Source organism: Gynurincola endophyticus (assembly GCF_003991195.1).
Lineage (GTDB): Bacteria > Bacteroidota > Bacteroidia > Chitinophagales > Chitinophagaceae > Gynurincola > Gynurincola endophyticus.
Genome location: NZ_RCWL01000011.1, coordinates 1 through 57,671 on the forward strand (window position 1 = coordinate 1; position 57,671 = coordinate 57,671).

General features: G+C 36.9%; 37 protein-coding genes and 1 other RNA gene (1 of these 38 running past the window's edge). 22 read left to right on the plus strand and 16 right to left on the minus strand.

Going from position 1 to position 57,671, the window contains the following annotated elements:
* Positions 1–110: 110 nt before the first annotated feature.
* A complete protein-coding gene (locus tag D9O48_RS17065; RefSeq protein WP_126974208.1) occupies positions 111–461 on the minus strand; it encodes a hypothetical protein in 351 nt (116 codons plus the stop codon).
* A 10-nt stretch (positions 462–471) separates the two neighbouring features.
* The gene (locus D9O48_RS17070; protein ID WP_126974209.1) at positions 472–4,482 is read right to left on the minus strand and encodes a DUF5977 domain-containing protein; all 4,011 of its coding nucleotides are present in this window, start codon (positions 4,480–4,482) and stop codon (positions 472–474) included.
* 824 nt (positions 4,483–5,306) lie between these two features.
* Between D9O48_RS17070 and D9O48_RS17075 the strand changes: the two genes are divergently transcribed.
* From D9O48_RS17075 to D9O48_RS17120, 10 genes are all read left to right on the plus strand, one after another.
* Positions 5,307–5,837 (plus strand): RNA polymerase sigma factor, encoded by a 531-nt coding sequence (locus D9O48_RS17075; protein ID WP_126974210.1) that lies wholly within the window; start codon positions 5,307–5,309, stop codon positions 5,835–5,837.
* A gap of 51 nt (positions 5,838–5,888) precedes the next feature.
* Positions 5,889–6,848, plus strand: coding sequence for a FecR family protein (locus D9O48_RS17080; RefSeq protein WP_126974211.1), 960 nt, complete (start codon positions 5,889–5,891; stop codon positions 6,846–6,848).
* 20 nt (positions 6,849–6,868) lie between these two features.
* Positions 6,869–9,595 (plus strand): TonB-dependent receptor, encoded by a 2,727-nt coding sequence (locus D9O48_RS17085; protein WP_126974212.1) that lies wholly within the window; start codon positions 6,869–6,871, stop codon positions 9,593–9,595.
* Positions 9,596–9,637: 42 nt separating this feature from the next.
* Complete coding sequence (locus D9O48_RS17090; RefSeq protein WP_126974213.1) at positions 9,638–11,143, plus strand: hypothetical protein; 1,506 nt, start codon at positions 9,638–9,640, stop codon at positions 11,141–11,143.
* 538 nt (positions 11,144–11,681) lie between these two features.
* Positions 11,682–12,851, plus strand: coding sequence for a Pycsar system effector family protein (locus D9O48_RS17095; RefSeq protein WP_126974214.1), 1,170 nt, complete (start codon positions 11,682–11,684; stop codon positions 12,849–12,851).
* A gap of 3 nt (positions 12,852–12,854) precedes the next feature.
* Positions 12,855–14,873, plus strand: a complete 2,019-nt coding sequence (gene ppk1, locus D9O48_RS17100) for a polyphosphate kinase 1 (protein WP_126974215.1) — start codon at positions 12,855–12,857, stop codon at positions 14,871–14,873.
* A complete protein-coding gene (locus D9O48_RS17105) occupies positions 14,866–15,729 on the plus strand; it encodes an SdiA-regulated domain-containing protein (RefSeq protein WP_158624929.1) in 864 nt (287 codons plus the stop codon). The genes ppk1 and D9O48_RS17105 overlap by 8 nt, the downstream gene beginning before the upstream one ends.
* A gap of 8 nt (positions 15,730–15,737) precedes the next feature.
* Positions 15,738–19,355, plus strand: coding sequence for a metallophosphoesterase (locus tag D9O48_RS17110; RefSeq protein ID WP_126974217.1), 3,618 nt, complete (start codon positions 15,738–15,740; stop codon positions 19,353–19,355).
* A gap of 12 nt (positions 19,356–19,367) precedes the next feature.
* Entirely contained in the window at positions 19,368–21,716 is a 2,349-nt protein-coding gene (locus D9O48_RS17115; protein WP_126974218.1) for a hypothetical protein, read from the plus strand.
* Between the two features lie 47 nt (positions 21,717–21,763).
* Positions 21,764–22,573: a phosphatase PAP2 family protein gene (locus tag D9O48_RS17120; protein WP_126974219.1), complete on the plus strand. Its 810-nt coding sequence runs from the start codon at positions 21,764–21,766 to the stop codon at positions 22,571–22,573.
* Here D9O48_RS17120 and D9O48_RS17125 read toward each other — a convergent pair.
* Positions 22,562–24,043 (minus strand): serine hydrolase domain-containing protein, encoded by a 1,482-nt coding sequence (locus D9O48_RS17125; RefSeq protein ID WP_126974220.1) that lies wholly within the window; start codon positions 24,041–24,043, stop codon positions 22,562–22,564. The two genes, D9O48_RS17120 and D9O48_RS17125, sit on opposite strands and share 12 nt — an antisense overlap.
* A gap of 238 nt (positions 24,044–24,281) precedes the next feature.
* Here D9O48_RS17125 and D9O48_RS17130 point away from each other — a divergent pair, with 238 nt between their 5' ends.
* Entirely contained in the window at positions 24,282–24,551 is a 270-nt protein-coding gene (locus D9O48_RS17130; RefSeq protein ID WP_126974221.1) for a CBU_0592 family membrane protein, read from the plus strand.
* Here D9O48_RS17130 and D9O48_RS17135 read toward each other — a convergent pair.
* Positions 24,538–25,134, minus strand: coding sequence for a TetR/AcrR family transcriptional regulator (locus tag D9O48_RS17135; RefSeq protein WP_126974222.1), 597 nt, complete (start codon positions 25,132–25,134; stop codon positions 24,538–24,540). The genes D9O48_RS17130 and D9O48_RS17135 overlap by 14 nt on opposite strands.
* 297 nt (positions 25,135–25,431) lie before the next feature.
* On the opposite strand from D9O48_RS17135, the gene D9O48_RS17140 reads away from it, so the two are divergent.
* From D9O48_RS17140 to D9O48_RS17150, 3 genes are read left to right on the plus strand one after another with little or no spacing between them, the layout of a single operon-like run.
* Entirely contained in the window at positions 25,432–28,536 is a 3,105-nt protein-coding gene (locus D9O48_RS17140) for a SusC/RagA family TonB-linked outer membrane protein (RefSeq protein ID WP_126974223.1), read from the plus strand.
* Positions 28,537–28,568: 32 nt separating this feature from the next.
* Positions 28,569–30,053, plus strand: a complete 1,485-nt coding sequence (locus D9O48_RS17145; RefSeq protein WP_126974224.1) for a SusD/RagB family nutrient-binding outer membrane lipoprotein — start codon at positions 28,569–28,571, stop codon at positions 30,051–30,053.
* Positions 30,054–30,082: 29 nt separating this feature from the next.
* Positions 30,083–31,312: an alkaline phosphatase family protein gene (locus tag D9O48_RS17150; protein ID WP_126974225.1), complete on the plus strand. Its 1,230-nt coding sequence runs from the start codon at positions 30,083–30,085 to the stop codon at positions 31,310–31,312.
* Positions 31,313–31,974: 662 nt separating this feature from the next.
* Here the strand turns inward: D9O48_RS17150 and D9O48_RS17155 are convergent.
* The 5 genes from D9O48_RS17155 to D9O48_RS17175 form a co-directional block, all read right to left on the minus strand.
* Positions 31,975–32,481 (minus strand): sigma-70 RNA polymerase sigma factor region 4 domain-containing protein, encoded by a 507-nt coding sequence (locus D9O48_RS17155; RefSeq protein ID WP_126974226.1) that lies wholly within the window; start codon positions 32,479–32,481, stop codon positions 31,975–31,977.
* 225 nt (positions 32,482–32,706) lie between these two features.
* Complete coding sequence (locus tag D9O48_RS17160) at positions 32,707–33,777, minus strand: 3-oxoacyl-ACP synthase III family protein (protein ID WP_126974227.1); 1,071 nt, start codon at positions 33,775–33,777, stop codon at positions 32,707–32,709.
* Between the two features lie 112 nt (positions 33,778–33,889).
* Positions 33,890–37,684: an AsmA family protein gene (locus D9O48_RS17165; protein WP_126974228.1), complete on the minus strand. Its 3,795-nt coding sequence runs from the start codon at positions 37,682–37,684 to the stop codon at positions 33,890–33,892.
* Between the two features lie 11 nt (positions 37,685–37,695).
* On the minus strand, positions 37,696–38,208 hold the full coding sequence (locus tag D9O48_RS17170; protein ID WP_126974229.1) for a hypothetical protein: 513 nt from the start codon (positions 38,206–38,208) through the stop codon (positions 37,696–37,698).
* Between the two features lie 38 nt (positions 38,209–38,246).
* Complete coding sequence (locus D9O48_RS17175) at positions 38,247–40,361, minus strand: endonuclease MutS2 (protein ID WP_126974230.1); 2,115 nt, start codon at positions 40,359–40,361, stop codon at positions 38,247–38,249.
* Between the two features lie 239 nt (positions 40,362–40,600).
* Here D9O48_RS17175 and msrA point away from each other — a divergent pair, with 239 nt between their 5' ends.
* From msrA to D9O48_RS17190, 3 genes are read left to right on the plus strand one after another with little or no spacing between them, the layout of a single operon-like run.
* Positions 40,601–41,143, plus strand: coding sequence for a peptide-methionine (S)-S-oxide reductase MsrA (msrA, locus tag D9O48_RS17180; protein WP_126974231.1), 543 nt, complete (start codon positions 40,601–40,603; stop codon positions 41,141–41,143).
* A gap of 13 nt (positions 41,144–41,156) precedes the next feature.
* On the plus strand, positions 41,157–42,806 hold the full coding sequence (locus D9O48_RS17185) for a M1 family metallopeptidase (RefSeq protein ID WP_126974232.1): 1,650 nt from the start codon (positions 41,157–41,159) through the stop codon (positions 42,804–42,806).
* A gap of 10 nt (positions 42,807–42,816) precedes the next feature.
* Entirely contained in the window at positions 42,817–44,325 is a 1,509-nt protein-coding gene (locus tag D9O48_RS17190; RefSeq protein WP_126974233.1) for an MATE family efflux transporter, read from the plus strand.
* On the opposite strand, the gene D9O48_RS17195 is transcribed toward D9O48_RS17190, so the two are convergent.
* Entirely contained in the window at positions 44,308–45,684 is a 1,377-nt protein-coding gene (locus D9O48_RS17195; RefSeq protein WP_126974234.1) for an HAD-IB family phosphatase, read from the minus strand. The genes D9O48_RS17190 and D9O48_RS17195 overlap by 18 nt on opposite strands.
* Before the next feature lie 159 nt (positions 45,685–45,843).
* Here D9O48_RS17195 and D9O48_RS17200 point away from each other — a divergent pair, with 159 nt between their 5' ends.
* On the plus strand, positions 45,844–46,740 hold the full coding sequence (locus D9O48_RS17200; protein ID WP_126974235.1) for a serine hydrolase: 897 nt from the start codon (positions 45,844–45,846) through the stop codon (positions 46,738–46,740).
* Between the two features lie 91 nt (positions 46,741–46,831).
* On the opposite strand, the gene D9O48_RS17205 is transcribed toward D9O48_RS17200, so the two are convergent.
* The 5 genes from D9O48_RS17205 to D9O48_RS17225 all read right to left on the minus strand — a co-directional run bounded on the left by D9O48_RS17205 (position 46,832) and on the right by D9O48_RS17225 (position 54,425).
* Positions 46,832–47,971, minus strand: a complete 1,140-nt coding sequence (locus D9O48_RS17205) for a cytochrome-c peroxidase (RefSeq protein WP_199750610.1) — start codon at positions 47,969–47,971, stop codon at positions 46,832–46,834.
* Positions 47,972–47,975: 4 nt separating this feature from the next.
* Positions 47,976–49,502 carry a DUF6850 family outer membrane beta-barrel protein gene (locus D9O48_RS17210; protein ID WP_126974236.1) on the minus strand — a complete coding sequence of 509 codons (1,527 nt, stop codon included), beginning with the start codon at positions 49,500–49,502 and terminating at the stop codon, positions 47,976–47,978.
* A 101-nt stretch (positions 49,503–49,603) separates the two neighbouring features.
* Positions 49,604–50,965 carry a DUF4876 domain-containing protein gene (locus tag D9O48_RS17215; protein ID WP_126974237.1) on the minus strand — a complete coding sequence of 454 codons (1,362 nt, stop codon included), beginning with the start codon at positions 50,963–50,965 and terminating at the stop codon, positions 49,604–49,606.
* A gap of 2 nt (positions 50,966–50,967) precedes the next feature.
* A complete protein-coding gene (locus tag D9O48_RS17220; RefSeq protein ID WP_126974238.1) occupies positions 50,968–53,760 on the minus strand; it encodes a TonB-dependent receptor plug domain-containing protein in 2,793 nt (930 codons plus the stop codon).
* A 179-nt stretch (positions 53,761–53,939) separates the two neighbouring features.
* A complete protein-coding gene (locus D9O48_RS17225) occupies positions 53,940–54,425 on the minus strand; it encodes a DUF4920 domain-containing protein (RefSeq protein WP_126974239.1) in 486 nt (161 codons plus the stop codon).
* A gap of 221 nt (positions 54,426–54,646) precedes the next feature.
* Between D9O48_RS17225 and D9O48_RS17230 the strand changes: the two genes are divergently transcribed.
* The 4 genes from D9O48_RS17230 to D9O48_RS17245 all read left to right on the plus strand — a co-directional run bounded on the left by D9O48_RS17230 (position 54,647) and on the right by D9O48_RS17245 (position 57,330).
* A complete protein-coding gene (locus tag D9O48_RS17230; protein WP_126974240.1) occupies positions 54,647–55,192 on the plus strand; it encodes a YceD family protein in 546 nt (181 codons plus the stop codon).
* A gap of 40 nt (positions 55,193–55,232) precedes the next feature.
* Complete coding sequence (rpmF, locus tag D9O48_RS17235) at positions 55,233–55,424, plus strand: 50S ribosomal protein L32 (RefSeq protein WP_126974241.1); 192 nt, start codon at positions 55,233–55,235, stop codon at positions 55,422–55,424.
* Positions 55,425–55,454: 30 nt separating this feature from the next.
* Positions 55,455–56,408, plus strand: a complete 954-nt coding sequence (gene plsX / locus D9O48_RS17240; protein ID WP_126974242.1) for a phosphate acyltransferase PlsX — start codon at positions 55,455–55,457, stop codon at positions 56,406–56,408.
* Between the two features lie 67 nt (positions 56,409–56,475).
* Positions 56,476–57,330 (plus strand): CPBP family intramembrane glutamic endopeptidase, encoded by an 855-nt coding sequence (locus D9O48_RS17245; RefSeq protein ID WP_126974243.1) that lies wholly within the window; start codon positions 56,476–56,478, stop codon positions 57,328–57,330.
* Here D9O48_RS17245 and rnpB read toward each other — a convergent pair.
* Positions 57,331–57,671: RNase P RNA component class A (gene rnpB / locus D9O48_RS17250), an RNA gene on the minus strand (it continues 45 nt past the right edge of the window).

Here is a 57,671-nt window from a genome sequence, read left to right on the forward strand (position 1 = left end):
TGAATAGGAATAAAGAAGATAATAAACTTTTCTTCGATAACATTATAAGAAGTTAAGTAGTTTAGGGAGCGTATTCATATATAGGAATACGGATAGTATATGGTACTGAATTATTGTTCTTTGCGGGCACTGTTCTTTAACCGATTGAGATTCTTCTCTAAATAAAGATTGTATAATTCATTACCTAAAACTCTGGAATAACCGGACAATCTTTTTTGTTCAACACCTCTGATCAACACCCGTAAACTATCACGGTTAGCAGTATTTTTCATGAGTTGCTCTAACTCCAGTTCAATATCCAGGTTCACCTTAAACAATTTCTTTTTCATCGTTTCATTTAAACCCAAAGAATCAACGATCCATTGAGTCTGGTGATGCGCATTGTTTTGGCTGTTCACATTTTGCCCAATTAAATATTGGCCTACGGTCAATAAAAAAAATAATAAAATATAATTACGCATAAATTAGTTTTTAGTTATCCCAAATACATTCTTCTACTACTCTGTAATAGGTTGGAGAAACGGAATTATCTGAGAAACGATAGTAGTAATACTCTACCCATTGTCTTGTTGCCGGATTATAAGCACATTGATCCAGAATGAAATAACCATATTCACAGACATTATTAACACACTTTCTGTCTTCACCAACACAATTCGATGAATTACATTGTACAGTACAGGTACCTATATTATTAGCGTGTGCTTGTCCTAACGCAACAATATTACTTTGTGCAATACTATTCGCGTCGGATTTACTTATAGTAGATGAATAGGTGCCTGCTGCTATTGTGTAGCTATGCGTTGACCCTACAAACCCTGTAGAACAGATCTTAGTGAAAGATTGCGTTATCGCATCATTGTAAAAAGTACATACTGCATTATTATTGGCATAAACCTGTCCTACCGAATCAATATAGCTTATAGCTTTTGCATCTGCATCAGCCTGACTGATGGATGAGTAAAGGATACCTGCCGGTAATGAGTAACTCACGGTTGAAGATACAGCTCCAGCAGGACAATTATTTTTCTGATAATTTTTAGTAATCGCTGTGTTATAATAATAACCAACATTGGTACAGTTCTCCTGCTGACCATTCAGCAGATAACAATATTTTTGTATAACATTGCCGTCTTTATCCTTAACAACAGACAATCGGTTAAACTCATCATATTCATACTGATTGTGCAGATTATTATAGGTGTAATGATCTTTAATACCTTTGAACCTGTCGTACAAATAGATATCCATAAAAGCAGTTGTGGTTGCAATTAAACTGCTCTTTACAGATAATAAATGATTATAAATAGCATAGGAATCATTTGACGTCAATATACTGTAATTCAATAAAGGGTTCACTTCCGATGGCAATACATTCATAATACGGGCTACGGGATACATATTATGGTATCCCCAAATGAGCGTTTCTTTATATCCGGCTGAAGTTTCAACCCCAACCAGCTTATTACCCTGAAGTGCTGAATAATAATAAGACTCATCAAGAGTAAAACTGCTATCAAATTTTAACTCGCTGCCTTGAACAGATATACTTTCTAAGGAATCAATAGGTATAGGTTTATCCAGCTTTAAAGAATATCTTTTAGACACATTCCATGGCAATACAGCATCATATTCAAAGAGCTGTCCGCCTGTTACATATTCAACATTACCAATTTTCTTAATACTTAAAGTCTGTATAGGCAACTGGCTATAATTATTCGTTTTGTGTGCCAGCAGCCAGGCAGGAATGCCTGATAATGAAAACAAATCTTCAGAAACAGTATTTTTCGTACCAACTATTTCATTACCTAAATCATTGTAAGAAATATCCGGAGAAATATTATACAGATTTGTATGAATTAGTGTGTCTTTTCTCTCTGAATAGTCTACACCGTTTCGATCAAAATCTTTTGTCACCATCGCATAAAGGCGATACCATTTTTTATATGTTTTGTAAATTTCTGCTCCAAAATGGTAATAATTGTTTCCCGCCAGATCGCCCATTTGCAAAATCGACGTATAAGGGAGGCCTAAATCCAAAGGATGATAATTAACCCTAGAAACTGCATTATTAAATACTTCATAATATCTGTTGTCAAAATCATACTCGTATTGGGTTGATTTTACAATCTTCGCAGTATCACTAGCCCATTCAAAAATATCTTCCTGATACAAAACAGCTTGTTGCTCAGGCAGGGCAGTCAGTCTGTTCGATATTCTTTCATTACCAAAAACAACAGTAGGAAACTCATCTGCAAGGTTTAAATACAATTGTCTGTTAAAACCATTTCTTTTTAAACTATCATCTGAGGTAATTACCGAGCTATATAAAGAATAACGGCCGGTGTAGAAATTAATAGGGCCGACAGGAGAAGATGAAAAAGTCACAAAACCTTTCATCAGATCAACCGTATAATCTCCGATACCATGATACGTTGCAACCGGGTCACATTTGATAAGGTCGCCGGTTCTGCTTTTATTATTTAAATCAGGTAAATTATACTGAGCAGAAGAAGAAAGATTATTTCCTAAAAAAGTATAAGAAAAATACTTTGAAGCAGATATTTTTTTTGTAAGATTATCGTAAGTATGTACCGACTTTACTCTTACGCCAGGGGCCAACTGATTTTCAGCAACATTTACCTCTTCATATAATTCATACGTACAGCTTAAGTTAGCGATTAAGTTATCACCTCTTACCTGTATTTCAAGACGAATATCCCCTTCCAGGTCAACCATAAAATCATCTCCTACTACACCGGTTTCATTAAGTGTAAAATCCATATTACCCACGTACATATTATTACGGTAGATCACTACATTAAAGGCATAAGGCAAACCGGGTACATAATTCAGGTATTGCAAAAACCCTGCAAGTCTTACATATTTGGCCTGTGGCGGAATTGTAAATGTCTGGGAAGTGAAAGTAACAAAATGTGTAGATGACAACAAACTATCTTCAGCCATAATTATAATAGTAGTATCCCGTTTATTTTTTTTAGTCCATCCGGTATAAGCAAAATCATTTGATTCATAAACCAGGCTATCCGAGCCTCCTGTCGGATAAGTTATTTTATTTAACAAACTTTTCTTTACGTAATCAGGGTTTATTTCTCTATTTGCAAGGTTTGTTATTAAAGTATTAAAATAAATCAAACTATTATCTTTATAATCTGTAAGATAAATTAAAGATGTGTTTGGTTCACCATTATAAAACCCCCAATAATCGATTGAGTTTGAAAATCTGCTTTCACTATCATAGGATGTATAATCGAATTTATATTTATGTAATACACTGTCAGTAGTATTGGTAAACTCTACCGTAGTTAAATAACTCCTGATGGATAATCTGTTCCCAAAATCATCCAATTCATAATTACCCAATCCGGCGGTGTGGTAACCCAGACGAACTTTACTGATTATCGTATTAGAAAGCGTATCTACAATTGAGATATTATTCAGTAATTTTTCATTCAGTACATCCTGTCTTGCAGTATATCCGAAATTTACGACCAAACCTTCTGATGTACTAATTTTTTTCAATACGAAATCATAAGATACATTGTAATTATAACAAGTACTATGTTCGTCAGTAGGATAAGGAAGCGGGTCTCCGGGGATCATGGGCTGTTTATTAATAAAGCAATCCATATGTGTCATCTTCAGATACTTGGTAATCGTTTCACTTTTCCCTGTAGAATAAGTAGAATAAAGCGGATCGTATTCCAGTTTTATAAAATCACCATTCGGATGAATTACTTTAGTCAGATACCAGGTATGCGGATAGATTCTGTATCTTCCTTTTCCACAGTCTACGCCTCTTGTTGCAGTACCTAAGCTATCATTCAATTTAAAATAATACTTTATGCCCTGCTGGTCAATGAAACCACGCCCCTCCATAGCATCATAAATTACCTTCAAACCGTAATTACCTAAAAAAACCGTATCTCCTTCACTGATAACGAACCGGCCGGAGTGATTCAGGAAACTAAAATTATAAATATCATATTCGGTATCATAACCATCGTAGTATTCTGATTTCTGAGAGTTTCTAAGAGTATAATACATACTCTCGTCATTCACTATTCCGTTAAGAACCGAGGCTGGCGGTTCATCGCGTACATTAGTTACATCAACCGCATCGTTAGTTGTCAGATTAATCACCCCAACACCATTTAAACTCCACGACAAGCCGTAACGGCCACTGGATTCATTAGGCCTGAATCCAGTAGTTGTGTAATTCAAACTAACAGGTAAAGACAAATTAGCAGTTTTCACTGAATAAACCGGTATTGTGATATTGGGGCTACCAGTGGAATGATTGATCGGCACATCGCCATATTGGGTAATTTTGTACGCCTCAGGGTTAGGATGCAAACTCTGTCCTATTTTTTGATTTTCAACCCAAAGTTTAGAAGGTGTTTGTGCATTTGCAGTAAGATTAAATATAAAAGCAAATACAAGCAATTTAAGGTATTTCATATCAGAAATGGGGTATAAAATGAGGTCAACAACTTAAAATATTTAAGAAAGACAAAAATAAACCAAATTATAAAATGCAATTAATCTTAATAAGTATTCTATAAAGAAATAGTAATTTTTGCTGCTTTCCGCCAAGATAATATATTTATATTCATCAATGTAAAAAATAGATGTACTAATTAATATTTTTTTCTTTCCTAAATCTCTTTTTGACAAAAATCAATAACTAAGCTATACGCTTCTATTATATAGAAAATTTTATACATTGTAATGGTACATTTTCATCCTATTTTTGTGTATTGTTAGCACATTGAGATCTACACGCAATTCAATCACTGAATCATTTTAATATTTTGCCAATAATTGACCGCACATATAAAAACAGTATTCCCGCGCTTAACAATGGTAAAGCAAACAATGGCATTCCAAGGAAGCCAGGAATGAGCGGATGAGAAGATAAATTATCGTAGTAAAAAAAAAGCTGAATACCAACAACCGCTAACCAGCAAACCAGCACCTTATCTGAAGCCTGTAAATGTTTTTTCGAACAGATCAGAACAATCAGAAAAACACTCAGAACAACTCCGGCTAAAGTAAATGCATGAAAAAACATAGTAAAATTGGCTGGAAGGTAAAGATAACACCCCCTTCTTATAAGATACTACTTTTTTTTCATATTTCCAAATTTGCATGTACTGTCAGATTCCTGTAAAATCAGGCCATATTTCCCACCCTCTACAAAAAGTTTCCTTTCTCATAAACAGTATAACCTTTTTGCTGAATAGCTTGCACTACTCTTATTATTAGCAAGTATACATTAGATAATGTCATCAACGGGATCAAACACTAATTCTGAAAAAGAAGCCTTCTTTCAGCAGCTCTTCAAAACCTACTGGAAAAAGGTTTATAATCTCTGCTATCTATACACCAGTGATGTGGGTATTTCAAAAGACCTTACACAAAACATCTTTTTGTCATTGTGGGAAAGAAACTTTTTACTGGAAGACCAGGATGCTATTGAAAAATATCTCTCACGTGCCGCAAAATATCAGGTACTGAATCATTTCAGAAAATTCAAAAAAGTAGAGCTTACTGCTGTTTTTACTGACAACAACCTTCCCTCCGGCCACCATCCGGAAGATAACATTCATTACAAAGAGATACTCACCAACATTCAACAAGAAATAGAAGCACTTCATGAGCCTGCCAGAACGATTTTTAAACTAAGCCGTGAAAAAGAAATGAGTTACAAAGAAATAGCACTTCATCTGGGTTTAAGTATCAAAACAGTAGAGTTTCATATTTCCAAAGTACTTAAACGGTTACGGAAACACCTGAATGTCATAGAAAAGTAATTTAAAAAAATCGCACAAGGGTATAAAAAGCTTCAAGGTATATTATAATGTATGAAACATATTTCACCGGAATTATTGCAAAAATATAGTCAGCATTTATGTAATACTGATGAAAAAGCCGTTGTTGAGGAATGGTTGAATGAACAGAATAACATCTTTAAAGATGGATTACTGCAGGCACCTGTAAGAAACGAGGAGCTGGTAAAGAATGATATCTGGAAAGGTATTCAACAAAGAAAAAACAGCAGTTCATCACTCAGGTTTATGTTGTATAAAACATTAGCTGCCGCTTGTATAACAGGTATTATTGGGGTACTATCTTATTATCAGTTCAATAAAACTGATACAAAAACGCAGCTTGCCGCTACAGCAATCAGTTTTACAGCACCGGCAGGAGAACCCAGTACATTGTTTCTTCCTGATAGCAGCAAGGTATACCTGATGAGCGGTTCTACCATCAGTTATTCTACTAATTTTTCCAGTGAAAACAACAGAGTATTACAGCTAGAACAAGGAGAAATATTCCTGGAAGTAACACATAATGAAAAAAAACCTTTTTTGCTGGAGTGCGTATCCGGCACCATTAAAGTACTTGGAACAAAATTCAATGTAAAAAACAACTTTAAAGATTCTTTACTATACGTAACGCTCAATGAAGGTAGTATTCAGTTTGAGGCCGCCGGAACAATACCACAAAAGTTAATTCCCGGTCAACAATTGTTATTCAATAAACAACAAAATAAAACCATAGCACTGCAAGCTACCAATCTGGACATCGCTACCGGATGGATCAATAAACAACTAATATTCAAAGAAGCTCCGGTTCATCAGGTACTGGAAAGAATAGAATCTTATTATGGAATTCGCTTTATCAAAAAATCATCTGCCGATTCAGATAAAACATTGACAGGAACTTTTGACAACATGAATCTCAAAGAAGTACTAACAATGATTCACTTCAGTACCAGCATACAATTTAAAATAGAGCAACATACTATTACCGTTTACTAGCATATTATAAATAAAAAATCATGCGCTCATCTTTAATGCGAATATCCTTAAAAAGGGTAACTGCTACCTTATTGCCTTTACTTTTCAGTATTTATTTACCGGCTCAGAACGGTAAGTTCACAATTACACCCAACAAACTGGATATAAAATCTTTCATATCCCAACTGGAAGAAAAATCTTCTTACAAATTTATCTATAGTGACATAGAAAAAGAACTTTCGAAAACGGTTGTATTCAATCCGGGCACAGCAACCGTCACACAGCTTCTGAACCAGGTACAAAATCAAACCGGGTTACTTTACAATATTTCAGGCAATACCATTGCTTTAAAAGCCGCTCCGGCAAAAGGTTCACTATCCGGATATGTTACCGACAATGAGGGCAGCCGGTTAGAAGGAGCCACTATCACTATTCAAAAAACAACAATTAACATTACCGCCGATCAAAGCGGATATTTTATTGTAAAAGGATTGCAACCCGGTAAATACAACATCAGTATTTCTTATGTAGGACACGAGACCTTCAATAAAAACATCACTATTACTGAAGCGAACGAAACCATACTGAATGCTATGTTGAAATTAAGTAATGAAAATAACCATGTATTGAATCAGGTGGTAGTGACCGGGCAGTACCGGCCTCAGTCGGTCAATAAATCTATTTATCGCGTAGAAGTCATTGACAAAGCACAGATACAAAATATGGCGGTAAGCACTGTTGCTGAATTATTAAAATCTCAATTAAATATTGAAATCGAAAACCAATCAGAAATGGGAAGATCCAAGATCAGGGTACTGGGATTAAATAGTCAGTATATTAAAATTCTGATGGATAATATTCCTGTTGCCGGCGACGAAAATATGGGAAGTGATGTTGATCTCAGTACGATCAGTTTAGACGATGTTGAACGCATTGAAATTGTTAAAGGTGCCATGGGAGTAGAATATGGAGCAAACAGTATCGGTGGAGTTGTAAATATTATTACAAAAAAAACAGCACGCAATAAAACAGATCTGAGCTTTGAAATACAGGAAGAAACGGTTCGCGATGAATACAATGTTCAATATAACAGTACAGCCAGGGGCAGGCATATTCAACGATTTAACTTTAGTCAGCGTATTACTTCGGATATTTCCGCCGGCGTTTCTTTTTCTAGAGACAAGTTTAACGGCTATAGAGGTGAACGTATCGGTGCAGGATTAATACTTGAGCCGATTGACGCATACAGTCCCCCAAAAAGAGGTTTTGAATGGTCTCCAAAAGAATCTTACAACGGTAACTTTTACCTCTCACGCACTGGAAATAACCTGAGCCTTTTTTATAAGTTTAACTACTTCACCTCCGATCTTACGCACTATGGCCGTACGCCCGTACAACATTATCTGACAGACGAACGAATATATATAAATGGAGGAGTGAATAACGATTATCATACAGAAAGATACAATCATCACCTGAACGCCAGAGGAAACTTCTGGAAAAACGCTCACTTTTCGCTGGATGTATCGATGCAAAAAAACGGGCTCGAACATCGCCGGCAGGGAATCAATCTCATGAACAATACGGCACTCGATGCAAAAGACGGCATTCCGGGAAGTGACCGTTTAACTGCTACCGGTTGGGAAAAACACTTTCAATCGAAAGGATTTTATACGAAAGGTTCTGTTATAAAACCGTTGATAGAAAATAAACTTGAATACAATCTCGGATTTGAAATGGACAATACCAGAGGAAATCAGGGATACACTTCCTGGTTCAACGATGTTTCACTCAGTACCCCGATTGAACAGGTTTTATTTACCGGTGCAGCTTATACTTCTGCAGAATGGACCGTTTCAGATAAGATCATGATCCGCCCCGGCTTCAGAGTTAATTTCAGTAACAGACTTAAAATGCGTACCAACGAATCTATAACAACCAGGTATAAGTTAAATAACAATAACGATATCAGATTTATAATAGGAACTTCCACGCGTTTTCCAAATTATGAAGAATTGTATTCATGGTATGTAAACAGTGTGCATGATTATCGTGGAAATCCTGACCTGAAACCTGAATATGGAAAATCGGTAGAAATACAGTGGGCACACCGGAAAGAAATCAATAAAAAACTACAGCTCGAAACGAGTTTAAGCAGTATGTACCAACATCTCACCGACCGCATTGTACCGATCCGGTTCAGAGTAGAAGGCGCAACACAGATAACCGGAAGAAATACTTATACCAATGAACAAAAGTATAACGGCATCATCAACCAGTTAAGAATAAATCTTGTATCCGACAAATTCAGCATTACGACCGCTGCTTCGCTATTGGCATTCCGCGGGCATGATCCGGAATCGATCAGTAACTATACAGATTATCTGACAAACATTCAAGCTAACTTTCAGATGACCTATGTTTTACCCAAAGACATCCGCATCTCTGCATTTTACCGCTATGTAGGAAGGGAGCCGATTTACGAGTTTCAGGAAACCGGTATGGACCGCGATTTTCAGGCAACCGGTTATGTAAAAGTTTTATACAAAACTGATGATTATCATAACCTTGACCTTAACCTGGCCCGTTCATTTTTTAAAAACAAAATTGACTTCAGGATAGGTGTAAGAAACCTGTTTGACGTAACCGATATATTCTATACACCGATCAATCCACCACGCGAGAATATGATTAACACACAACGGGTACTTCGACTGTATTATGGAAGAAGTTATTTCGCGAAAATCACTTTTAATCTTTTCAGGTAAATAATTCAAACAATACTTAAAAAATAAATAAAAAAGGAAATCATGAGAAATGCTAAATTTCTATGGCTGTTATGTTTCGGATTCATTTTTATCTTCTCCTGTAAAAAAGAAGAAGGCGAAAATATTAATTACACGGTATTAACAGAAGAACGTATTCTGGGTGTATCCAAGCAAAGTGCAATTACAGATACCGATATAGAGTCGCTCCAAAGGTTGATTGAAGACAGGGTTACCGATGCGGCGGCACAACAGAAATTCAGAGAAATGTTAAACAGTGTGATACTATTAAAAGACATTCTCCCTCTGATCGAACAACTGAGAATTAATGAGGAAATTAATTTTCTGGAGAAGTATGAGCAGGTTTACCAACTGGTAGAATCTATGACAGACCTCATTCCAAGAAAATCAATATTACTCAAAGAGCTGGAAGATAACAAAAACGGTTACGATAATTCTGAAGTATTATTTTCCACCTCTTTCGCGGAAGGAATGGACTTCTGGCTCAATTATGCCTATGGCATTAAAGCAATTCCCGGAAAAGATTATATAGCCTTTTTAAGATCAGACATTGACAAGGTAGATAGTATTTCCGGTTTTTATATGTCTTACAGCGATTTAAAGAAGTTCACTTCACTGAAAGTCATGAATGCTATCGTTATCGAGGATAATTTAGCTGAAGTCAACCTGAATAAATTCACAGAGCTCCGTTCATTAACCATTGAACTGAAGCAAAACACCCGTCTGATCATCGACAGTTGTGTTAATCTGAAATCTATTAATGTAAGAGGAAAGAATGCGTTCACCAGATTAGACCTGAATGATGTTTTGCCATTGCTGACTTATCTTCGATTAGAAGTAGACAGTCTAAAAGCTGTATTTGCAGAAAACAAGCCAGCACTTGAAGAAGTCAGAATAGGTGAGTCAACAGCAATGATGTTAGATTCTGTGGTAATAGGAGGCAATCATAAAACTCAGGTGATAGTCAATTCTGCCGCACATGAAATGTCTTATTTTAAAGCAGAAAAGATAAAACTCTTAATGCTATCAGGACGTGCTGAAGGAGATCTATATCCGGGTACACCTTACAGACAACAACTGAACACAAAATTAAGAAAAATTGATATCAGCAATAACCCCGAACTGGAGGTGTTAAGCTTAACAACTATTAATTTTTCTAACGCGACAGATATGGCTGGTTTCAAAAAACTATCCGAGCTCAATGTTTCTTTCTGTTCTTTTAATTCTCATGATCCGCAGTACAGAGAGTTCAGCTCAGACCTCCTTCCTAATTTAGAAGAACTAGAAAGCCTGAAATATTGTTACTTAGACGGAATCAGATGGCCGGAAAACCACACTCTGGATCTACGGAAGGCCAAAAACCTGTATTTCGCATGGTTACATGGTGAAGTAGGAGACTGGGAAGGATCTTATACCGGAGGAAAAATTCAGAAGTTAATATTAACCGAAGGAACCCAGAATAATCAGAGCCAATGGGGTGATTCATTCTTCATCTTCCCTGATAATATTCCAATTGAATACGTTAACTAAGTTTAGTTCTCATACCAATCAATGAGCCGCAGTTCTATTACCAGATGTTTCCTGCGGCTGTTATTTTCCCCTGCTTACATTAGTTCCCATACAATATTCCTTTTGAAAATTCCCGAAAGCTGTCATTTTTCAGAATGATGGCTTTTGTTTTTATCCCCCATCTGCTCAAAGGCATATAAATTGCTGAACTTTAACAGATACATCCTAAAAAGGTCTTTTAAACAAAAATAAACCTGACCACCAGGGGTTTCCAATATATATTATTGATAATCAACAATAATATATATTAGTATACGATTATAAGTTATAAATAAAAATGTAATTTGAACATTACTTGGCTTAACTTGGTTAAACAAATTGAAAATGGTAAGTTGAAAATGAAAAATGGGGCGCATTAATAATCATTTCATCCTCACCCCTATTTCACTTTTCATGTTCATTTACTTTATGTTTCAAGCAGGATTTTATAGTAGAAAATATTAACAGCGTAAGTAAAGATTCCGGCTCAGGACTTTATCCGGCATCAAAAAATTCCTTTATGAATTATACCACTATTGAAGCACATATTGAACAATATGTTAGAAACTATATCCAGCAACACACTGATGAAAAGCTTGTTTATCATAACATTTCGCATACGGAAAGAGTGGTAAAAGCCGCTAAAAAAATTGCCGACTATTATAAAATCACCGAAAAAGAAAGGTTTATTGTGATCTCTGCTGCCTGGCTGCATGATATCGGTTATTTCACCGATCCGCGTATGCACGAAAAAGTAGCAGCAGATGAAGCTGAAAAATTGTTGAAGTCACTCAATGTTGATCCGGAAACTATCCAACAGGTACAAGGTTGTATTCTGGCTACCAAAATGCCACAGGCACCAACTAACCTGTTAGAACAGATTGTGTGCGATGCCGATCTTTTTCATCTGGGAACCGATGACTTCTCCGAAACAAACAAACTTATCAGAAAAGAATGTGAACTGATTCTTAATTACAAAATTCCGAAAGAAGACTGGCGCAGAAATGCATTACTGCTTCTCTCCCAGCACAAATATCATACTGACTTTTCAAAAAGTTTGCTTGAAAAAGGAAAACAAAAAAATATTGAAAAGCTGAAACAAAAAGAATACAAGAAAGAAGAAACTCCTGAAAAAGAAGTTCCGGCAAACAAACCTGAAAAACCATCAAAAGGTATAGAAACAATGTTCAGGATCACTTCAAACAATCACCAGCGTTTAAGTGATATGGCCGACAATAAAGCGCATATAATGATTACCACCACTTCGATTATTATATCAGTATTATTAACCGTATTACTAAGAAAACTGGAAGAATACCCACACCTCACAATACCTACTATTGTTCTCTTAACGATTTGTGTAATTACCATGGTATTCTCTATTCTGGCAACGCGTCCATCCATCCCTTCAGGCAATTTTACTGACGAAGATATTCGTCAGCAAAAAACAAATCTGCTGTTCTTTGGTAACTTTTATAATATGCCGTTGATGGACTATAAGAGAGGAATGGAAAACATGATGAATGATGCGGGCTTTTTATATGGCAGTATGATTCAGGACATCCATTCACAAGGTGTTGTACTGGGAAGAAAATATAAACTGCTCAGAATTGCTTACAATGTGTTTATGTTCGGAATTATTGTATCCGTTATTTCGTTTGTGATCGCTTCCTTGTATTTTAAAAGTTAATGTATGTCAAAACGGTTTGTTCAAAGAGATATCAGTTGGTTATACTTCAACGAGCGGGTATTAAAAGAAGCATCCAACCCTCAGCTGCCACTACTGGAGCGATTGAATTTTTTATCGATTTATTCTTCCAACCTGGATGAGTTTTATAAGGTACGTATACCGGCTTTACTCGCGATTGATCAGGTAATTGCTAAAAAAGAAAACAAACCGGATCTGAGTAATGCCTTAGTAGAGATCGAAGCACTGATTCAGCAACAGCAGGAATTATTCGGTAGCACGTTAGCTGTTATTCTACCGGCGTTGGAACAGAAAGGAATCAAATTTCATTATAAAGAAAAAAACATTCCTACAGCAATTATTCCGGAGGCAAAAGCGTTCTTTTATCAGCATCTGCTGGCTTATCTGGTTTGTATTCCTTTAGAAAAAGAAAACAAATCCTTCTTTCCGGTCAACAACCAACTCTACCTCTTACTACAAACCTCTTCGAAAAACGAAACCGCTTATTATATAGTAAACATACCCAGTAATAAATCAGACCGCTTTTTTACCTTCAAATCAGCTAGCGGACATACTCATATACTTTTCATAGATGACCTTATTAAAGAGTTTATTGGCGATTTGTTCAATAACGAAACTATCACATATGCAGGTAGTTTCAAAATCACCAGAAATGCAGACCTTCAATTAGATGACGAGTACGAGGGGGATGTATTAGAAGAAATTGAAAAGCTGTTGCAACACCGCAATTCAGGTTTAGCAACAAGGCTCTTACATGCGCCGGATTTTCCTGCTGAAGCATTGAAGCAGCTGATCAGTTTTCTGCAAATCAAAAATGCCAATATTGTTCAGGGAGGATTTTATCATCACCTGAGTGATTTGAATCAAATAAAAATAAACGATGATACCCTATATTTTCCCAAATGGAAATACACACAGCACTTCAATGAAAAACTATTCGATACTTTATCGAAAAAGGATATTCTGTTAAATACACCTTTTGATTCTTATGATACTGTTCTTCAGTTTTTTAATGAAGCAGCTTTCGATTTTAATGTTAGTGAAATTTATGTAACACTCTACCGCGTTGCCAAAAAATCAGCCATTGTAGAATCACTGATCAGTGCTGCACAAAACGGTAAAAAGGTATATGTACTCATTGAATTGAAAGCCCGGTTTGATGAAGAAAACAATATCAAGTGGGCAAAAAAATTAAAAAACGCAGGTGTTAAAGTAGTTTATACAAAAGCTAATCTTAAAGTGCATGCGAAAACTGCACTCATTAAAAGAAAAGAAAAAAACACGGAAATTTTCTATGGTATTTTTGCTACCGGAAACTTTAACGAAACAACTTCAAAATTTTACACCGATCATATTCTATTCACACAACAAAAAGAATTACTGGAGGAACTGCATTTACTATTCAGATTTCTTGTGCATAAAGACATTACTGCAAAAGATTTAAACTTCAGGAAACTCTTGGTATCACAGTTTCTGTTACAGGAAAAATTCTTCTCCCTGATTCAGCAAGAAATAGAAAATGCACAAAAAGGGCTACCTGCAGAAATATTTATTAAGCTCAATAACCTGGAAGAAAAAAAACTTATAAAAAAATTACAGGAAGCAGCAGAAAAAGGTGTTCGTGTTAAACTAATTGTCAGAAGCATTTGTTGTATTAATGCTGAATTTCATTCAAACATATCTGTTAGAAGAGTGGTTGATCGTTTTTTAGAACATGGAAGGATATTCCTTTTTCATCAAAATGGAAACCCACAAATTTATATCGGTTCCGCTGACTGGATGAATAGAAATATATACAGAAGAATAGAAGTATGTGTGCCGATAAGCGATCCGGAGATAAAAAAGAATATCATCAACCTGATGGATACCTATTGGGCAGATGACATTCAGGGAGTTCAATTAGCAGGTAACGGATCGAATACTTTCAGTTCCTCATTTCATCAAAAAGGATTCAGTGCGCAAATGCGTTTACAATCACTATTAAATGAAAAAAATAATGAATAAATTTTTTACACTTTTTTCTTTTTTCATACAATTATCACTTAGCGGATGTGTAACAGTTCCTGACTATACATCTCCGGAACATTACGATCTGAACAACCCCCAAAAGTCATTCTTCCCCGAATCACTGAATGAAGTATCCGGTATAAGCTTCTACAATTTACAGGCAGACACTATATACGCGATACAAGATGAACTGGGCCGTTTATTTCAACTTCCTACCGGAAGCAAAGAAAACCAACACTATACTTTCGGTAAAACCGGCGACTATGAAGACCTTAGCATTGCCGGTGAAACCGTGTATGTTCTTAAAAGCAACGGTCATATTTATCAGTTTCCTTTTCATCAAAAAAACAATCTTGATATAGATGCGGTACTGATTCACAAGCATCTTGTTGCTAAAGGAGAATATGAATCAATGTTTGCCGATGCCACTAATAAACAGATGATCATTGTAGCCAAAAAACCAAAAGACGACGATCGTGAAGCTACTATAAAAGCTTTTAGAATCAATATGCACCAAAATGATTCACTTTCGCTCGATGAACCTTTTTTTATTGATGTAAGAGAAATTTTAAAAGATGAAACTTACAGCAAAACAAAAGAAAAAAAAATACGACCTTCAGCAGTTTCCCAAAACCCAGTTACCGGCGAATGGTATATGCTGGCATCCATCAATAAACTACTGATCATCTTCGATAATGAGTGGAAGGTTAAAAGCTGGTATCACCTCTCCCCCAAACTCTTTAAACAACCGGAAGGTCTTTGCTTCGACCGGCAAGGTAATATGTATATTTCTAATGAAGGAAATGATATGAACGCCCCCACCCTACTAAAATTTCAGTACGTTTCTAAATAATTATCGGTATGTCAATAAGGAAATCAATATTACTGTTACTGATTCCGGTACTTTGTCATATTACTTTAAATGCGCAGAATAGTATTGCCAAACGTATCATCTTTATCGGTGATGCCGGTGAAATCAATCTTATACAGAAAAACATTATTCAAAAAGCGATTCATGAGTTGATTGCCGGTAAAACACAGGTAGTATATCTGGGTGACAACATTTATTCCGACGGCATGAAACTGCCCGGTGATCCGCAGGAAACACATACACAAAATATTCTTACTGCACAATTCAAACCGTTCAGGGAAAGGCAGGTTCCCGTTTACTTTGTTCCGGGAAACCATGATTGGGATCGTTCCGGGAAAAACGGCCTCGAAAAAATTCAGGCGCAATCCGCTTTTTTGGAGTCTCAGAATGATAGTTTGCTTGCATTGGTACCAGCCAATGGATGTCCTGACCCTGTTGTACAAAAAATAGCTCCCGGCGTTACCATGATCTACCTTGATACCGAATGGTGGTTATTTCCTTATTCAAAAGCCAATGAAAACAACGACTGCGATTGTACAACTCCCGAAGAAGTAAGTCTACGCTTGAAAGACCTGGTATATCAACATAAAAATGATAAAATTATCCTGGCAGGCCACCATCCCTTTGTTTCTTATGGAAACCATGGCGGGCATTTTTACTGGATGGATCACCTCTTTCCGCTCAGAGCCGCTAACAAAAAAATGTATATTCCTCTTCCTGTAGCGGGTAGCCTGTATCCTTTACTAAGAAAAACTATTTCTCATCCGGAAGACATTGCACATCCTCGTTATAAAAACATGATCCGTCAGATTACTACTGCATTTGAAGGCCATAACGACTGGTTATATATTGCAGGACACGAACACGGATTACAATACATCCAACGCGGTAATCTGACGCAACTGGTAAGTGGTGGTGGTTCGAGAATCGACTATGTAAAAAAATCTAAAAAAGCTTTTTATACTTCGCATCATGCCGGTTTTGTTACAATTGATCTTTTAACCGATGGCCAGGCAGTATATACTTTTCATAGTTTAGAAAAAAATACCTGGAAAAAAACAGCTTTCCAACAACCAGCTATAGCAATAAAAAACAGTATAGCCGATTATCAATTCAACCCTGTTAATAGTGATTCGGTACAGATAACACTGCAACCTTCATATGACCAAAAGAGCAATTTCCATCGTTGGTTATTCGGAGAAAATTTCAGAAAAGAATATGCTACACCTGTGCATTTACCGGTATTTAAAATTTCTGCTATAAAAGGCGGATTAACACCTACACAACGTGGCGGAGGAATGCAGTCTGTTTCTTTAAGATTAGTAGACAAAGAAGGAAATGAATATGCGCTCAGAAGTGTTCTGAAAAGAGCGGAAACTGTTTTACCGGAAGGTTTAAGAAACAGTTTTGCAAAAGATTGGGTAGATGATGCCATGAGCGCGCAGCATCCTTATAGTGCTTTGATTGTTCCCCCGCTGGCAAAAGCTATCGGAGTACCACATGCCAATCCCGTAATCGGTTTTGTTTCAGCAGACGCTACCTTAAACCAATATAACTATACTTTTGCAAATACGGTCGCCTTACTGGAAGAAAGAAACCCGCTGGGAAAATCAGACAATACCCTGAAATTTTTAAAAAATATACAAAATGACAATGATAATCGTTTTGATGCAATTACTTTTTTCAAGTCAAGGATACTCGATGTATTAATCGGTGACTGGGATCGTCATGAAGATCAGTGGCGATGGAAAAATTTATCAGCCAAAGGTGAAGATAAATTTTATGTGGATGTGCCCAGAGACAGAGATCAGGTTTTCCATGTTACGGAAGGTTTATTTCCCAATATCATGTCGCGCCCTTATCTGTTACCAACTTTTCAGGGTTGGAGGGGTGATATTCCTTCTATCAGGTATTCACTCTTTAAATCTAATTTTCTGAATGCACACCCTGCTTCGCAGATGAGCTGGAAGCAATGGGAAGCTCTTGTTACAGAAACCATTTATCAACTCAACGATACCGTATTGAATGCTGCTATTTACCAGCTTCCGGCCGCTATTTATAATTTAAGAGGAGCTGATATCACTAAAACGCTACAAAACAGAAGAGATGCCCTATTACCTGCCTTCAAAGAATTTTATCAATTCATTCATAAAAAAGTAGATGTCCGTTTGAGCGACAAACACGAAAAAGTAAACATTACACAAAACGACAACGGCGATATTCATCTGCTGGTACAAAAAATCAATAAAAACGGAAAACTCACCGATACACTGTTAACTCATAACTACGAATCAGCTGTTACAAAAGAACTCAGAATCTATCTGTCAAAAGGCGATGACAGCGTATGGATTAATACACCGGATCCCGGCATGAAAATCAGAATTATCGGCGACAAAGGTAAAAACAATATTTTTGTAAAAGATGCTTCTAAGAAAATTCATTATTATGGCCAGCCAAAGCATACCAACCTTGAAGGTAGCTATCAACACATCTCAAGACATTTAAGAAACAATAAGAGTATTTCTCTTTTTGAACCGGTGAACCTGTACAACTTCTGGGCACCATCTTTTGATATCGGTTTAAATGTTGACGACGGACTTATTTTAGGAACCGGCTTTACCTACACACATAAAAGCGGTTTCAGAAAACTTCCATTTACTTATCAACAAAGCTTAACACTCGCACATTCTTTTTCTACAAATGCTTACCGTATTAAATACAGGGGCGAGTGGACAGAAATATTACACAAAACAAACCTGGTATTACAGGCCAATATCAAAGCGCCGAATAATACAATTAACTTTTACGGGCATGGTAACGAAACTTCATTTCAAAAATTTGAAGGACATAAAAGGTTTTACAGAGCCCGCTATTCTATTTACAATATAGACGCTTTGTTGAAATGGAATTCAGGAAAAGACATTTCTTTTTCAGCAGGCCCTACTGCTCAGTTCTATCATTTTAAAAGCAACGATACTATTGGAAGGTTTATCAGCCATGCACCCATTCTTACATATGATAGCAGTCATATAACCAGCGATAAGGCACATACAGGTTTAAAAGTTCACTTCCTGATTAATAAAAAGAACAGAATGCGTGAACATAGTTGGGGATATGTTGTAGATATACATTATCAATGGTTATGGGGAATCAACAAGTGGTCAGAAAACTACGGCTTATTAGAACCTTCGCTGATGGTTTATAACCGTCTCGATCGCCGTGGTAATATCCGTTTGTATAACCGCATTGGCGGAACTTTAACAATGGGGAAAAATCCTTTTTTCCAATCTGCTTTTCTTGGTGGACACGGTAATCTGCTCGGCTATCGCCAATACAGGTTTGCCGGTAACCACGCCATCTATCATAATATTGAGACTCACTTCAAACTGGCAGAAATCACCAATTATTTACTACCGGGAGAACTGGGAATTATAGCCCTGCATGATATCGGCAGAGTCTGGCAAAAAAACGAAGACTCAAAAAAATTTCACAATAGTTATGGCGGGGGAATTTATTTTTCACCCGGAAATATCGCCACTGTAAATTTCGTAATGGCAGGGTCGAGAGACGGATGGTATCCATATGTAAAAATGGGATTAAGATTTTAAAAAAATACTGCAATGATTAAAGATGTAATGAACCTGGATAATAGTGCGAAAGAAAAATTGCATGAAGAGCTTGACATCAGCTTGTCTATACTGCCATTTATTCATTTTGTAGAAGAAAAAATAAAGAATAAAAACAACGTTATTCATAACTTCTATCTTTCAGTTTTAGAAAAACTGAAACAATATCCCGAATTATGGTATCCGATAACAGTAGAGCGTTTATTAGAACTAAATGAAGTATTGGATATTATATATGCCTGCACATCCAGCTATAATACAGAACAGGAAAATGAAATACTGGCATTTGGAGTACCCTTTAAAACACAGGTATTCTACTATTCTGAGAAATGGAATGAATTGCTCATTGACCCATTATGCAAATCACTCAAAGAAGACATAGAAATATCCTGGTCACCGGATAGCGAAAACAATCTTAAAACATATATCTACAAAATCATTCTGGAAAGATTCTACGGATTAACTAATCTATGGTATGATAAGAGTTTTATTTACAAGGTGAAAGACAAAATAACCGATCTTGAAAAATACTATAAAGCAGAAATAAATATAGACTTTATAGAAATTACTGCTAATGGGGAACTGCCGGAATTAAATCTTGACTTTATTAATGAAGATATTGACAAAACCAATGAGTTTCCATTAATAGAGAAATTTTTACCGCTTAACCGGTTTAAAATATCAGGATTTAATATCATCAAAATTGTAGATGTAACAACAGAAGAGTCGGTTCGTCATATGGAGCAGGATATACTTGAAATCAATCAGAACGAACAACTTCAAACCATTACCAAAGGCATACAAAACCTGATCGGATCAAGAGACATCGGACTGGGATATTTCCCTATTATAAAACTGAATGGAAAAATAGTTTTAGAAAACCTGAATACTGAAAACCAGGTATTATTTCTACAAAACATACTTTCCACTAACCGTACAGAAGAATACTCCACCATATTAGACTGGTTTATAGAAAATCCTAAAACAATATTCTTCAGAAAAATAACAGAAGAAATAGTAACCAGGTATCCTCTGTTATTGTTCCTCACACAAAAAAATATTACCTCTTATGCGATGATCCCGATACTTTTCAACAAAGAAGTAATCGGCATTCTTGAATTACATAGTAAAAAAGCAGGGATACTGGATGAAAACAGATTAGCCCGGATAGAACGCGCGTTACCTACATTATCTTATTTGATGAGAATTCTTGCAGATAACTTTAATATTCATATTACAGATATTATCAGGAATAAATACACCGCTTTACAACCTGTTGTACAGTGGAAATTCAATGAAGTAGCGTTTAAGCAGATGCTTTGGCAGAACACGCATCCTACTCAACCATTTAACGAAAAAATACATTTCCAACAGGTATACCCTATTTATACAGCCATTGATATAAAAGATTCTACCATACAAAGAAATGCCGCATTGCAAAAAGATCTCACGCACCATTTCACCTGTCTGTTAGGCTGTTTACGTCAACTTAAAAACCTTGTACATCTCGATCTTATTGAAAACATTTTGTATCAGGCAGAATTTTTTGAAAATAAAATAGGTTCGGATAATGAATTTAGCAGAATGGCACAAATAACAGAATTTGTAAATAATGATGTTTACAGCTTCTTATCACATCTGCAGAAAAGCTACCCGGAAACAGCACCAATCATCAATCGTTATTTTGAAGCAACACATCCGGAGACCGGCGAAGTGTACGCTAACAGGAGAGACCTCGAACTATCTATTAAAACGATTAATGAACAATTGGAAAAATCAATCGAGATACTCATCAATGATATCAATGATCAGTATCCGTTTTATTTTGAAAAATTCAGAACCGACGGTATTGAATATGATATCTACATCGGACAGTCGCTGGTACCTTCAAAACCTTTTTCTAATCTTTACCTGAAAAATCTCCGGTTATGGCAATTGATTTCCACCACAATTATGGCACGTCAAAGCCATGAAATAATACGCGATATGAATGTGAAATTAGAAACTACCTCATTGATTCTGGTATATGATTCTCCTATTGATATTGTATTCAGAAATGATGAACGAAGATTCGATATAGACGGAGTATTCAACCTCCGTTACCAGATGATCAAGAAAAGAATTGACAAAGCCATTATCAAAGAAACAAATGAAAGATTAACACAACCGGGAAAATTATCTATTGTATATTATAACCCCAGAAATGAAACCGAATATATCTATTACCTGCAATTCTTAATAGAAAAAGGATTGCTGCTAAATGATATAGAAAAATTTGAATTAAAAGATATGCAAGGTATATCAGGATTAAAAGCATTCAGGGTCGGAATTAAATACGATTAATATACTAAATCACATTCACTATTTATAATTTTACAGAAAAGCATAGCATGAGGCAGTTATTAATTCTTTTTATACTGATTATTTTCTTTTTACCAACAGTACAATCACAGCACATAAAAACAGACTCTATTAATAAATTTAATAACAGTACAGAAAGGTTATATACTTATGACCTCAACCTGGCCTATTTAAAAACTTACCCTTCTGCTTTATGGTACACTACTTCATCACCTGCCAGATGGAAACAAAATGACTTTATAAAAGCCGGTATTACAATTGGTGTAATAGGTACCACCATGCTGGCTGACGATCATATAAGAAGCTGGGTGCAGAAAAACCGTAACAGTACTATAGATGATATTTTCAATACCGTGGAGCCTTTCGGCAACCGGTATTCTCCGTATGTTCTCATTGGAATGTATGGTGTTTCCAAGCTTCTGAAAGACGAACGCCTCCAACATACCACATTACTGGCTACCAGAAGCTTTATTATATCTACAGCTCATTACGTAACGCTAAAAGCTTTTGTAAGACGATTAAGGCCGGATGTGGCTCATAATCAATTTACTTTTGCCGCCCCATTTACCGTAGATTACACCTCTTTTCCTTCGGGGCATACCAACACTGTATTTTCAATTGCTACAACTTATGCATTGGAATATAAAGACAAAAAGTGGGTTCCCTGGGTAGCTTATGGAATAGCATCCTTAACCGGAGCTTCGCGGATTGTACAAAACCGTCATTGGGCCAGTGATGTGCTGGCAGGTGCTGTAATCGGCCATTTTACAGCAAAAGCACAATATGCCTGGGAAAGAAAAAATAACCGGAAAAAACAAGTGGTAACATCACTTTTTTAAAGATAACCGAAGTGTATCCTGCAAAGCCTTTAATTGGTTAACCGCATTCACATTTGAGGGATTTAAATCAATGGAACGTTTATACTGAATAATCGCTTCTGCCGGTTGCTTGTTCTTCATCAATGCTTCTGCATAGCTATCATAAGCATTCGATGAAGCAGCATTTTCCAGTACATTCAATTCAAAAACAAGTAACGCATCCTGCAATTGGCCCTGATTCATTAAATGATACCCAAACCTGTTTAGTTCATATTCCAGCTGGTTGATATCAAAATGTTCATTGTCTTTATTTTGTTGATAGAAGTTTATAGCTTTTGCCATTCCATCTTTTAGTAAAACATTATTCATTTGTTCAACAATTGAAACTTTAGCCAGTTGATAAGGCTGATCATTAAGAATAGCAAAAATGGCGTTACTAATCTGGTTCAGATCAGTATCAAAATTATTACAAAGTAAAATGACAACAATATCGTCATTTACAATAAGCGTTAACATAGAGCGAAAGCCATTAATAGCTCCCTGGTGAAAAACAAAATGCATTTCTTTTTTCAGTTCCGGATGCACAAACTTTGTAATACCCACACCATAGCCATAATTGGCCATTACCGGAGTCATCATTCTGATTCTACTTTCAGCCGTCAATAACTTATCTGAAAACAATGCTTTATCCCATAAAAACAGATCATAAGCAGTAGCATACATAGCACCTGCAGACAATACTGCAGAACCCAGTTCCATATAATCAGCATTCGAATAGGTACCATAAGAATAATTATACCCGCCGGCACGTTTAACAGAAATATCCAGGCCGCTTTCTATGCCACTATTTTCCATCCCTGCCACTTCCAGAATATTCTCTCTTAGAATAGTAGCATAATCTTTATCAGTTACTTCTTCGATAATAGCCCCTAAAATATAATAACCAGTATTGGTATATTGATAGTTTGTTCCCGGAGTAAACATCAATGTATCACTGCAAAACTTTTCAACAAACTCACGTGTGGTGAATTGCCTTTTACTAACATCAGAAAAGAAATCGGATTTAAAAGTATATTCAGCTAAACCTGCAGTGTGTGTCAGCAACTGATGAATAGTCACCTGACCTCCTACATCTTTTCTGTAATAAGGCAGATAATGGCTCAAAGGATTCTGAAGATTAATTTTACCCGCTTCTGCCAGTTGCAGAATCAAAACGGCAGTAAACTGTTTAGTAACCGAAGCAATCCGGAATCTGGTATCATCCTGAAAAGATTGCTTCCATTCTCTGTTTGCGAGGCCATAACTTTTTTGAAAAAAGATTTCTCCCCCCTTTGCTACCAGCACAGTTCCGCTAAATTTATCAAGCTCTTCGTAAGATTCTAACAACTTATTTATATCAGCGCCCTGCTGCCGGGAACAGGAACTCATCAATAGAACAATTAAACCCGGCAAAAGCGCCACAAGGCTAATCTTTTTTCTATATTGAACCATAAAAGAGTCTGATTTAGATTACGTTGTAAAAACTATTGATTAAATATAAGAAAGAATAAAAGATAACATTCCGGTAATATTGGATGTCTGTTATTTGTACTGTCAAAATACAAAAAAATCTGAAAAATTTAGATATCACATGTTGATATTTAAACAATTAGTTTATACTGTAGGAATCTAATAGCAGGTATCAGTAAATCCATTGAAGATATACCTAAAGAGAATCACAAAGATGCTTATGACTCTATTATTTCAAATAAACGTTTACGCAGCATTAGGATGGATTGGAACACTTTCTTACCTGCTTGCTTATCTTTTATTAAGTGTTAATAAATTGAAATCTACTCAGATCAGTTATCACGCATTAAATATTGTGGGTTCGGTGGGCCTTGTCGCCAATGCCATGCATTATGCAGACCTACCCAATATCGTAGTGAATATAGCGTGGGGAGTAATTGCAATAGTTGCAATCATTGCCTTTAGCAGAAAAAGAGTTAAAGAAAATTAAGTTGCAGTAACGCTTGTTTTTTATATTGATTTAATTTCTTCTTATACTCATCCTTATTAGTAACCAGACTCAAATAATAATAAGCTCCATCTACAATCACAAATATTATATCAGCGGTTAATGCAGGGTCTTTTACCAACAATACACCTTCTTTATTACAATCCTGAATAATTTCTTTCAGGTTACTTCTCAAGCTGTCGAGCAGAACTTTATATTTTTCTTTTACCTTTTTATCTCTGAATACCAGAGAGTAACAACTATATGATACACTATCATCAAATAATGTATTCCATTTATGCGAAAATATATTATCGATTACTTTTAGTAACTTTTTCTTCGGGTCATTATCTAAAGACACCGGTGTTTTGAATATCAACAGATATTTATCAAGAATATATTCAATCAAACCATAAACAAGGTACTCTTTAGTTTTAAAATAATGAATTACTAAGCTGGGATTGATATCTATTAAAGCGGCAGTTTTGGCAATAGAAGCATTCTCTAAACCTTCTTTTTTTGCAATCTTATAAAAAGCATCAATAATTTCTTTTTGTCTGGATGCCTTGATACTTGGTCGTCCCATAAATATAGCTGCGATTTGCGGCAAATATATGATTACTTTTTATTAAAGCATCACAACTTATAAAAAGGTAATCAATTTTTAAATTGAACAACTGTTCAATTTAATACGTAAGAATTTTAATCAAATCACAATATTAAGAAATTGTAATCATTGCATTAATAATATAAAAAGTTTATTGAATGAGTATTCAATAAATTGTTTAATCTGTTGTATTTTTTCATTTTTGCGCCAGCAACTTTAAAACGAACTTTTATTAATCACTCAGACACCATCATTTCTTTTTAAATAATTTCTTTTATGAAATCAACTGCTTTGATTTTTATTTCTTTACTATTACATTTTGTTATGCAGGCACAGGATGTTGCAGTAACGGGTACTGTTCGCTCAGCGAAAGACAGTACGCTCTTGAGCGGAGTTTCCATTGTAACACTGGAAACGTCTAAAGGAACGTCTTCTAATGTTGAAGGAAGATTTAACCTTATCGCTCCTGTAAACAGTACGATTACTTTTTCTTATCTGGGTTACATTTCACAGGAAATAAGAGTAACCAATCAAACAAACATTAATATCTACTTACATCCCGGTTCCGGAAACGAACTCACCGAAGTAGTAGTAACTACAGCATTAGGTATTAAAAAACAACAAAAAACTTTAGGCTATTCCGTTCAGGAAGTAAACGGAGAAACGATGGCCAAAACAAAAACAACTACTGCACTAGGTGCATTAACAGGTAAAGTAGCTGGTTTGAATATTAACAATACAACAGACTTCTTTCAAAGTCCCGGTATTTCGTTAAGAGGCAAACGCCCTTTAATTGTTATTGACGGTATTCCTGATCCGGAAGCTGATGCTTACAAGATCAATGCTGATGATATAGAAAGTATCAGTGTATTAAAAGGTACGGCCGCGGGCGCGTTGTATGGAGCATTAGGTGTAAACGGTGCCATTTTATATACTACTAAAAAAGGCGCCAGAGGTAAAGTAAGTGTAGAATTCAACTCATCTACCATGTTCCAGCCGGGGTATACTGTGATTCCGGAAGTTCAAACTATTTACGGTGGCGGAGACCAGGGTAAATATGCTTATGTGAACGGTTCCGGTGGCGGAACTGAAGGTGGTGGTTGGATCTGGGGACCGAAGTTAGACCAGAGAGATCCTTCAACTCCAAGCGGCTATTATGAAACCACACAGTACGACAGCCCGAGAGATCCGGTAACGGGTCAGCTGATTCCGACTCCTTGGGTATCACGAGGACGTAACAACATTAAGCACTTTTTCCGCACAGGACTTTTATCTACCAATAGCGTTTCAGCTTCAATTGGTTCAGACAGAGGTTCTTTAAGAATGTCTACCAACCACGTCTTTCAGAAAGGAGTTGTTCCGAACACTTCGTTAAACAACTCATCCTTTTCTATCGGCGGTAATTATCGTTTAACGGATAAATTATCAATGGATGCAAAACTTACTTACAACAGAGAATATTCTGATAACTATCCAACAGTAGGTTACGGGCCTCCAAACTATTTGTATAATCTGATTTTATGGATTGGACCGGATGTTGATATCCGCGATCTGGAAAATTACTGGATGCCTGGCCAGGAAGGTTTACAACAAAGAAACTATAACCTTTCATGGTATAATAATCCGCACTTTATCGCCAACGAACTTTTAAACGGTTATAACAAAAGTAATAGTTTCGGACAAGCAACTTTTGATTATAAAGTAAATGACAATTTCTCTATCAAATTCCGTAACGGCTTCAATCAACATTCCACTTTATCAGATTTGAGAGAGCCGAAAAGTTATGTAGCCTATAGCTATATTTCAAGAGGGAACTACTCTACTACTTATTCAAATTACTTTGACATTAACTCTGATCTGATTTTAAATTACAATAAAGAAATCAGTGATCATTTCAAATTCAGCGTTACGGCAGGCGGAGCTAATACGTACAGAAGGTTTGAATCAATGTATACCAGCACCGACGGTTTAACCATTCCTGAATTCTACTCTATCGGCAACTCAATCAATCCTTTGGTAGCCAGAAGTACTTTACAGGAAAGAAGAACATCGAGTTTATACGGAATGTTGGATGTAGAAACTTTAGGCTTTTTATATTTTTCTTTTACAGGCAGATACGACAAAACATCCACCCTTCCTGTAAAAAACAATGCTTACTTCTATCCGTCAGCAGGTGTTTCTGCCGTGTTATCTGATGTATTGAACTTACCAACTGCTATTTCTTTCCTGAAATTACGCGGTTCATGGGCACAGGTAAATACCGGTTTCATCAATAGTGGTAACCCTTATGCTCACCTTACAACCTATCAGATCGGTACTAAGTGGAACAATGTTCCATCATTACGCTGGCCGAACACAGCAATCGATCCGAACCTGGTTCCCGAAACAGTTATGTCAGGTGAATACGGTGCAGCCATCGGATTCTTAAACAACAGAATTTTGTTAGATGTAACTTACTTCAGAAACAAAGACTATAACAACTTTGAAGAAATTCCTTTATCAGAAGCAAGCGGCGCTACTTATCTGTTAAAGAATTCAAACATATACATCAGAAAAGGATGGGAGTTTATGCTGAGTGCTTATCCTGTAAGAAATCAAAACTTCAAATGGGAAACCAGCATCAACCTCAGCAGAGTACATACCTGGCTAAATAAAGCAACTGATAATGCTGACGGATATTACAAATTGGTGAAAGAAGGTCAGAGAATGGATCGCATTTTCATTACCGACTCACGTACGCCAGACGGACAAGCTATTTACAACTCAAACGGTATGCAGGCTTTTGAGCCGGTAGCACAATACTTTGGCCACAGAGATCCGGATTGGATTTACGGTATACAAAATACTTTCAACTACAAAAACCTTTCTTTGAGTTTTTCATTTGACGGACGCCTGGGCGGATTAATCTATTCAACTACCAATCAGAAAATGTGGTGGGGCGGTACAGCCAAAGGAACCGTAACGGCCGATAGAGACGAAGCCAATGCAGGTAACAGTACTTATATAGGACCTGGTGTTGTGGTTACCTCAGGAAGTGTTGAATACGATAAATATGGAAATATTTTATCAGATACCAGACGATTCGAACAGAATACAACACCGGTAAACTATATCAGTTTCATGCAAACTACCAGTGGTAACATGTTAAACAATTACCATTACTATAGCGGTACTTACTTAAAAATGAGAGAACTGGTATTCACTTATAACTTACCGCAAAGATGGACAAAAGGTTTCTTTAATTCAGCATCGCTTTCATTGATTGGTAACAACCTGTTTATTTTATCAAAGATTCCGAACGTTGATCCGGATGCAGAAAGCGATAACCTGCAAACTCCTTCTATGAGAAGCATCGGTTTTAACATCAACCTGAAGTTCTAATTCATCATCATCAATCTATTTAATCTAATAAGATGAAACAATATAAATTTTTATTTCCGGTATTATTGCTGACAGCATTAACGGGATGTAAGAAACTAACAGATTTTCAATCAAACCCCAACAACCCTACAGAAGCTGATCCGGCATTAGGATTAACAGCAATTGAGTTAAATGCCTTCTCTAATATTTCAGCAAATGCTGCTTTGGCATCGAGATATCTGGTATACACTCAAGGAGCAAGTAATGCGCAATATTATGGCTGGCAGCGTGAATCAAGTATGGGTTATGCCAATATTACCCAGGTGGTAAAAATGGAGCAGGAGGCAGCAAAAGTTTCGAAAAAAAATTACAGATATCTTGGTAAATTTTTCCGCGCATATTATGTTGTTTCTATGACACAGCGATTCGGTGACATTCCCTATTCAAGCATGATGAAGGCTATTTCAGAAAATGATGTAACCAGTGCTGAAGCTATCCGGCCATCTTATGACAGTCAGAAGGATATCTATGCAGGCGTTTTAAACGATCTGAAAATTGCCAGCGATTCTTTATCAAATCAGGAAGCTGCCCTGAATGGCGATATCATTTACAATGGTAATGTGGAGCAGTGGAAAAGATTGATTAACTCATTTACCTTACGGATATTAATGAGCCTTTCTAAAAAAGAAGCGGATGCTACACTGAACATCAGGCAGCGTTTTGCAGAAATAGTTTCCAACCCTGCCAGGTATCCTTTACTACAATCGAACGCAGACAACGGTAAATTGACTTACTACGATATCACCGGTAACCAGTATCCATTCTTCAATAATAACTCGATGAAAACGGATTATTATTTAGACAGTACTTTTGTAGATATTTTACGTACACACAATGACCCGCGTTTATTAGTTTTCGGAAAACCAAAACCATCATCTACCCTTCCGCCAACCGACTTCGATGCATATGACGGTTTAAGAGGCAGTGCAACACTTGCTTATAACACGGGTAAAAGAGGAGCAGGTAACGCATCACAAATTCACGACCGTTACGCTTACCATGCTACCAATGAACCCAGTTTATTAATGAGCTACGCCGAACTTCAGTTTATTCTGGCCGAAGCAGTAGTAAGAGGCTGGATCGCCGGAAATGCAGAAACCTTTTATAAAGAAGGTATCAAAGCTTCTATGATTTTCTCTAACTTTAATAATACTTATACCACTGCGGATATCGATAAATTTATAGATCAGCCGTCTATTGCCCTGCAAACCGGCGCTGAAATCGAGCAGATCATCACGCAGAAATATGTAAGTATGTTTATGAATACTGATTGGTTACCTTTCTTTGAACAAAGACGTACCGGTTTCCCGGCATTTGAAACCAACGGAGGAGGTATCTTAAATAACGGACGCATCCCTAAACGTTGGATGTATCCAAATTCAGAATACGAAAACAATGGCACAAATGTAGAAAACGCTGTCAGAGCTCAGTTTAGCGAAGGCGACAATGTAAACGGAGCCATGTGGATTTTACAATAAAGCATCATTTACTTTAAAATTATTCAGATATGAAAAAATTGCTCTTACTGGCTGTATCCATTTACTGTTGTATCGGATTATACGCGCAAAAAACAAAAAAAGCAATTTTTGTGATTGTAGACGGAATTGCTGCAGATGTAATAGAAAGCCAACCTACACCATCTTTAGATAAAATTGCTAAAGCCGGTGGCTATACGCAGGCTTATGTGGGCGGTGAAAAAGACGGTTACTCACAAACCCCTACAATTTCTGCCGTAGGATACAACAGCCTTTTAACCGGAACATGGGTGAACAAACACAATGTGTGGGATAATAATATTGCAAAACCTAACTACAATTACTGGACAATCTTCCGTTTTTTCAAAGAGCAGTATCCTCAAAAGAAAACGGCCATTTTTTCAAGCTGGTTAGATAACAGAACGAAATTAGTGGGTGAAGATTTACCAGAAACGGGTAAATTACAACTCGATCATCACTTTGACGGCTTAGAGCTGGATACGGTAAACTATCCACACGACAAAAAGAGAGACTTCATGCATCGCATTGACGAAGCCGTAACCGATCATGCAGCCGACTATATAAAAAACCAGGCGCCCGATTTATCATGGGTATACTTAGAATATACAGATGATATGGGGCATATGTATGGAGATAGTCCTGAGTATTTTCGTGCAATTGCTTTAATGGATCAGCAGATTGGTCGTTTGTGGAACGCTATCCGGTACCGGGAGGAAAATCATCAGGAAGAATGGGTTATTTATATAACTACAGATCACGGCAGAGATCATTCTACCGGAAAACACCATGGCGGACAGTCAGACAGAGAAAGGAGTACCTGGATCATTACAAATGCCAGAAACCTGAATAATCACTTTAAAAACGAAAAACCGGGCGTCGTAGACATTGCTCCATCTATTGCCAGATTCATGGATATCACTATCCCGCGTAATCAATTAATGGAAATTGACGGTGTTAGTCTGGTAGGACCCGTATCAGCAATACATCCTGACGCTCAATTATCGGAGGGAAAAATAAAAGTAACCTGGAAAGCATTAAAATCAAAAGGTGATGCAAAGATTTGGATTTCAACCACAAATAACTTTAAAGAAGGTGGTAACGATCAATATCAGCTAAAAAAGACAGTTCCATTAAAAAATCAGGAAGCCCTGATTGACATAGCCCCTCAAAGCTCAAAGTTTTACAAAATAGTCATTGAAACACCTGATAACTTTCTGAACCGTTGGGTGATCATTAAATAGTATTTCCGAAAAACCATTGCCCTAAACCGGTAGAAAAATAAAACCCTGTTGAGAAACATTCAACAGGGTTTTATTTTATAAAAAATATTCAAAAAAGATTATTTTTCAAGCAATTAAATATTGCAAAAATCAAAATTTTGAAGTTTCATTTTTTTTAATTAATTTATATAAACAACCCATCCTACAATTTTTACTTAAAACTAAAACCGGTGTTCTTGTCCGTAACTAATTGCAGCTTTTTACCCTAAAAAACTTGCAGATTGGTGATAAACTTGTTGTATGTATGAAGCAGCAGGAACGGTTTTCAGTGCCTGTTAGTTACTAAACTACCCAGAAACAATGAGAGATTCATAAATTGTTTCAAAATACCACTAAAATAGTGGGGAATTAGTAAACTAAAATTAAGATAATTCGTATATTCACAGTCGTTATAACAGAAATGTATAAACCAATATATGTAAAGATACTTTCTCTCTGTAATCTGATAACATACAAAAGCACACATGATTATGATACGCAAGTATCAAAATTTTGAGAGAAGGATGGTTTAATCTTTGGTTAGTAGCAGGGTTATTCATTTTATGAATAACTTCATCATCATTCGCAGCAGAATGAGTGTGGCACATGAGAAAAGTTTATTCGTATGAATAAACTTTTCTTTTTTATCTGATAGCTTTAAAAGCTTTTTCCATTCTTTTTTTGATGATTCGCGGATGGATGTTTAAGGTTTCCGCAATTTCAATGAGAGAGCAACCTTGTAATCTTAGTCCTACAATCAGCTTTTGCTGATGGGTAATTAATACTGACTGATCAACATTTTCAAACAAGTCCTGAAAGTATTTATGATTAGCTTTAGGTGAATATAGATTCAGCGTTTCAAGATCCTGGCTATGATCTTCACCGAACACGTATTCTTCAATCATGTTCTGTACAATAATATCAAAGTATTTCTCAGGATTTTTCAGCTTTTTCAGCAAATGATGGTGAATTCCTACTTTCTGATAAACCCACTGAACAAATACATCTACATCAGCATCTTCACCTAACCACTTGTAAACACTCTTTCTGATTGCCGTAAAATGGTCTAATTTAAAACGCTCATAATTCTCTGTTGAATTACGTAACGTTTCGAGATAATCCACCTTGTATCGACATGTATACACTACCATCGTGCAAATATTCTAATATTGAATTGCATTTGGAAAGCCAAAACCATTCCAATCGGCAATACGGTTAATAATTTTTTTGCTAATTATCAGAAGATATTAGATGTGAAATCAAGAGGATAGGTCTGTTACTGGTGTAAACAAAATAAATTATTTGCATATATACAAGTATTCTTGTCAATTTAACACGGCATTGACAGGAAATACTAACAACCGTTTGTTAGCAAATTAATACCCGTATAAAATTGCATTAATATTCATACCTGCACCAACCGATGCAAACATAATTAAATCGCCTGCAGCTAACTGATGTGGTGAGGATTTGCCTTTTACTACTAAATCCAATAAGGTAGGAACCGTGGCAACAGAGCTGTTTCCCAGCCACTGAATGCACATCGGCATAATATCCTGAGGAGAGTTATCTATATTATACAATTTATAAAAGGCTTTTAAAATGGCTTCATCCATTTTTTCATTTGCCTGATGTATAAATATTTTCTTTAATGAGTTAATCGGCAGGTTTCCTTTATCAAAACAATCCTTCATCGCTAAAGGAACATGCTTTAAAGCATACTCGTATACCTTACGGCCATGCATTTTAATAAAAGTGGTATCCGGATCTGTTGTATTATAGGAAACGCCGTTGAAAATATAATATGCTTCGTCTATTGAGTGTGATTGAACACTATATGCCAATACACCTTTATTGGTATTGCCTACTTCTTCATAATGAAAAATAGTAGCTCCTGCCCCATCGGCAAAAATCATACTGTCGCGGTCAAATTTATCCAGCCTTCTCGACAAAATTTCTGCTCCTATTATTAAAAAAGTTTTTCCGAGACCAGCTTTTGCAAATGCATCTGCCTGTATAACTCCTTGTACCCAACCCGGACATCCAAACAATACATCGTAAGGAATACAGTTTGGATTTTGAATACCCAGCAGGTGCTTTACACGTGACGCCAAAGAAGGAACTGCATCCATCTGAATCGTTCCGGCTTTTGTATCGCCATAATTATGAGCAAGAATAATATAATCTATTTCTTCTTTATTGATACCGGCGTCGGCAATTGCCAACAATGACGCCTCATATGCCATATCTGATGTCACCATGTTATCAGATGCATATCTCCTTTCTTCAATACCGGTAATTTGTTTGAATTTTCGTATAACCGTCGACGATGGTATCTCTAAAGGTTTATCAGTTTCTCCGTAAAAATCATTAGTAAGAAAAGCTTCGTTTGCTTTAATTTCGGAAGGAATGTACGCACCACTACCTTTAATAACCAGTCTGTTCATAATAATATTTAAAAATAATTGCTTGTTTAATAAAGTTAGGGATTTTCGCTTTCTAAACAATTTTTATTTGGTTTCAAAAAAAGTGTTTTAAATCAAATATTTCACTGTTTAACTACTTGTTTCCGTTATTTACCTGTTGCTGGGCTTTCTTTTTATTCGCTCTTTCCGAGGTAACCCCCATGGTAGTTGTAGCTGAATTAAACACAATTCGTACCAGATAATTGAAAATAGATTTATATTTTATCCGGTCAACATACACAGCTTTGTGATGTTTTTTATTATTGTTTTTAATCACGAATGTGTTTGCCAGAATAGTTTTGAAAAACGATTTATTGGGCCTTCCCTTCTGGTTGAGTCTCACTTTCAGCTTCTTATATCTCATAAAAGCCTCACCTGTCGCCGCCTCATTATTACCGGTCACCTGGATAGTCAGCTCCTGCAATAACCCTTTACGAATACCAAAATTTGCAAGCTTATTTAAAGGGTCGTTTAACCGTTTCAGCTCCCCTTCCCCAATAATCATTCTGGCGGTAAAACCGTTATCCATATCCTGATAAGCCTGCTTAAAATACAACCCTACCGGATAATAATTTAACAATTTAGCCTGAGCATCTACCTGTAAACTGTCATTTTCTGTGAAATAAAAGTTCTTTACATTTTTTAAACTACCCGTCAACTGCTCAAAGTGAATTACACCGGTATCTTTTCTATTCCATCCTAATTCACTGTAGGTAGCAGCGGATTGCTGAATTTTTATTTCATTAATGGTAAACGCTGTATTCAATTTCCGTAGTGTCTCAACCGGTAAGTTTTTATAAGTAACCGTATCCAACGGCGCATGTTTGTCTCTATAAGCCTGCAGGTTCATGTTATTTATTGACAGGGTGGTGGCGCGTGTCCACCATTCCTCATGCTGTTTCCACCAATGTAACCCGTCAACTTTTAATTTTGGAATCCGGCAAACAATATAATCTTTCTGATAGCGGAGTGTTTTTAAAAACTCTGTCAGTGAAACGGAAGGTTGATAATTAAACTCGTAAATATTCAGTGTTTGATTGGGTGCGAAATAGGATAAACTGTCCCATTCAATAATATAATCCTTTTCAGCAAATGACGAAGGACCGATAATTGCAGAAAATTGCGGATTGTTACTCAATGCTTCAAACGGATCTAACCATTCGTTTTGTAACCATAGTGAATAATACCTTCCTTCTGATATCAGTAAATTGCCATCATCTAAACCGATCGATCCGATTTCAACACCTTTATGTTCCAGCTTATTCAGATAGGCTTTCCACTGCCATTGGGTTTTACCAAATGCTTTGTTGATTTCTATATTCCTCAGGTCGGCTCTGATAGGTTGCGACAGATAGGTAAAGTCTATACCAAATGATTCGTTAATGGTTATATCATTTCCGTTTAATAATACTGTTTGAATATTCACATCCACCTCTTTGTCCAGCTTCATAAATGCCTTCCGGATACTCAGACTATCTGTTTTAGAGGTACTGTTTCTTTTCCAGGTTATATTGTCGATGCGGTTGGCATAATGATCGTGATAAGTAATAAACGGATTCAGCAGTACTAATTCATTAAAGAAAAATTCTATGGTATCTTTTTGAGCAACCGAAGAATCCTTGATTTTAGGATATTTATTGTAAATGACAGTCGGTTCATACAATGCCAGTCGTTTTACTTCAAATTTTTTGTTCTTCAGGTTTGTATTTCCCGGCATGAAGTCGATTTCATCTGCCAATACCTTTAAAGTATCGGGGCGGTTATAAAAGGTAAATTCCAGTTTCTTGAATTTTGATGCCTGATGGTCGCTGATTTCAAACTCACTGGTAAACACGCTGAGATTTTCATCATAAATATTCAACCCTTTACCCACTGCATCCACCTGTTGTATTTTAAAGATTTTTTCTTCGTTTACTTCCAGATTAAAAGCATTGATCTGTTGAATAAACCCGCCAATATTTTGTTGATATTCGAGGTTAAAAGAGGTGTTCTGCCCCTGGATATAATTAATAAATACACTGATCGGAAAAGGTCTATCCTGCTGGGCTCCTTTCGTATAATCAATACTTCCCCTCTCCCATTTAAGTGAGTCTAACTGCAGAAAAGAGTTCAGTTCGTCAAAGTAAGGATGGTGTAACCAAACTTTATGTGCTTCAATATTTAACTGAGAAGTAGTATCCAGCAGAAATAAAGAATCAATGTGAAAGTAAGTATCCTCCGGATTATAAACCACATTGTATGCATTCAGGTTTAGCCCGGCCGCTGCAACCGTTCCCTGGTCAAACTGAAAAGCTTCTACTGCCGACTCAATCATGCTGGATGATTGTGCACGCAACAATTCATCAATACTTACCTTACAATTTACATTATCGAAAAGAAAAGAAGTATTATTAAACGAGTGAATGGCCAGGCTTCCGTCTACCACTTTTATATTATCCATATACATAAACTGCCTGATATCACTAAATACCTCATAAACAGATTTAGAATTACCTTTTGTGTTTTTTACGTATTGGTTAAAATAAAGATCCGGTTGGTACAACGTTGCATTTTTAGCATGCAATTGCTGATTCGTCAATAAATCTTCCCAATTCAGGTCATTCAGTACAAACTGGGGAATTTTATATCTTTCTTTAACGTTACTGCTTTTATAACTGTTCACCCGGAGATTTGATAATACTACAGACCGGTTTACAAACTTGATACTGTCAAACTTAAACTGATACAACGAGTCTGCCGTATAACTTGTATAATCTCTTAATGCCATTTCAAAACGTTCAATTTCAAAAGGCCTTTTACCTTTTGACCTGATACTTAAATTCTGAATGGCAATATCATCTCCTTTCGTAGAAAAATCAGATTCTTTTCCGTTTTTGTTTGTTTTCAGTTTGGTAGACAGGTTATCAATACCTACAAATCTCAGGTCAATATCTGCTCCCAGTGAAGAGAAAATTGAATCGAGAGGAGACTGATTGGGTTTAGCGTTTAAATCGAGCTTTAAATCGAGCAATGCATTTTTACCGTACATACTGTCTGCCGTAATAAAGTCATTCAGGTAAAGCTCATTAAAATCTATACCGGTTAGCCGGAGTGTATCAAAGTGAAGATCTATATCACCTTTCGTTTTGTTTTTGTGAACATTAGCGATGGTACAACTATCCAGCTGAATAAATTTATTCTGCGTACCGATACTAAGTTTTTTAAACAACAGTTGATACTTTCCATCCGGGAAAATAAGGTTCTGATCGAATGTTTCGAAGTAAATATTATCGCTGAACAGCAATTGATCTTTATCGGCTTTTTCAGGATTAAAGTTATCAATCTGTAAATTAAACTGAGACAAATGAATTGACACGGGTATTGAGTCAGTAGCCTGAATGAGAGTAAAAGATCCGTTCCGGAGATAAAAATTATCGACCTGAACTGCTTTTAATCCGTCCTGAATGGAAGAAAATACATTTCCGGCCTCCGCTGAAAGATTAGAAGATTCTTTCTTTTGCTCTCCACTTGTTTCTACCACTATACGGGGTTTGAATAACATTATTTCGTTAATGGAAATTTCTTCTTTCAGCACCAGTCCTAATACATCTGTCATTTTCAAAGACAGTTCTTCTATAAAAAAGTCATATTTCGTTACGTCTCCACTACGGTCGGTGTTATAAAGATGTGAATTGGCGAGTAAAACGGTATTTTTAAACCACTTCAGTTTAACCTTCGTTACTTTCAGCGCAACGGTACCGTTTGATTTTTCATGTACCAGTTCTTCCAGAATAGCAGAAGCATGTCGTACAGCGTATTGGTACAACACAAACCCTATTAAAAAAAGTGCCAGTAAGCTAATGAGGGTTATTTTATGCCATTTCTTTAAGTGGAAGTATCTTTTAAGCATAACTGATACTTCTAATTTACAATTTTTTCTGTGGTATATCCATTAATTGCAACCATTATTTTGGAAACTCCTTCTCTGGGAAAAGTATATACCAATAAAGAAGAAGATACAAAACTGTCAACATCCACTGACACATTCTCGCTCAGCTGTACCTGTAACACACCGCCCTCCTGTTCAGCTTTTTTAACAGTGAAAGTAGTACGATGACCGGAAGGTTTTCCTGCCACTAATAATACCCACTCATTCTCAAAGTCTATTTTTCTGAATACACTTCCCATCGTGGCAGCCGGGTGCAAATAACTGTCAAACGCTGACTGGGTCTGTATTACCTCCACCAGATAACGATCGGTAATTTCGATTGAACCGGGAACGAAGTAATTTTTTAATTGTTCGCCCTGTACTTTTGGAGTTAATTCATTGGATAGGATATGAATTTTGGTCGAATCGTCTGTTGTGGAAGACCGATTCTGACAACTTGCAATAACACCCATTGCCACCGTTGTAATCAATAACCTTTTGTTCATAACCTTGTTTTAAATATCTTCTGCAAAATCAAGACCCGCTATTCTGCTTTTTCCTTCTGTACTACCACTACGAGGTCAGACAAATCTACTGTAAGAGGAATTAACCCTAACTGTACTACTGCTTTCTTGCCCCGTATTTCTTTCACTTCTCCTACCTGATGGTTTTGTTTCATTAACACTTTCACACCAACTTCAATTATTCCTTCAGCCTCCTCGTATTTTTTATTAATCTTTTTCTGAGCCTTCTCATTTTTTTGCTGCTGTTGTTGTTTAAAGAGCAGCAGTTGGAAAGATTTCATCAAATTCAGTTTATCCTCATCACTGGTAGCTTTTCTCCAGTCTCCCACCATCTGCCTCAATTTTCTTTCCATATCTTTCAGATAGGCAATTCTATCTTCCGTTACTTTATTCTGCTGTTTTAACAGTTCAATCTGTTGATGGTGTTTCTCTTTTTTAATGAGTGATTCCATATCACGCTTTAAACGTTCATTATCTTTCAAGAGCGCATTTAGTTTGGTTTCTTTGTCAGTTAAAGACCTCAAATCCTGTTCCGCTTTATTCAACAGGTGGTCGAGCTTAAAATGAGAATCGTCTACCATTTTTTTGGCACGATTAATCAAAGACTTATCTAATCCGATTCTTTCAGCAATAGAGAAAGTATAAGAACTACCTGGTTTTCCGATAATGAGTTTATATAAAGGTAATAGAGATTCTTCATCAAAGGCCATTGCACCGTTTACAATACCGGGCGTTTTATTCGCCATCACTTTCAGGTTGAGATAGTGTGTAGTAACAATTCCCATGGCGTGTTTTTTTCCCAGTTCTTCCATGATTACTTCAGCAAAAGCACCACCCAGGTTAGGATCGGAACCACTTCCCAGTTCATCGATAAAAAATAAGGTTTTTCCGTTGGCATTTTCGATAAAATATTTCATATTCTTCAGGTGTGAAGAATAGGTACTCAGTTCAAATTCGAGGCTTTGTGTATCACCGATATGAATCATCAGTTGTTTGAATACGCCCATTTGTGAGTAAGGGTTCACTGGTACGAGTAGTCCGCTTTGCAACATTAACTGCAATAGGCCGACTGTTTTCATGGTAACGGTTTTACCCCCGGCGTTCGGACCCGATATTACCAGTATTCTTTGTTGTGCATCCAGCTTTACATCTACCGGAATGGTGGTTTTATTCGACTTTCTGTTATAAAGAAGCAGTAAGGGGTGATAAGCTTTTATCAGCTCAACATGTGCTTTGTCGTGCAGGGTCGGAAAAACACCATCCATATCAGCAGCCAGTTTTGCTTTAGCTCTGATAAAATCAAAAAGCCCTACAATTTCGAGATATGTTTTCAGCAAGGGCGAGTATATACCTAAACGGGCGGTTAACTCACGGAGAATTCTATAAACTTCACGACTTTCTTCGTTTTCAAGAGCAAAGATTTCGTTATTCAGTTCAATCGTTTCTTCCGGCTCGATAAACGCGGTTTTACGTGTGTCTGACTCGCCATGCAAAATACCTTTGATCTGTCGTTTTTGTTCAGCAAAAACGGCTACAACTCTTCTGCCATTCAGAAATGCCTCTTCAATATCCGCTACATAACCCTGTTTGCCGAGCCTTTGCAGAATTCTGTCAAACGCCCTTCTGAGCTCGTTTCTACGCTTATAAAGATTGAGCCTGATTTTAGCGAGGTCGTCAGAAGCATTGTCTTTCACTTGTCCGCTTTCATCAATCACTTCATCGATTAAGCCGATAATTGCTTTTTCGTAGTAAGTATTTTCAATTACTCTGGTAAGGGCCGGGTAAGCTTCTCTTCTTTCGTTATCAAACCATCTGAAAATTTGCTGAAGGGCATCCGCCAGACGTCTGACATCAACAAACTGATCTTCAGAAAGGACGGCTCCGGGAATACTTAATAATTTAATTTCTTTTTCCAGGTTAGCAATTTCTTCCTGCGGGAAATACAGACCATGCCCGGTTAGCAGCAAAAACTCATGGGTTTGCTGCAGTTCCAGCTCGATAAACGAGCGCTGGGTGTGTACGCGCAGATTGGCCGCCTTATTTTTAGCATAAACCGTTCGGCAATATGCTTCCAGTAAAGCTTTGATTTTGTCGAATTCTAACTGAACTAAAGTTGACTCCGGAAATAATTTCATAAAATTCCATCCTTTATATGAACCGCTCCTAAAATTTGCAAATTTACGCTCTTTAATTTTGTTTATTTTAACGTAGATCTTTAAAATTTAGGTAATTTGTCGTTTAGGCAACAAATTTTATACAGTTTTGTTTTTTATTGTAAAGAAGTCTTATGAATAAATTAATTAATAACATCGTATGGTGCTGTTTTTTAATGGTATTCATGAGTTGCCATTCACAAAAACCAGCGAATTTGAGTATGAATCAAGAGCACTTAGACACTGCCACCTTTGCAAACGGATGTTTTTGGTGTACAGAAGCTATTTTTCAGGATTTAAAGGGCGTCTATTCTGTTAAAAGCGGATATACAGGGGGCCATTTAAAAAATCCGACCTATGAACAGGTTTGTAACGGAACAACGGGTCACGCTGAATGTTTACAAATAGCGTATGACTCAAGCGTAATCAGTTTTGATGAGCTGTTAGAGGTGTTTTGGGCAACGCATGATCCGACCACATTAAACCGCCAGGGAAACGATGTTGGAACACAATACAGATCCGGTGTATTTTACCATAACGAAGCGCAACGGCAGAAAGCGGAAAGTTATAAAAAGCAACTGGATGCTGCCGGAGCCTGGGACAAACCTATCGTAACAGAGATTACCGCGTTTGAACATTTCTGGCCCGCTGAAAATTATCACGACAATTACTACAAACAAAATCAGGCCCAGCCGTATTGTTATTTTGTAATTCGTCCGAAAATGGAGAAATTTAGAGAAGTTTTTAAAGATAAGCTTAAATAACAACCAACCGTTTATGAGAAAAATTGCCTTATTAGCCATCCTATGTGCAGTAGTTGCCATTGGCTATTCTCAACCCCTCAACCAAAAAACTACCTTTACGATGCAGGATACGCTGAGAGGTAGCATCGGCGAGCACAGAGCCTGGTGGGATGTTGAGCACTATAACATTGAGTTCGAAGCGAACGAAGCCGAAAAATCGATCAGAGGATTTAATGAAATCACCTTCAACGTTCTGGCGCCGGGTAAAAAAATGCAGATTGACCTGCAGGAGCCGATGGAAATCACTAAAGCCGAGTGGAACAAAAAATCACTTCCATTTACCAGAAACGGAAATGTATATTATATCGAGTTTCCTAAAGACTTAAAAAAAGGAAGCAAAGAAAAAATTAAACTAAGTTATTCCGGTAACCCGCGTATTGCAAAAAGAGCACCCTGGGATGGCGGATTAGTCTTTGCAAAAGACGATCAGGGCCGCCCATGGATTACCATTGCCTGTCAGGGCCTGGGAGCGAGTGTTTGGTTACCGATTAAAGATCACCAAAGTGAAGAACCTAACAAAGGCGCTGATATCACGATTATCGTTCCAAACGATTTAGTGGGCGTTTCAAACGGCCGTTTAATCAGCGAAAAGAAAGTAGATGCCAACCGTAAAGCTTACCACTGGAGAGTGGTAAACCCTATCAATTCCTATAACATTATTCCTTATATCGGACATTATGTTCATTTCGGTGAAAAGTATCAGGGTGAAAAAGGCGTACTGGATTTAGATTACTGGGTGTTAGACTACAACCTGGAGAAAGCAAAAAAACAGTTTGAGCAGGTAAAACCAATGATGAAATGTTTTGAAGAGTGGATGGGAGCATATCCTTTTTATGAAGACAGCTATAAACTGGTAGAAAGTTCACACCTGGGTATGGAACACCAAAGTGCTGTTGCCTATGGTAACAAATATCAGAACGGTTATTTAGGAAGAGATATGTCTGGAAGCGGTTTCGGTGCTAAATGGGACTATATCATCATCCATGAAACCGGCCATGAATGGTTTGGTAATAATATCACTTCTTTTGACATCGCTGATATGTGGGTACATGAAGGATTTACAACTTATACAGAAGTAATCTATACAGAGTGCCAGTCTGGTGCTGAAGGTGCCAACGCCTACGTAAAAGGTTTAAGAAGAGGAATTGGTAACAGAACTCCGATCATCGGACAATACGGTGTAAACAAAGAAGGTTCAGGTGATATGTACTCAAAAGGTGCAAACATCATTCATACCATCAGACAATTATTCCCTAACACTGAAGAATTCAAAAAATTCTTACGTGGTATCTACACTGAATATTATCATAAGAATGCCACCACTCAGAATATTGAAAATGCATTCAGCAAAGCGGTTAACTTTGACTTAAGCAAAGTATTTGACCACTACCTGAGAAGCACTGGTATTCCTGAATTAGAGTATTATGTAGAAAACGGTAAATTCAGTTATCGTTGGACTAAAGTAAACGAAGGCTTTAATTTACCCGTTCAGTTCAGAGGAAAATGGGTAAAAGATTTACCGGGTAGCACTACATGGCAGTCAGTTGACTTCCCTGCTGATGTAAATATCGACGACGTTACTATTAATGATTTAATGTATGTAACCGGTAAAAAAGTAAAATAAACCCATTCAATTGAGTAATTCCATACAAAGAATCAGACAACAAAGTATTCTTTCATCCATCGTAGTTTACATAGGTTTTGCTTTAGGATTTTTAAATACCTATTTATTTACTATCGAAGGAGGTTTTACTCAGGAACAATACGGTTTAACAGGAATTTTTATTGCAATTGCCAACATCATGCTTTCTTTTTCAAATCTGGGCATGTTGGTGTATGTATATAAATTTCATCCATATTATAAAACCCACCTGGCTCCATCTAAAAATGATATGTTTTTTATATCGTTAGTAGTGAGCGGGGTGGGTTTCTTAATTATTCTGATCTCAGCCTTTATCTTCAAAGATCTGGTAGTTCAGAAATATTCAACACATTCGCCGGATTTTGTAAAATACTACCGATTTCTTTTTCCTTTCGGATACGGCTTAACGCTTTACTCTCTGCTTGAAGCATTTGCCTGGCAATTTGAACGTTCGGTACTCACCCATTTTTTCAGAGAGGTCATATTCAGATTGCTCACTACCCTATTAATTGTTTTAACTTACCGGCATATTATTGAGTCGTTTGACCTGTTCATCAAAATTTATTCTTTCACCTATTTAGGTATAGCCATCTTGTTGGGAGGATACTTGTTGTATACCAAAAAAATTTACATTTATCCCAAAATATCAAAACTGACCCATCGGTTAAAAAAACAGATCATCACACTATGTGCATTCTTATGGAGTGGAAGCCTGATCTTTAACCTGTCTCAATTTTTCGACACGATCGTGATCGCATCAGTCGTAAAAGATGGCTTAAAAGCAACTGCAGTGTATACCCTCGCTCAGAATATCAGCAGCCTGGTTCAGGCGCCACAAAGAGCTTTACAGGCAGCAGTTATTCCTCATTTTTCTACTGCGTGGAAAGATAAAAATCCGTCACAAATTCAATTAATTTACCAGCGTGGTTCAATCAATCAGTTGTTATTTTCGGTAGGTATGTTTGCCTTGATATGGATGAACTTTACCGAAGCGATCAATACATTTCACTTAAAGACAGCTTATATTGATGCGAAGAATATTTTTTTATTCATCGGTTTAATGCGCATAATAGAAATGACGTTTGGTTTAAGCAGCCAGATTATTTCAACTTCAGTTTACTGGAGATTTGATTTTTTTACAGGAATTATTTTACTGTCGTTAGCACTGCCGTTAAATTACTTTCTGGCAAAAGAATGGGGCGCTATCGGCCCCGCTATTTCTAACCTCATTGCTTTTTCAATTTATTTTGCAATAAGATTTACATTCTTATACAAAAAGTTTGGCATTCAACCACTCACTATACAATCGCTCTATATTCTTATAGTTGGAATTTGCTGTTACTGCATAGCCTTGTATCCAACCCAAACCATTAGTGGTTTTTACGGAATAATATTAAGGTCACTCATTTTTGTTTCAACCTATATTGTTTTGGCTTACCGGATAAAAATCAGTGAAGACCTTAATTATTATATCAATAAGTGCTTACGCGTATTTCAGTAGTTTCTGAAATGATTTTTCGGTAATGTGATAGTCAGCCATTTCAATTAATAGCTTTTCTTTACTATTAAAAGCTACGCCCATACCTGCCACTTCCACCATATCGATATCATTGGCACTGTCGCCGATGGCAATGGTGTTAGCAACCGCAATATTATATTCGTGACATATATAATGAAGCGCATTTGCCTTGCTAAAAACAGGTTTAGGATTTTCCCAATTCTGATAAAAGAAATAAGAAGGTATACTTACTTCTCCTGTAACCCTGCCTTCAATTAATTCGAGGTTATTCGCCAAAGCAAAGTCTGCTCCTATGTGCGATTTGACATAATTTGTTATAAACTGATAACTATCAGAAATAATACCTACCACATATCCTTTTGATTTGAGCTCTTTAACAACATCTACAATATCATCAATCATTGGTATTTCATGAACGATGGCTAAAAGTTCGGTAATTGACCTTCCTTTCAGTAGCAGGGCCACTTGTTTCGTTCGGGTATTGGGTTCAAGAGATGATTCACGAAGCTTTTTGAGTTCGTCTTCAAATCCAAATTTTTTAGCACAGGTATCAATAAAACGGCCTTGAAGAATAGTATCATCCATATCAAATGCCGCCAGTTTTTTTAAAGAGAATTGATTATTCATTAATGCATCTTCTAATGATTCTGAAATAACGTGAATGGTTTGCAGTTCGTCTAAGGTTACTAAATTACCTTTTCTTAAAATTGCTTTATTGATAATAGCTTTCGCCACCTCACCACTCATCTTTCCGAGCATATGCCAGGGTTTACTTTTATTTTCGATATAACCGATGTTCACCTCCTTCATTTTTGCATGCATCAGGTGAGCGTCAATTAAAATGCCGATATCCACTCCATAGTCACTTACCAGGTGTAGCTTTTGTAAAAACTCTTTACTACCGGCAATCATGCCGCTAAGTGGTTGAGAAAAGATACTTAACTCGGGATAAAATATCTGTAACAAGGGTTTTGCTACCAGTTCGGTAACACGCCCTGCATTTCTGCTGAAACTGGCTTTTATCAGTTCAAAACCCTCTTTCAGAATAGGTTCAGTAAGCAGATAAATAGTTTGGGCGGGATAAGGATCAATATCACCATCCAGAAAAACGATACAATTATTAGTGGCTGCCATAATACCTTCTTTCATTGAAATACCTTTTCCTAACCGGGTACTGTCAATTACTTTTGCACCTGCTTCCAAAGCAAAGTTTTTAGTATTATCTACACTGGCATCATCAATAACAATTACTTCAGTTACTCCTTTTGATTGAAATGCAAATCTCACTACATTTCCAATTGTTTTTTCTTCATTCAATGCGGGAATAACCACTGAAATCATACGCGAATAATTTTTAAAAGTGAAGAGATATAGAAGGAGAAGCCTTTAAAGATACGATTTTTTACTAATGTCTCCAAGAGCATAATAAACAGAACCCGGGTTTTAATATGTATCTACCTGAAAGATAGTATATTTGATTAGAAAGAAAATCTCGTTAAAATGAAACTTAAACACCTTTTCCTGATTCTTATTATCTTTTCTATGTTATCAAACAGCTGCTCTACCGGTAAAGAACAACCGATATCAAGCATTCAGCAAATACTGGATACTGCTCAAGGCCAGTTTGCCGTAGCTTATAAAAATTTAACTACCGGTGAAACGGTCTTCTTTAATGAAGATTCGGTTTTTCATGCTGCCAGCACAATGAAAACGCCCATTATGGTAGAGTTATACCGCAATGTAAGCGATGGAAAATTCACGATGAATGATTCTGTGTTAATTAAAAATGAATTTACCAGTATTGTTGACGGAAGCATTTATCAATTAGATAGCACGGCTGATTCTGAAAAGTCATTGTATCAACGTGTTGGAACTTCTACCACACTCTATGAATTAACTAAAGAGATGATTATTACCAGTAGTAACCTCGCTACAAACATTCTTATTGAGTGGGTAAAACCTGAAGCGATTAAACAAACCTTAGCTGCTGCAGGAATTGAAGATGTAAAAGTATTAAGAGGTGTAGAAGACGGTAAAGCTTATCGCGCGGGTTTGAATAATACCACTACAGCCAGAGGAATGATGTTATTCTTTGAAGCCCTGTATGAGAATAAATTTACTACTGAAGCGTACACGAAAGAAATGATCGATATTCTTGGTGAACAGAAGTTTAATGAAATCATCCCGGCTCATCTTCCCGACAATGTAAAAGTGATTCATAAAACCGGCAGTATTACCGGAGTGGTGCACGATGCCGGTGTGGTAATATTACCTGATGGAACCAGCTACTGCCTGGTATTACTTTCAAAGAAACTGGAAGATAGTGAAAAAGGCAAAGCTACTTTAGCAAATATTTCTAAAATTTTATATGAACACACGATAAGAGTTAAAAATTAATAATTAAGAATTACTCAGTTAATTGCGGCGGCGTAATATTTTCCGGAAACACATAAATAAAAACTAATGACTAAGCATTCTTAATTCATAATTATTTCGGCAGTATCGGTCGCTCCACTCTTGTAGGAGATGTTGTAATGGCTTCGAGAAACGCCATCAAGGCCTTTTTTTCGTGCTGATTGATGTCAAGCGGTTTGAGTAAGGTATCCGTTTTCGGAAACAAAGGATCCGATTTCTGGGCCTCTGTAGGGCGTGGCTGGGGCATGCCGGCAATATACATATTCAGAATACCTTCTATTTCATCAAAGAGACCATTATGCATCCATGGACGGGTACGCATCACATCTCTTAAAGAAGGTGTTCTGAACTTACCAACATCTTCCGGATCTTCTGTTACCAGATATCTTCCCAGGTCTTCATATTTCCTTCCATAGTAAGTAAGTCCGAGATTATGATATTTCTGATCTGACATCAATGGTCCGTTATGACAGTTAATACATCTGGCTTTTGTTCTGAAGAGGTGTAACCCCTCAATTTCCAGGTCTGTCATTCGCGTATACCGTCCTTCTATAAACTCATCAAAACGGCTTTTACGTGAACGGATGGTTCTTTGAAAAGTAGCGAGTGCATCCACGATTCTGTCGAGATTGATTCGCTCATCACCGTAAGCCGCTTCAAACAAAGGTTTATAGCCTTCTATTTTGGATAATTTATAACCAAGAGCAGGGGGCTCCTGATTCATTTCATGTAAAGTAGCAATTGGGTTAATCGCCTGATCTTCCAGACTTTTCGATCTTCCGTCCCAGAAAAGTTCTTTAAATAATCCGATATTCAACAATGAATTGGTATTGCGGGTACCGGGTAAATGGTCGTGACCGATTGATAAAGTTCTGCCGTCGCCCCATGAAAGGTCAGGTTCGTGGCAGGTGGCGCAGGAGATCTGATTGGAACCTGAAAGCCGGGGATCAAAGAAAAGTGTTTTTCCGAGTATGACTTTAGGGTTCGCTAATGTTTTAGCAAGATTGGAATCGCGGGGTAAAAGCCCCAGTTCTTCCCAGTTCACACCGGCATCCACCCAGGGAGCGGGCCAGTTTTTAGGATCCTGGGCGTAGAGAATACGTAAGGAGTCATTCAATACAATCACCATGCTTTTACCATCGAACTTATTGGTAAAAGCTACTCCACTCATTACCAGCATTAATACGCCGATTATAACTCCTGACTTTTTCATGTGCTTACAAAAATACGCCAAATCTAATTTGAAACAATGTTCTGGATAAACCCGGATAGCTTCTTGGGAGGATATTGCCTTCAGGCATTTTTGCCCATTGCATTCTTCCGGTAAATCCAGCAAATGTAGTCAGATTTTCGATAGGAAAGTGATATTGTATACTGAAAGCAGCATCAGTGACAGTAGCATTATTATAATAATAATCATACTTTACTACCCGATCAATAAAAGAATTTTGAATAGAACCCAGGTTTAAGAGGCTATTGGTAGGCTTTGTATACCCCCCTGTCAACTTAATATGGAAATAATTCTCATTCTTCTGATACAGAAATTTACCTGCAGTAATATTAAAAGAAGCATGATCATATTGATGATACACCCCCATAGCAGCATCCTTTCTAAACCAATCCTGGTATCGTGCGTGTAAGTTAACTTCCCATGACGGTTTATTATTCCTGTGAATCAGATCACCTATCAGAATACCATAACTATTTTTGTCATTCGTATAGTTATCAATAAACAACTTTTTATTATTATCTCTGATCTGCAAACTCTCATACGAAAGTTTAGAATACAGAACGTGTTGATTGATTTTATAGTTTAAAAATGCATTCAGGTATAATTTGTCATAGTAAACAATTCCGAACCAACTGTTTTCAAGTAGTTCAGATTCTGTTAATCGCTGGGTAACGTCTTCTTTTTCACTTTGAATATTTGCATTTAAATACAATTGCCATTTTCTTCCAAGATATGAATATGCAGCCTGAAAATTATTACCCCGGCTAGTACGGTAAAGATTACGCGCTGTAGTCCAATATAAACCATAACCGTAACCATACATCATATGATTGATATAAATCGTATCTGAAAAACGGTCCGTAAGATCTTTATTCATATAACCTACGGTAGTTTCCAGATTTTTTGCAATGACTGTTGCACCTGCAGAAATTGAGTGTTTAGGCAGAAAACGATATTCCAGGGCAGCGGTATATTCCTGGTGCTGATCAAAAATTTCCGGACGCGGGTCGATTGTACGCCATTTATTTTCAGCTTTATAATTTAGGCCAGCCATCAGATGGAATTTCGAATTGATTTCCCAATCAGCCATGCCTTTAAAATCATATTTCAATCCTCCCCATGAACCTTTTCTAAATGCATAAAAATAATAGGGAATTTCATCGCTATAGGTATATTGCATTGTATTACCTACCGAATCAGCACGGAAGTATTCAAAGTTGAAAGAACCGTAAAAACGGATACTATTCACTTTTTTCAACCCTTCACTAAAAAAATTAAGATCTCTTCTTTCAGGTGCATCCTGCGAACGATGGAAATCTCCTTTCACATTGCCGTATTGCGCAGTTATTATTCCAAAAGTATCCACCTGAAACCAGTTCATCGTCGTAATCTGGCGGAGGCTGTTTCTTTTAAACTGTTGAAAGAAATCTGTCATATCTTCTTTTGAAAGCACATCCTGAGAAAATATTGTTACAGGAAATAGCAGTAATATGACCACAATATATTTAAACATAAAATCTATTTAAAAGTAATCAGACAGCATCCTCATTCAATCAAAAGCCGACAACTCCCAATCAACTGAATATGCTATCTGATATACTTTAACTGTTCACACTAGTTTGCGAATCCGTAAGGAAGAGCCAAACTCATTGTCACAAAATCTTCCGCACTGTTATTACTATCCTGTAATACTTTTCTGCCGTTTACCACTTTTGCGGTTTTTCTCATCAATGACTGAGAACTGTACTGGCCGTCAGTCACCCATGTTGGACCGGCATCAATTTTATTATTTAATTTTCTTGCATTACGTTGTGTCGCTTCCGGATTTGGATTCAACGTTTGTACGCCATCTAATACATATTCAATCGGGATCTGATAGAACAAAGTAGTATTGGCGTCAATTACTTTCACATCAGGGGTAGCCCATTTAGGATAAGAAGTAATTACCTGAGGTAACTTATAAATTACAAAAGCATCTCTACCGGTAGCATCCATAATTAAATCTGTAGCATGTTTAATAGAGAAAATAACTACATTCGGAACATCCGGATTATCAATATCAAAATCATAAGCACCACCGTTTCTTAGATCGCCGTAATACACTTCCCAGTCGGCACCACTTAAATCAATCGTTAAAGCAGGGTCTTTTACCAATTGCTGCTCGCCATTATTTTTAACATAAGGAGCTTTATGGTTAATGGCATTTGCTGCAATAATGATGCTTTCGCCCGGTTCAATCGGGTGAGATGTACCAGAACCCGGAATCATGAAAGCAGACTCTACATAAATGTAATTTTCATATGCCGTGTTTCCCATTGCAGTAGTATTCGAAAGAGATTTAGACCAATCGAATTGTTTGTACAACGGATGTGAAGCGTCAGTAATAAAATAGCCCGGAGATAAGTCCTGTGTAGAGAATTTAGAAGCAACACCTTTCACCTGAGAGAAGTAAAGACTATCAGCATACAACACTTCATTAGAGTTATTATAAACTTCAACAAAACAATCTCTGAAGCTGGCTGCATTAGAAGTATGGCTACCTGCATAATATAATTGTTTAATCACCAGATCACCCACTTTACCAACATCCATTTTCAGATCGTAAGTAGTGCCGGGAACTGCACTTACATTCACATTATTTAATAATCCGTTAAAGTTTACAACTTCTGTACCCACTTCAATACCGGTTGCCTGAAAATATTCTTCAGCAGATAAAACAACGCTGGCAGAAATTTTATATAATCCCAATGATACTCCTCTGAAAGACGCTACACCCTGAGCATTGGTATTCTGAGTAGCATTTACTCCTAATATTTCATTTTCAATTTTCACTTGTATATTATTCAAAGGAAAATCGAATTCTTCAAATTGAACTTTTACATCAAAATCAACCGTACTGGTAGAAATATCAGTATCTTTTTTACAGGCAGTCAGCGCTACCATTAAACTTGCTACTAAATAGACTAATTTTTTCATAATTACTTAATTGTTAATTGAAGGTCCAGGCTAAAGGATGGTTGTCCGTTGTAATATCTCACAATTCTGGTATTCGGATCTACATATAGCGGACGTATGTTGAATATATTATAAGCATTGAACGACAAACGAAGCACTTCACCGATATCTTTAGACAGGCGCATGTGAATATTGTAATAAACCATATCAGGATTATGTACTCTTGTTTGTAAAGTATTATTGGCTTTCCACAGGTGCTGATACTCGGGAGACTGAGCTTCATTTTTAGTTAAAGGATAAAAATTACCGCTACGATCATAGTAGCCGTCAGGGAATTTATCTTCCAAAGGACTTTCAGTATAATTTTTCCAGAAAATTTCACCGGTAAATGTAAAGGCCATTTTTAATTTTGGAATATGCGTAATACTCGAAAGAGTAGATTTTACGTTGACTGATTTACTTTCGCTGGAAAGAAATGCAGCATACAAAGCTTTCCTGTTTTCATCAAAATTATTGGCTTCGGGGGTAACTATTCGTGGAAGATTATTCTTATAGTAGCTCTCATACCATGCGGTCGTAAGATTAAATGAAGTTAAGATGGCTTTGATTTTTTTTGTATTAATCATTATATCCATCCCTTTTGAGTGATTATACACGCCGTTACCTAAGGTGGTATAAGTTTTATAAATGTATTTGGTATCACCGTTTGCCCAATAGGTAGGTTTCGATCCCGGATTGACAGAATAGTCGTATAGCGGAACATCCAGTAATAAAAGGTTAGAAACAGAACCGAATCCATTTTCAGAAACCCTGTCAAAATAATTGACACCTATGCTGGCATAAGCGTGTTCATAACTCAATCCCAGTTCATACGATCGGCTACTATAGGGCTTGAGGTTATCTTTATTATTTTGTTCGATCACTTGTGTATATACAAGGTACAGGTATTCATTGGCGGTAGCTCCGGTCAGTTCCAGAATAGGAATATCATAATAAATATTACCCGGATAAATTTGCGACATCGAAGGCGTTTTGTAACTCAATCCCCAGGAAGCATTAAACCTTAACTTAGGTAATATTTCATAATTGGCACTTAAACGTGGTGCAGCATTAATATAACCGTTCTGCCAATCTCCTCTTAAGCCGAAATTAGCATTGAGTGTTTTACCCCATATATCTGTTCTGAACTGATTTTCAACATAAGCGCCATATGTTACCATTGCAGGCAGAATACGGAAATTGGTAGGCCGGTCGTTTACCCCTTCCTCGCTTTGAAAACGGGGTTTATCCTGATCAATAACTATTCCTTTTCCTTTATTTGCAGAATAGCTATAGTTTAAGCCATAATTGATACGATAATAAAAACTGCGGTCTGATACAGTTGTATGCATATTCAGCGTAGCATTGAGGTTTACCGGTTCACCCAATATTCTGCGATAGGCAAGATAATATCCCGGCATAATTTCACCTTCGCTGACACCGGTTTCCATTGCATAGGCAATTTTTTTAAAACTGCTGTTTAAATAATACTGGTCAAAAGATTCCTGTTGACCGATACTCACGGAAGTATTCAGTTCAATAGATTTGATCAGGGCGGTATTTAAATCTTTAGCAAAACGATTGGAGATTCTGATTGATTTATTAATAAAAGCAGAAGCTCGGTCGGAAGGGTCATCAGCATCCACCCGTCCCTGGTCTCTGGAATCCATATAATCGAGCGAGAGAGTATTTCTGATACCATTGGCTCTGGAACTTTTGATCGTCCACATAACACCTGCATTGATGCGTTCCATGGTTTTTCTGCTATTACGCGGATCGTCGTGTCCGTTCAGATAATTCAAACTGACATTCAACGCCCCCGCATTGCTTCCCAGGTTAAATCCTTTGCTGAGGGAGGTATTTAACAAGCCGCTGGTATTATTAATTCTGGCCCGTAATGCTGAATTACCGGCTTGTCGTACGATATTTACAACGCCCGAAGTATAATCTCCATATCTGGCGCTGGCTACTCCCTGAATAACTTCTATTTTTTCAATATTTTCGGTAGAAAGGCTTCTGAAATCAAATCCATCGTGTGAAAGAGCAGCTGTATATTGATTATAGATAGAGCCATTTTGAACGGTTCTGTCATCGAAAGCATTATTCCAGTGGCGGATATTGGCACCGAAACCATTCTTGGCAATGTTTAAAGATTGCATATCAGCGCCGTTATTCCAGTTTACACCGTCAACAATTACCGCAGTTCCGAAAGTATTATTCATAATAAACTCCCTGGAAACTCCGCTGGCAGCAGTAATACCGCTTCGCAACATTAAAGGATTATAACTTTGAATGGCTACACTTGACTTTAAAATGGTTTGTCCGGGTAGGTAATTTAAAATCTCGCTTACACTCACAGCCTGTGTTTGTTCAATAGCTGTACGGTCAAATATAATACTGGAGTTAGAGTTCTTATTAGCACTTTGAGTGGCGGTAACCTGTACTTGTTCAAGGCTCAGGTCATTATTCTTCAAAACGATATTCCGGATGGTACCTGCCCACGCAGCCTCTACAGTGATGTTTTTTCTTTCTTTTCCGACGTGTGAAAAATTTACAACTACTTTTTCCTGAAAAGAAGGAACATTCAAATAAATAATACCTGAATTATTTGCCACTGCTGATATTTCCCAGGGGTAAAGGGTAGCAGTAGTAAAGTTGAGGGTTTGTCCTTTTTCATCAAGAACACGAAATGCCAATGTATTTTTTGTTTGAGCATTTAGGGTAAAAGATGTACAGGAACCTATAAAAAGGAGTGCTATCAGTTGCAAAAATTTCATCAGCCCGTTTCTTAGAGGCTGCAAAGTTGAGTTAAATCAAGTCAGAAACATTTACGATATCAGGAAAAAACGATTTTTTATGACAATAATATTACAATGCAGCACGGGGGGGGAATCAATCAGATAAACAAAAAGCCCGCTCCAAAACCGAGCGGGCTGATATTATAACAGTAAAGAAATTACTTAACCACCACAATACCTGTTGCAGTTAATCTGATTTCTTTTTTAGGTTCTTTGATAGCCTCGATTTCTTCTTTTGATTTTTTAGCATCTTCGGCATAGTGTTTTAACTCTGCTACAGATGTTTCTAAAACAGTGGCTTCACCGTCGATTACCACAGTTTTACCGATCATATCTAAAGGAACGAAGAAAGCATAACCTTTCATTTTCACGAAAGCTTCAGTACCGTCGTCTACTTTTAATTTCACCCAGCAACCTTTTTTAGGACAAACATCCAGTACGGTAGCTGTCACTTTTGTTTTGATAGATTCTTCTTTCGGAACCTCTTTCAACAAACCAGGCAGAGTTGCAATATCTACTGCGTTTTGAGTAGTGGTTGCCTTATCGCCGTATACTTTACCCGGAGTTGCTTTACCTTCCGGTGGTTGAGCTTGTGCACCTAAAAAACTACATACAACTAGGGAAAAGGCTAACAATTTTTTCATGTTTATAAATTTTGATCGCTGGTAAAAATTTTGTATCTTAAATAGTATATACCTGTTATTTTAGGTACCTTTCAGCCAACGAAGTTAAATATTCTAATTCTACAAACACCTGTTTTTCAGAATTGAAGCGAAAATTTTACAATTTTTTGAAAAAAAGTCGCTTATTTCTTCATTTTAAGTAGATTATCACTACCTTTGCAAACTCTTAAAAAGGGTACATCATGGATTACCGTCGTAATTTTGACATTGCGTTTGTTGGTTTAAAGCCCGGAGTTCATGAGTTCAACTACGAGTTGAACGATGAGTTCTTTCTAAGTTTTCATGAAGTAGACTTTAGGAATACGGCTGCCAAAGTCAAAGTGATGCTGGATAAACACCACAATTTCATGCAGTTAAAGTTTGAAGTGGGTGGAACAACAGAAGTTACTTGTGACCGGTGCGGAAACGACCTGCCAATAGAATTGTGGGATGAATTTAATCTGATTGTGAAATTGGTAGAAGAGCCTGAAAAAATGAACGAAGAAGAGGAAGATCCGGATATTTTTTATATCAGTAAAGGAGAAAGCCATCTTCACCTCGCTCCCTGGCTCTACGAATTTGTCATCTTATCCATTCCGATGCAGAGAATGTGTGGGGAAGATGAAAAAGGAAAGTCGAAATGTAATCCTGAAGTATTAGCCAAATTGAATAATTTTAAAGCGGCTGATGAACAACAGACAAACCCGATATGGAAGGGTTTAGACCAGTTTAAAGACTTAAACGATTAACAAAAAGTATATTCTAAAACATAGCTATAAAATTTGAGTTATGCCGAATCCAAAAAGAAGACACTCTCAACAAAGAGGTGCGAAGAGAAGAACTCACTACAAAGCTGAGAAAGTGACTTTAAGCAAAGACAGCACTACCGGCGAAATCCACGTGCGTCACAGAGCTCACGTTAGTGAAGGTAAATTGTATTATAAAGGAAAAGTGGTAGCTGAAGTATCACCTATTAAGTAATCCTTTTTTAATATAAACCTGCATTGCCGGATGAGAATTGGTTTAGATATTATGGGCGGAGACTTCGCTCCTAGCGAAGCAATTAAAGGAATTAAACTGTATTTATCTGAATCTGTTAATCCGGCTATGCTGGTATTGACTGGTGACGAAGCACAGGTAAGGCCTCTGTTAGAAGAATTTGAAATTCCTTCTGATAAGGTTCAGCTTGTTCATGCCCCTCAGGTAGTGGATATGCACGAGCATCCTACCAAAGCATTGAAAGAAAAGCCGCAGTCATCTATCAACGTCGGCTTTCACTTGCTCGCAAGCGGAAAAACCGATGCCTTCATCAGTGCCGGCAACACCGGTGCTATGTTAGTAGGTACCATGTACTCCATCAAACCTATTGAAGGAGTTACACGTCCCACCATTTCTACCGTTTTACCGAAAGAAAATGGCCAATTAGGTTTGTTGCTCGATGTCGGCTTAAATGCAGACTGTAAACCCGAGCACCTGAACCAGTTTGCAATTCTTGGTTCACTATATGCCAAACATATTCTGGGTATCGATCAACCCCGGGTTGGATTGGTGAATATTGGTGAAGAAGAAGGTAAAGGAAATATTCTTGCGCAGGCTACTTATCCCCTCCTCAAAGAAAACAAACTCATCCACTTCATAGGAAATGTTGAAGGAAGAGACCTTTTCTTAGACAAAGCCGATATCATGTTATGTGATGGATTTACCGGTAATATTATTCTTAAACTGGCTGAATCTATTTACGATATCACTAAAGAAAAAGAGATCAAACACGAATACTTCGATCAGTTTAATTATGAAAACTACGGCGGTACACCGATTCTGGGTGTTTCCAAGCCCGTAATCATTGGTCACGGTATCTCAAAAGCTTTAGCATTCAATAACATGATTAAACTGGCAGAGAAGTTGGTACAAACCGATTTACCGTCTACCATCAAAGAAAGCTTTAAAACACTCGCTGATCAATAGCCTGACTCATTCATGAGCATTCCTACCCTGAACTAAAAGGTTTTATAATCTCCAATATTTCGGTAGAATGCAGATTTCTCGTAGCTATATCACAACGGGCTTATTGTTCGTGGGCGTTATCGCCGGTTTCGTATTGTTAAACTATACCATTCCGGTTATCCCCTATTTGTTGTACTTCAGTTTTCCGGTCAGCACCCTGTTGTTCTGGTTGTTTCTTTGTTTGCTCTATTATACCGGCATGCGAATTCAGGGATTTCAATACTTCTCACATAACCCCGTTTATGTACTACTTATTTTGTTATTGGTTTCATTAAAAGTTACTATTCCCGCCGGATTCTTCTCTGTAAAATTCATACATGACCCACATTGGCAAACAGTCTTCAAAAAATGTATTCATTGGGGATACAAGGCAGTTATTCCGGTTACGCTCTATATGGTTTGGAGATTTTACCTTCACAAACCTAAAAAACTTTCACCGGTTAAAAACAACCAGCAGCTACTCATTATAGCCTTTGTAATCGTTTTTATTCCGGTTCTTTTCTATCTGAAGCAACAACCAGCCTTTCAGATAGCTTATCCCAAATTAAAAGCAATAGCCGGGTTAAAAGATCAGACAGGTTATTGGTTATATGCTTTCACTTTCGAAACTTTTTACTTACTCGATTTTGTAACGATAGAAGTTTTATTCAGAGGACTGCTTTTGCAGTTTTTTTTACACTACAAAAAAGCGCGTGATTATATTATTCCGATGGCATTGGTGTACGGAGCGATTCATTTAGGAAAACCATTATTGGAATGTATCAGTTCTTTTTTCGGAGGGTTGTTACTTGGGTATTTAACTTACCGTACAAATGAAATTTATCAGGGTATTCTGATTCATGTATACATCGCTCTTGCGATGGAGTTAATAATGTTATTCTAAAAAAACTACAAACCGATAAGCCGGATTCTGTTCCTCCAATTAATTGGAAGTGGTTATCATTTATCTGGGTTGCACATTACTGTACAACTCTAGCTGCCTACCCACCCAGTGAATTGCAAAGCAATACGGAACGAGCAGCTCCTGCACTGGTATACATGGCATTTCAGCATGCAAGGTTTACCCACAATATTTATTACTAAATATCATCGTAGGCTCTTACCCTACGTTTTCACCTTTTCCCCCACGGATGGAGGTAGTTATTTTCTGTGGCACTCGCTGTATGAATATTTCTATCCACCCCGGTCGTTAACCGGTGCATTTACTCTATGCTGTCCGGACTT

Excerpts from the sequence above, each read along its gene's own strand:
- D9O48_RS17065 (WP_126974208.1), bottom strand. The coding sequence starts at position 461 with ATGCGTAATTATATTTTATTATTTTTTTTATTGACCGTAGGCCAATAT.
- D9O48_RS17070 (WP_126974209.1), bottom strand. The coding sequence starts at position 4,482 with ATGAAATACCTTAAATTGCTTGTATTTGCTTTTATATTTAATCTTACT.
- D9O48_RS17075 (WP_126974210.1), top strand. The coding sequence starts at position 5,307 with ATGTCATCAACGGGATCAAACACTAATTCTGAAAAAGAAGCCTTCTTT.
- D9O48_RS17080 (WP_126974211.1), top strand. The coding sequence starts at position 5,889 with ATGAAACATATTTCACCGGAATTATTGCAAAAATATAGTCAGCATTTA.
- D9O48_RS17085 (WP_126974212.1), top strand. The coding sequence starts at position 6,869 with ATGCGCTCATCTTTAATGCGAATATCCTTAAAAAGGGTAACTGCTACC.
- D9O48_RS17090 (WP_126974213.1), top strand. The coding sequence starts at position 9,638 with ATGAGAAATGCTAAATTTCTATGGCTGTTATGTTTCGGATTCATTTTT.
- D9O48_RS17095 (WP_126974214.1), top strand. The coding sequence starts at position 11,682 with ATGAATTATACCACTATTGAAGCACATATTGAACAATATGTTAGAAAC.
- ppk1 (WP_126974215.1), top strand. The coding sequence starts at position 12,855 with ATGTCAAAACGGTTTGTTCAAAGAGATATCAGTTGGTTATACTTCAAC.
- D9O48_RS17105 (WP_158624929.1), top strand. The coding sequence starts at position 14,866 with ATGAATAAATTTTTTACACTTTTTTCTTTTTTCATACAATTATCACTT.
- D9O48_RS17110 (WP_126974217.1), top strand. The coding sequence starts at position 15,738 with ATGTCAATAAGGAAATCAATATTACTGTTACTGATTCCGGTACTTTGT.
- D9O48_RS17115 (WP_126974218.1), top strand. The coding sequence starts at position 19,368 with ATGATTAAAGATGTAATGAACCTGGATAATAGTGCGAAAGAAAAATTG.
- D9O48_RS17120 (WP_126974219.1), top strand. The coding sequence starts at position 21,764 with ATGAGGCAGTTATTAATTCTTTTTATACTGATTATTTTCTTTTTACCA.
- D9O48_RS17125 (WP_126974220.1), bottom strand. The coding sequence starts at position 24,043 with ATGGTTCAATATAGAAAAAAGATTAGCCTTGTGGCGCTTTTGCCGGGT.
- D9O48_RS17130 (WP_126974221.1), top strand. The coding sequence starts at position 24,282 with ATGACTCTATTATTTCAAATAAACGTTTACGCAGCATTAGGATGGATT.
- D9O48_RS17135 (WP_126974222.1), bottom strand. The coding sequence starts at position 25,134 with ATGGGACGACCAAGTATCAAGGCATCCAGACAAAAAGAAATTATTGAT.
- D9O48_RS17140 (WP_126974223.1), top strand. The coding sequence starts at position 25,432 with ATGAAATCAACTGCTTTGATTTTTATTTCTTTACTATTACATTTTGTT.
- D9O48_RS17145 (WP_126974224.1), top strand. The coding sequence starts at position 28,569 with ATGAAACAATATAAATTTTTATTTCCGGTATTATTGCTGACAGCATTA.
- D9O48_RS17150 (WP_126974225.1), top strand. The coding sequence starts at position 30,083 with ATGAAAAAATTGCTCTTACTGGCTGTATCCATTTACTGTTGTATCGGA.
- D9O48_RS17155 (WP_126974226.1), bottom strand. The coding sequence starts at position 32,481 with ATGGTAGTGTATACATGTCGATACAAGGTGGATTATCTCGAAACGTTA.
- D9O48_RS17160 (WP_126974227.1), bottom strand. The coding sequence starts at position 33,777 with ATGAACAGACTGGTTATTAAAGGTAGTGGTGCGTACATTCCTTCCGAA.
- D9O48_RS17165 (WP_126974228.1), bottom strand. The coding sequence starts at position 37,684 with ATGCTTAAAAGATACTTCCACTTAAAGAAATGGCATAAAATAACCCTC.
- D9O48_RS17170 (WP_126974229.1), bottom strand. The coding sequence starts at position 38,208 with ATGAACAAAAGGTTATTGATTACAACGGTGGCAATGGGTGTTATTGCA.
- D9O48_RS17175 (WP_126974230.1), bottom strand. The coding sequence starts at position 40,361 with ATGAAATTATTTCCGGAGTCAACTTTAGTTCAGTTAGAATTCGACAAA.
- msrA (WP_126974231.1), top strand. The coding sequence starts at position 40,601 with ATGAATCAAGAGCACTTAGACACTGCCACCTTTGCAAACGGATGTTTT.
- D9O48_RS17185 (WP_126974232.1), top strand. The coding sequence starts at position 41,157 with ATGAGAAAAATTGCCTTATTAGCCATCCTATGTGCAGTAGTTGCCATT.
- D9O48_RS17195 (WP_126974234.1), bottom strand. The coding sequence starts at position 45,684 with ATGATTTCAGTGGTTATTCCCGCATTGAATGAAGAAAAAACAATTGGA.
- D9O48_RS17200 (WP_126974235.1), top strand. The coding sequence starts at position 45,844 with ATGAAACTTAAACACCTTTTCCTGATTCTTATTATCTTTTCTATGTTA.
- D9O48_RS17205 (WP_199750610.1), bottom strand. The coding sequence starts at position 47,971 with ATGAAAAAGTCAGGAGTTATAATCGGCGTATTAATGCTGGTAATGAGT.
- D9O48_RS17210 (WP_126974236.1), bottom strand. The coding sequence starts at position 49,502 with ATGTTTAAATATATTGTGGTCATATTACTGCTATTTCCTGTAACAATA.
- D9O48_RS17215 (WP_126974237.1), bottom strand. The coding sequence starts at position 50,965 with ATGAAAAAATTAGTCTATTTAGTAGCAAGTTTAATGGTAGCGCTGACT.
- D9O48_RS17220 (WP_126974238.1), bottom strand. The coding sequence starts at position 53,760 with ATGAAATTTTTGCAACTGATAGCACTCCTTTTTATAGGTTCCTGTACA.
- D9O48_RS17225 (WP_126974239.1), bottom strand. The coding sequence starts at position 54,425 with ATGAAAAAATTGTTAGCCTTTTCCCTAGTTGTATGTAGTTTTTTAGGT.
- D9O48_RS17230 (WP_126974240.1), top strand. The coding sequence starts at position 54,647 with ATGGATTACCGTCGTAATTTTGACATTGCGTTTGTTGGTTTAAAGCCC.
- rpmF (WP_126974241.1), top strand. The coding sequence starts at position 55,233 with ATGCCGAATCCAAAAAGAAGACACTCTCAACAAAGAGGTGCGAAGAGA.
- plsX (WP_126974242.1), top strand. The coding sequence starts at position 55,455 with ATGAGAATTGGTTTAGATATTATGGGCGGAGACTTCGCTCCTAGCGAA.
- D9O48_RS17245 (WP_126974243.1), top strand. The coding sequence starts at position 56,476 with ATGCAGATTTCTCGTAGCTATATCACAACGGGCTTATTGTTCGTGGGC.